The following is a 57,671-nucleotide window of genomic DNA, read 5'->3' as shown; positions in this document are numbered from 1 at the left end:
TTCGGGGCTCGCGAGCACGGACGCGACGGCGACGATCTCGACCCGGACCAGACGCGCCATGGTGACCAGGGCCTGCAGGCGCATGGGGTTGGTCCAGGCGGTGGCGAGCAGGGCGACCCGCGCGCCGGCGGGGATGTCGGCGGAGAGCGCGACGACTCCCTCCACCTCGTCGGCGCGGACCACGGCGGCGCCCAGCTCCCTCGCGACGACATGTCCCAGGACGGCCTCGTCGCTGGTGTTCCAGAAGACGACGGTCGTCGCGTCGTGGGGACGCAGCGCCTCGGCGAGCGAACGGCCGATGAACTCGACGGCCTCGGACGAGACGGCCGTGTTCAGTGTGGGTCCGTGGGTGTCGGGGGCGGTGCCGAGTTCGCGGACGGCGTCGGCGACACCGGCGTACGCGGTGTTCGGGCCGGAGCTGTTGTGCGACATGTGTGACTCTCTTCCTTTCGGGCGTGTACGGCCGGCCGCGTGGGGAGGCCGGCCGCGTGCGTCACAGGGCGGTGCCGTCGGTGAACAGCGCCCGCAGCTGGTGACCTGCGGCACCGAGGCGGGCGACCGCTCCCTCGTCGCGGTCGATCACCGTGAGGACCGAGGCGATGCGGGCACCGTGCCGGCGGACCAGTTCGGCGGTGCGCAGCGCGCCGCGGCCGCCGGCCGTGACAGTGGTGAGGACGACGATCCGCTCTCCGCGGTGCACTTCGCCGAGCAGTTCGTCGCCGCCTTCCGTCACCGAGCGTCCCCCTGCGAGGGCGAAGGGCAGCCCGGTGTGCAGGGCGACGGCGGTGACCAGCGGGGTGTCGGCGCGGTCGGCGGCGACGAGCCGGTCGAGCCGTGCGGGGAGCTCGTGGGCCAGCAGGACGGCCAGCCGCCGCAGGATCGTCGGCCGGGTGTGCAGCGCGTACGGGTCGACCGTGTGTCCCGGTGCCGGTACCCCGTGAGGGTGCGTGCTCGACCGGGGGCCGGCCTGGCGGGCGGCGGCGAAGAGGTCGGCGCGCAGTTCGCTGCGCCGCCGCTCGGGGGCGAGGAAGACCGCCACGGCGTCGCCCTGTGCGGCCAGTTCCTGGGCGAGGCTCATCGCACCTCCTCCACGGTGTCGTCGGCCTGCTGCGCCGGGCCGGTCGTCCCGGCCGCAGACGCGGAGGGATCACCGGCGCTGTCGGGCCACTCCCCGTTGAAGCCGAGTTCTGTGGACAGCTCCCGCGCGGCGGTGAGGACGGTCTGCACCGCCGTGGCGCGGGTGAGAGGGTCACGCATCCTGCTGCCGGCGGCCGCGAGCGTCACACTGGCCGCGACCGCGCCGGTGGAGGTGAACACCGGTGAGGAGACGGCCCAGACGCCGCGGTCGAGTTCGTCGTCGCACACGTCGTACCCACGGGCCCGCACCAGTGTGAGGTGGGCGAGCACCTCGTCGACCGTCACCGGGGTCTCCTCGGTGAAGGCGGTGAGAACGCGCTTGGCCAGCAGGTTGCGTACGTCCGGCTCGGGCCGGTAGGCCAGCAGCGACCGGCCGGACGCGGCGGCGTGCAGCGGCATCTCCTGGCCGATGCGGACGAACAGGCGCAAGGGGTGGCGGCCTTCGGACAGGGCGACGCACACTGCCCTGTCCCCGATCAGCTCCGTCAGGAAGACGGTCTCGCCGCTCGCCTCCGCCGCTGCGACGACGGCACGGTGCGGGGTGACCAGGAGAGCGGACTGGTGCTGGTTCTGCTCGGCGAGCTGACGGGCGATCGGTCCGAGGAAGAAGCGCCGGTTCACCGGTGAGCGGGTGACGAAGTCCTCGTTGCCGAGGGTGGTGAGCAGGCGGTGCAGGCTTCCGACCGGAATGCCCAGTTCTTCGTGAAGTTCCTGGAGGGTGGCGCCCTTCGGCTTGGCGGCCAGCGCCCGCAGGACGTGCAGCGCACGCACCACGACTTGCATGGATGTCTCCTTCGTTCGTCCGGCGGAGGCCGGACCTGGGTGCGTTCCGGCGGTCAGCGGCCGGACACACCTCGCTGGGGCTCGGGACTCGTGGTCAGCGGCGTCGCGCTCCGCTCGGGTATCAGCAGCATCGCAGCCATGTCGATCACGTAGATGACGGCGAGCATCGCGATGGCCGTGCCGAACCCGACGGACTCGGCGGCGAGCGCCACCACGACCGGGGCGAAACCGCCCACCGCCCGCCCCAGGTTGAACAGCACGTTCTGCGCCGTGGCGCGTACTTCCGTGGGGTAGAGCTCCGCCATCAGGGCCCCGTACCCGCCGATCATCCCGTTGGCGAAGGCGCCCATGATCGCGCCTCCGACCATCAGCGCCCAGCCGGACGTCAGCTGGCTGTAGACCAGGACCGAGACGGCCGAGCCGAACTGGAACATCCAGAAGGCACGCCGCCGACCCAGGCGGTCGGCGACCTGGCCGAAGACGAGGCCGCCCGCGGCCATGCCGACGACGGTGACGGCCGTCCACAGACCGGACTTGGTGAGGCTGTAGCCGAACTCGTGGGACAGGTAGGTCGGCAGCCAGATCATGATGCCGTAGTAGCCGAAGTTCTGGACCGAGGTGAGCACGAGGACGCCGGCCGTGGCCCGGGTCGTCGTGGCGTCGGCGACGAGCAGCCGCAGGGGCACCCTGGCCTTGGCCGCCTGCGCCTTGCGCGCCGCGAGGGCGGCTCGGTGCTCGGTGAACGCCTCGGGCTCGTGCAGGCGGGAACGGAAGACGACGGCGACCACGGCAGGCAGCGCGCCGAGCAGGAACAGGCCCCGCCAGCCCCAGTGCGTCAGTACCGGAGCCGAGACCAGCGCCGCGAGCAGTACGCCTGCCTGCCAGCCGACACCGACCAGAGCCGTCGCCCGTGCCCGCTTGCGCGCGGGCCACGCCTCGGCGGCGAGGGTCATGCCGACACCGAACTCGCCGCCGATGCCGACACCCGCGAGGAAGCGGTAGACGGCGAACTCGGTGTAGCCGTCCGCCAGAGCGGTCAGGCCCGTGAAGACGGCGAAGAAGCACACGGAGTAGGTGAGCACTTTGACGCGGCCGATGCGGTCGGCGAGGACACCGAAGAGGAGTCCGCCGAGCACGGCGCCGAAGAGGGTGATGGTGGCGAGGGAGCCGGCCTCGCTGTTGCTGAGGTGGAGTTCCGCCGTGATCGCCGACAGGGCGAAGCCGAGGATGAGCAGATCGAACCCGTCCATCGCGTAACCGATGGAGGAGGCGAGCACCGCCTTCTTCCCGTACGTGCTCACGGGTCCGTCCTGGGGCGCCGCGGGCCCGGCCTCGTCGCCCGGTGGAGTGGCGTTCAGTGGGGCTTCGTCGATGTCACGCATGGCTTCTCCCGGGAGGTCTCGGTGTGACGCAGGCCGCCGACGAGCTCGGCAAGGTGGGTGACGCCGAGTTCGGCCCGCAGCTTCTCCAGCCCGCGGACGATCTCGACCATGGTGTAAGGGCGGGTGAAGGTCGCCGTGCCGACCTGGACGGCGCTCGCCCCTGCCAGCAGGAACTCGACGACGTCGGTGGCCGTGGTGATCCCTCCGCAGCCGACGACGGGGATGTCGACGGCAGTCGCCGCCTGCCACACCAGGCGAAGAGCGAGGGGCTTGACCGCGGGGCCGGACAGCCCTCCGACACCGTTGCCGAGGACCGTCGTCCGGGTCCCGATGTCGACGGCTATGCCGGGGAAGGTGTTGCAGACGGTGACGGCGGTGGCGCCCGCGTACTCCGCAGCGCGGGCGATGTCGCCGATCGAGGTCACGCTCGGCGTGAGCTTGACGATCAGCGGGACCCGCGTCCGGGCGGCGATCCCTGCCACGACCCGCTCGACGGTCGCCGCCTCGGTGCCGATGGCGAGGCCCCCGTGCTCCAGGTTCGGGCACGAGACGTTGACCTCGTAGGCGTCGATCGCGAGGTCCGCGGCGGCCAGTTCCTCGGTGACCTGCCAGTACTCGTCGACGGTGAGTCCGCCGATGCTCGCCACGACCGGAACGCCGAACTGGCGGTAGGCGGGCAGGACCTGTCCGGCGAAGGCAGCTGTGCCGGGGCTCGGGATGCCGACGCTGTTGAGCATCCCGTGGGCCGTCTCGGTGAGCCGGTGGGCCGGGTTCCCCGAACGCCGCTCGGCGAACAGCGTCTTGGTGACGACGGCGCCCAGTTCCCCGACGGGCATCAGGGCGCTCAGCTCCGGACCGAAGCAGCCGGACGCCGGCATGACCGGGTTTCGCAGTGTCAGTTCCCCCAACCGCGCTTGTAAGCCGTTATCGGCCAAGCAATGCGGCTTCGTGTCAAAAAGGTGGTCTCGGTCATCCAGCACCGCGGCATCAGACAGCGCATCCGCCATGTGAAAACGTCCCCTCCGTCTCACGGATGGTGTGAATATGCGGGGTGCGGTGAGCCTCCGTCAAGAGCTGTCGTGTTACGGCTTGTTACAGGAGAGGAAGTGGAAAAACCGCAGTTCAGAGACACTATGCGCACAGTTTCCGTGGGGCGGTTCACTTCGGCTCGAATATTTCCGTGACGCGGAAACCAGAAGCCGTCGCCCTTCCATCGATTCATCCGGTGATTTCCCCGAACAGACACACGGGCACTGCCGACAACCGTGACGGACACTGCGGGGGCGGCTCAAATTCCACCTTGCTGCCGATGTTCACGCTCCGCCCCGAAGGGTCGAAATCCGGGACGGAAACCTTCGCTGCGCATCAGACGGGGCGAACGGGCATGTGATCGGGGCGAGTCGTACGACGGCGGTGAACGGGCCGATGCGCGCCCGCACGGCCGATCTGCCGGCGGTACTGCCGGGGAGCGGACACCGGCATTCAGCGCCGCGGCCTGACTCGCGTGAACCACCAGGGTGCCGAGGCTCTGCGGCCTCGCCCCCCTGGCCCACGACGCCCGGTCGCCGCGCGGTGCGGTCAGCGCGAGGCGCCGACGCCGGTGGTGACATCGGCGACGCCGAGGCGCCGGGCGTCTCGTTCCGGCCGGACGGCCGCCACGGCGAGGAGCCCGAGCAGGTGGGCGTTGATCTCCTCGGCGCTGGAGCCGGTGTCGTTCTCGACCCACCAGGAGAGCAGGCCGATGAGAGCCCTCGATCCGGCCCGGTGAACGGGCGCTCGTCACCGTACGTGGTGTCCCGGACCTGCCGAGGCTGCCGTGGGACTCCCCACCCGGCCGCGGACCGGACAGCCGCCGCCCCGGCGCCGACCCGGCATCGCCGATCACCACTGCCGCCAGCGCCTCCACCCGCGGGGAACAGCGAACAACCTTAAAATGGAACAAATTGTTCAGCGTGATCGAGGGCAATGTGTCGGCCGATGGTGTGGCATCGAGCTCGTACCCGTTCGGCGCCGCGAGTGGCGGCGAAGCGCCCGAGCGCGACGACGCGCTGGTCAGTGCGGTCATCCATGCCGTGGAGGTGACCGGAGCGCATGCCGGAAGCGTCTTCCTGCTCTCCGGCGACCATCGCTCGCTCCTGCTGGCCGCGGCGTGCGGGGCGCCGCCCTCCCTCGTCGGCGGGTGGCGTCGGATCCCGGTGAACAGCCATATCCCCGTGGCGGAGGCATACCGCTCCGGGCGCATGGTCCACCTGGCCGGCGCGGAGGAGACGATGCGGCGCTTCCCCCAGCTCTCGGTCGCCGTCCCCTACCCGTTCGGTTCGGCCTCAGTGCCCGTGCGAGCGGGACAACAGACTTTCGGAGCGATGGCCGTGCTGTGGGCGCCCAGGCCCGAGGGGACGGGGCTGTCGAGGGCGCAGCGCCGGCAGCTGCGCTCCGCGGCCGACCGTCTGGGCACCACCCTCGCGGGGCTCAGCGCGCGCAAGGAGCTCGTCGAATACGACGAACGGACGGCTCCCGCAGTGGTCCCGCTGCCGTCCGCTCCACTGATACGGGTGGGTCTGTTCGACTGGAACCTCGACACCGGGGCCTTCACGACCGACGACGAGCTGTGCGCGATCTTCGGGATCCCGCCCCGTGATTTCGACGGACGGGTGGACACCCTGGCGGCCAGGATCGAGCCCGCGGATCTGCCCGGCTTCCGGTCCGCCGCCCGTGCCGCGGTCGAGGAGGGCCATGTGCTCGCGCACTGCCTGCGGATCCGGGACCCCGGTGGAGGCCACCGCGCTGTGGAGCTCTGGGGCCGGGTGCCCGTGAGCCCGGAGGACCCGCAGGCGTCGTCCCATCTGGTCGGCGCGGTACTCGACTCCGGGAGCGGCATGGCCGCCGTGGCGGCGATCGAGCGGCTCGCGTACGGCTTCTTCGCGCTCTCCCCGGAGGGGCATGTCGCCTACGCCAACCACAGCCTGGAGACTCTGCTGCGGGTCCGCCAGAACGAACTGCTCGGCCACCGCCTCTGGGACATCCTGCCCTGGCTGGCCGATCCCGTGTACGAGGACCGCTACCGGGCCGCCCTGGTCTCCCAGCAACCGGTCTCCTTCCTGGTCCGCCGCCCACCCGACGAGTGGCTGGTCTTCTCCCTCCACCCGGGCTCACAGGGCATGACGGGATGGGCGGCACCCGTGCGACAGCCGGTACCGGCCGGCACCGGCCCCGGGACGTCCGTCGCCGAGGAGGGTCCGCCCGTCTCCTCGTCCCCTCCGCCCGCGGCCCCGCGCCTGGGTGCCCTCTACCGCGTGCTCCAGCTGGGCAGCGCCCTCACCGAGGCGGTCACCGCGCGTGAGGTGTGCGATGCCGTCGCCGAGCAGCTGCTGCCCGCATTCGGCGGCCAGAAGCTGGCGATCTGCGTGGTGGAGGAGGGGCGCCTGCATCTGTTCGCGCAGCGCGGCTGTTCGGAGGAGGTTCTCGCCCGGCTGGAAGGCGCCCCGCTGCATGACCGGCTGCCGGTGACGGACGCGCTGACCTCCGGGACCCCGCTGTTCATCGAGTCCCGGGAGGAGCTCTGCGAAACGTATCCCGGGATCGTGTCGGGCGACTCCCGTTCCTGGGCGTTCCTGCCGTTGATCGCCTCCAACCATCCGGTGGGAGCCTGCATGCTCGCCTTCGACGACGTCCACCGGTTCCCCGACGAGGAGCGTGGAGTCCTCACCGCGCTGGGCGGCCTGATCGCCCAGGCCCTCGAACGTGCCAGGCTCTACGACGCCGAGTTCGCCCTCGCCCGCGGCCTGCAGAACGCGCTGCTGCCGCACCGGCTGCCCACGGTGCCGGGCCTGCACGTCACCGGGCGCTACCTTCCGGGCACCAGGGGGATGGACATCGGCGGCGACTGGTACGACGTCATCCCCACCGGCGAGGAGGTCGCGCTGATCGTCGGGGACGTCGAGGGACACAACGTCGCCGCCGCGGCCACCATGGGCCAGCTGCGCAGCGCGATGCGGGCCTTCGTCACCGCCGGCCACCGGCCGAGCGACATCGTGGCCAGCACCAACCGGCTCCACATGGACCTCGACCCGTCGCTGCTCGCCAGCTGCTGCTACGCCCGCCTCCATCTCCGCTCCGGGGTCGTGCGCATCGTCAGAGCGGGCCACTGCCCGCCCCTTCTGCGCCTGCCCGACGGACGCACCGAGATCCCGAATGTGCCGTGCGGGCCGCTGCTCGGCGTCGAGGCAGCGCCCGACTATCCGGAGTCGGAGCTGCGCCTCGTGCCCGGATCGGTCCTGGCCCTGTACACGGACGGGCTGGTCGAGAGGCGCGACTCGGACATCGGTTCCGGCATCGACCGCCTCCGGACCTCGCTGGCCCGCTTGGGCGGGGGCAGCCTGGAGGATCTGGCCGACGGGCTGCTGGAGGATGCCGACCAGTCACCCGACAGGGCGGACGACATCGGACTCCTGCTCGCCGAGTACGCCCCGCCGGCAGCCGCGGCGCCGGCCGCGCGCTGACTGGCGTCCCGCCGGACACCCGCCACCGGCACACCGCGGCAGCCGGCCCCACGGAGCCGTCCGCCGTGACGCAGCGGCACCTCCCGCACGTTCTCGCCCCGGCCGAGGTCGCAGTACGGCGCCCGAAAGGGCAGCTGCGGGCGCTTCGGTGGTTGCCCTTGCAGGCGTGTGCGGGAGGCGCCGCCTGGCACAGCATGGGTTGCGGAAGGGGTGAGGGGTCCGTGGTCAACTGCGCAGTGTGCGGGAATCGGTGCGATCCCGGGGAGCAGTTCTGCGGCGCCTGCGGGACCTTCCTCGAGTGGTCGCGGCCGAACACCCCGGCAGCCGCGGGCCGGTCGGATGCCGCGGTCCCGACCCCGACAGGACCGGACGTCGCCGTGCCGCGGGAGGAACCCGCGGCGCAGCCGAGCGGGCCGGCCATCCCGCCGAAACCCACCGCCCCGCCCCTGCGCGCCGTGCAGCCTCATGTCGAGGAGCCCGGCCGTCCGGTGCCGCCGCCGGCACGGCACGCGGACGCCGCCGAACCGCCGCCCCAGGCCGGGGACCTCGTCTGCGGCCAGTGCGGCAGCGGAAACGTGCCGACGAGGCGCTACTGCCGACGTTGCGGCGCCTCCCTCGCGGACGCCCCTGTCGCACCCCGCCCGCCCTGGTGGCGGCGGCTGTTCACACGCCGCCCCAGGCAGAAGCCCGTCGCCGGCGAGCGGCCACCGCGCCGGCAGTGGCGGCGGCCGCGATTCGTCCTGCCGCTGCTGGTGCTTTGCGTCCTCGTGGCGGTCGGGTACGTCTTCCGCGGCGAGGCCGGACGAGTGCTGGAGACCGTAAGGGACCGGACGTCCAAGGCCGAGCAGATGCATGCGGTGAAGGTGACGGCGTCGAGTGCGGGGAAACAGCACCCGGCCGCCCTGGCCGTGGACGGGACCACGGACAAGTACTGGACACCCGCGCTGCCCGGAGCCTTCGAAGGGGAGTATCTGGAGGCCTCCTTCGCCGAACCCGTTCGCCTGCTCGATCTCGTCGTCCATCCCGGCACCTCTCCTGTGGCCGAGAAGTTCCTCACCCAGGCGCGGCCCAGCAGCCTGCTGATAACCGTCACCTCGAAGGACGGCCGGACAACCGTCAGGACCGTCCGACTGGCCGACGTGCCGGGAGGGCAGCGTTTCCACCTCGCGGTCAGCGATGCCGTCCGGGTCCGGCTCACGGTCCAGGGCGCGTACGGGACCGGGGGCGGCCGGTATCTCGCCTTCGCCGAGGTCGAGTTCTTCAGACGGCGCTGAGCCGGGTGTCTCACACGACACCCAGGGTGTCCAGCATCTGCGCGTGCCGGCGCTCCGCGTGCCGGGCCGCCACCGGGTCACCGGCCTGCCGGTGGGCCGCGATCAGCAACCGCCACACCGCGTCCTGGAACGGGTCCAGGGACAGCGCGTGCGCGGCGGCCGCCACCGCATCCGCCGCACGGTTGCGGCCGAGTTCCACTTCGGCCAGCGCGTGGGCCGCCCGCACCGCCTGGTTGCGATACTGCTCACGGATCGGCACCACCCACTCCGCCGGGCCGTCCTCCGGCAGCAACTCCCCGGTGTAGAGCCGCAGGGCCCGCCCGAGCGCCCCCGCCGCCCGGTCCGCCTCCCCGCGCGCCGCCGCCCGCAGCCCCTCCCCGGCGGCACCCTCGAAGGCCTGTACGTCGCAGCTGGCCCCGCGGTCCAGCACCAGCATGTACGCCTCGCCCGAGCGCACCAGCAGCTGGGCCCTCCCTCGTCCGGTGCCCGGTTCCAGGACGGTCCGCAGGGCCGAGACCGCAACCTGCAGTCCGCGTCCTGCCGTATGGGCCGGGCTCTGCGGCCACAAAGCGGCCATCAGCTCCTCCCGGTGGACGGGCCGCCCCGCGTGGACGGACAGCAGCCGGGCCAGCGCCCGTACGCGCGGCCGCGTGCGGCTCCAGTCCAGCGGACGCCCCGCCAGTGTGGCCTCGTACCGTTGGAAGCAGCGCAGAGCCAGCGACGCGGACGGGGCCCCGTCGGTGCGGTGCACGGTGCCCGTGTGCCGGGCCGGCCGCACGCAGCGCCGGGCCAGGTGCGCCCGCAGCAGAGGCACGTCGGTCTCCAGGCCGTACTCCTCGGCGAGTTCCGGCGCGTCGGCCGCATCGTGGTCGCCGGGGTCGTCGGGTCCCCGTTCCATCAGACGCACGAGCCGGGGCGGCAGCGCTTCCAGCACTTCCCGGTCCAGATAGGTGCGCAGGCCGGCGGACTCCAGCGGGTCGCGGCCCGCCAGTACCGCCGGCCTGCTGAGGCTGAGCACACCGGGCCAGCCCGAAGTGAGCTCGGCAAGCTCCCGGGTGACCTCCGGGGCGTCGGGGAATACGGCTGCGATCTCGCCTTCGCCCAGCCGCAGTTCAGCGGCGCGGAGCACGGCGGTGTCGGCCAGTTCCAGCCGGGTGAGGTTCAGCGCGGGCATCCGACGGCCGGCCAGGATCAGCCGCAGGTTCCGCGGTGCCAGCACGGCCAGTTCCTCGAGTAATGCCTCGGCCGGGCTGCCGTGGACGTGGTGAACCCCGTCGACGAGCAGCAGGACGGGATCCGCACGGCGCTCGACGGCCAGCAGGACGGACTCCACGGACACCGTGTCGGCAAGCTCCAACTGCCGTCCCAGACTGGCGAGCAGTGAAGGCACCCCGAGAGTGTCACGGCAGGGCCGCCAGTGCAGCACCTTCCCGGGGAAGACGTCCGCCGTCCGCGTGAGCAAAGTGGTCTTGCCGTACCCGGCCGGAGCGACGAGCAGCGTCAGCGGTGCCGTCCCCCGAGCGAGCCCCGGCACCAGCCGCTCGCACACCGTTTCGTGCATAAAGGCCTCCTCCCCCGACAGGAGGTCAAGGATGGGCGCTCACTCTCCGCACCGGCGGAGTAACTGATTACCCCATATAGGCCCGCGCGTGCAACATACGCGCTTCCCCGGGCGTTCCGCGCGCTCCCGGTCATTCGGGGCCGCCGGGGCGCAGGTCGTACGCCCCCTACGGCTCCACGATCACCTCGACGGTGAACGGCAGATGCACCGGCCTGTGGCGGGCCACGAGCGCCGACACCGCCGCCTCGTCCACCGCCTCCGTGTCGGGGACCCGCAGTCGCACGGCCAGATGCGGCTGCGGCGCACCCGGGAGCGGGGTCAGCGCGGTCGCCGACCACACCGTGCCGCCGCTCTCCTCGATCTCCGGGGTGGTCCCGAAGACCCGGCGGATCTGCTCCGCAAGACCCTTCGCGGTGCCCCGGGAGGCGTGCCCGGGCACCGCTCCGCACACCTCGCCCTCGGCGCCCACCCAGGCCGCGAGCAGCGCCCGGAAGTCCTCGGGGGCCAGGCGCGGATCGAAGTACGCCGGAAGGCTGTCGAGCACGCCCAGCACGGGCGCCAGCACCTCGTCGAGGGCCTCCGTGAGCCGCTGGACGAGGTCGTCGTCCGCGTACACGCCCGGCAACCGGGCTCCCAGCGGATGCCTGGTCGGCAGCCCCGGCACGATCCGGCGCTCAGTCACCACCGGTCACCTCCACTCGTCTCACACCACCCGCACCTGGTGGTCGTAGCTGAAGACCAGCGAGCCCGCGTCCAGCGTGATCCGCTCCACCTCTTCGCCGCGCCGACGGGTCTGGAGATCCGCGGGGAACAGCCGTACGTTCTCCACCGCCTCCACCCCGGCGACCTGCTGGAGCACGGCGAAGACCTCCCCGCTGTGCACGGCCCGCCCGAACGGCCAGCCGTTTCCGTCCGGGCCGCCGGTGAGCGGGTTCAGACGGCGGTACAGGGCGGCGAGCGCGGCCTGCTGCAACCGGGCGGCCGGGACAGCGGCCGCCGCCTGGAGCACCGCGACCACCGTCACGCCCTGGTAGTACGGCGGCTCGACGACCAGCCGTGCGCCCAGCATGCGCCGCGCGTCCAGATGCGCCGCGACCCGGGCCAACAGCTGCGGCGGGCAGGCCATCTGCCCGAATTCCAGGCGTCCTTCACCGTCGTCCTCGGCGGCCGGGACCAGCAGCACCCGTACCGCGCCCGCGCCCGCGTCCACGCACCGTACCCGGGCGATCTCCGGGGCCGCCTGCCTGGTCAGGTACTCGTAGTCGTCGGCCGTCACGGCCCGCTCCCGGGTGCGCAGCGCCGACGCACCGCGCAGCCGGGCGTTGGCCACGTCCTCGCCGTCGACCCCGCCGCTCGCCGCCCGCCGGTTCTCCACCCGTGCGATGTACGGGATCGAGCTGCGCAGCACGGCGAGGGCTCGGCGCGCCACGTTGCCGCGCCGTCCGCCCCCCGCGAGATACGAACGGACGCGCACCGGGACGCCCTTGGCGGGAACGGCCCCGTAGTGCCGCAGGGTGCCGTCGGCCTGCCGTACCGCCGGGCCGAAGCTCACCTCTCCGGTGCTGCGATCCAGTCGTATGTGCCGGTCCAGGGGGCCGGATTCGCCGAAGTGCTCGACCTCGGTCCACTCCGTCCAGTCGCCTCCGGGGGCCGCGGTCTCCACGACGAACGGCGGGCCGCCCGCCACCACGGGAGCCCGGCCCAGCGTGAACGTCTGGGCGGGCACGCCCTCGGAGACCCCGAGGAGTTCCTCGCCCGACCGTTCGGCGTGCACGGCCGGGGCGGTCGCCCCGATGGTGAACGCCTCCGCGGACAGCAGCTCCGGGGTCGCCGAGTACATACGCTGCCCCTCGACGGGTGCCTGCACCACGCACCGCAGCCAGCCCGCCCGCTGCCGGGCCTCCACGGAGGCCAGGTGCCCGGCGGGCAGCTGGACCAGTACGTCGCCCGGCCGGTTGAAGCCGCCCGTGCCGTCGCGGTCGACCTCACAGCGGGTCCAGCCCTCGGCGGTCCACGCCTCCCAGGCCAGCGGCGGGTGCTCGGGGTCGATGCCGTGGCCGGCCACCGGGAAGTCCAGCCGCAGCGCCACCACGCAGGAGGGCGCGGCCCCCGAGAGGCCGAAGAGCACGGCGTCGCCGGGCTGCGGTACGGCGGAGAAGCAGGGCACCCCACGGCCGGCCGGGGGTCCCCCGGGACGGAGTCTGGGGAACAGCTCCGGACCTTGGTCGGCGGCCACGGCGCCCGGTTCCCCGGTCACGACGGCCAGGGCGGTCAACTCCACGGGCACGACGGCCACTTCCCGAACCGTCGAGAAGACCACGGCCTCCTCGGTCTCGGTGCGGTGCGTGGCGACTTCGGTCCCCTCCCGCACCTGCACGGTCTGCTCCTGCGGCGCCGAGAGCCAGAAGGTGACGTCGGTGCGGGCGGCCGTGGGCGGGTGCAGGGTGAGCCCGATCAGGTCGAGGAACGCCATGTGGTTCTTGGCCGGGACCCGGTTCAGCCGGTAGATCAGCTGATCGGTCATGTGCGCGAAGGCCTCGATCAGCGTGACGCCCGGGTCGGAGACGTTGTGGTCGCTCCACTCGGGGCAGCGCTGCTGCACCATCCGCTTGGCCTCGTCGACGAGGTCCTGGAAGCGCCGGTCGTCGAGATGGGGCTCGGGCAGGCTCACCGGTCACCTGCCTTTGCGGAGCCGTTCTCGTGTGCGGGGATCACATAGAACGGAAACACCAGGTTCCGGGGGTCGTTCGTGCCCCGGGGCGCGTACCGGATGTCGATGTAGAGGGTGCCCTCGTCCTGCGCGTCGAAGGTGACGTCGACGTCGACGAGGTCGATCCGCGGCTCCCACCGCTCCAGCGACAGCCGCACCTCGTACGCGAGCTGCGCGGCCGTGGCCGCGTCCGCGGGCGCGAAGACGTGGTCGTGGATCGCGCACCCGAACGCCGGGCGCATGGGCCGCTCGCCGGGCGCGGTGCCGAGGATCAGCCGCATGCTCTCCTCGATCTCCCGGTCGCCGCCGACCAGCGCCACGGCCCCCGTCGCGTCGGTCCGTACCGGAAAGGCCCAGCCGGAGCCGATGAACTGCTCTCCCACTGTCCTCAGCCCCCGATCAGCACGGTGACCGCGCCCATGACGATCGGCGCCCCGCACACGGCCAGGTCGCCCACGCGCGCGGCCGGCAGACCGCCGATGAGCACGGTGGGGCAGCCGGGCGGGGCGACCGCGGACGGAGGGTGCACGGCCGGCGGCGGGAACGAGCAGATGTGGGGGGTCGAGACCACGGCCGCGGGCATTCCCGCGATCAGCACGGTGGGCACCCCGGGCGGCCCGATCACCCCCGGGTGCCCGGTGGGGTCACCGACGCGTGCGGCAGGCGGCATCTCGTACGACTCCTCAGGGTGGTTGATGCGGTTGGTCGATACGGCTAGTTGATGCGGACGAGCGCGGCGCTGATCGAGCAGCTGGCCCCGCCCTTGATCTCGGTGCTCGCCTTCCCGTCCACCCCGACGGTGGTGCCCTTGACCTCGACCTGGCCGTTGGTCTGCAGCCTCACCGCACCCGCGCCGCCGTCGACGTCGACCCCTGTCTGTGCCTTGACCTGAACGGACTGACCGGACAGTTCGAGCTTTCCGGTACCGGCGTCCATGCTGATGCCCTGCTCGGCCCTGACGGTGACCTTCTCCTTCGCGGTGATCTCGACCTTCCCGTCGCTGTGCACGGTGACGGAGGTGGCCTTCTGGTCGAGGTGCAGGGTGAGTTTGCCGTCGCCGGTCGCCAGGCGTACGCCCTTGGGCCCGTTCGCGGCGTCCAGCAGCTCCAGCCGGTTGCCGGAACGGGTGACCAGGGAACGGCGGTTGGTGGCCCCGCTCGTGGAGTCGACGAGCGCGCAGTCGTGCTCGGACGGCTTGTCCTGGCCGTTGTAGAGGCCGCCGAGGACATAGGGACGGTCCACCCGGCCCTGTTCGAAGCCGACCAGCACTTCGTCGCCGACCTCCGGACCGAAGACGCCTCCGCCGCCCTTGCCGCCGAGATCCGCGGTCCTGGCCCAGTCGCTGACGTACTCCCCGTCCAGCCAGGGGAAGGCCAGCTTCACCCGGCCCCGCCCCTCGGGGTCCCGGGTGTCGGTCACCGTCGCGTTGACGAGGCCGCCGATGCGGTCCTGCGGGAGTCCGGCGCCGCCGCCCGAGGCGAGTCCGTACAGCGAGCGGTTGGAGCGGCCGCCCACCGTGATCCACGTCTGGTAGCCGGTGTCCGCGTCGAAGACGTGCCGGCTGCCGGAGATCGTGTACTTCCCCTCGAAGGGCGCCCCGATGTTGGCGAGGGTGACCGCTGTCCCGGCGCGCAGCTGCGGGATGCCCATGGCGACCGCGTCGAGCTCCGCGAACGAGGCGGCGAGGTCGGCGGCGAGCGCCTTCGCGGCCTGGTCGGCCTCGGCCTGAGTGCCGTACGGGGTGTCCGTGGCCAGGAAGACGGCCTTGCCGAAGGCGACGGCGGCCTGGCCCGGCGTGAGCCCGAGCTGGAGCCGTTCGCTGTGGTCGGCGGGAGCACGGCCGACGACCGCGGCCTTGGCCTGCACGTCCCAGCCGCGCACCTCGACCTGCTGGACCTGGTCGGCGGCGGTGACCGCGGCCTGGCAGCGCAGCAGGTTGCGCCCGAATTCGAGCACGTAGGGGCTGGCCTGCGGCCGGGTGGAGGTCGCGGGCGCCGTCTCGGCCCTCGCAGGATCCCGGAAGACGAACTTCCCGTCGACGACGGCGACTTCGGTGCCCGCGAGATCCGCGAGCCGGTGCAGGAACTCCCAGTCGGTGATGCCCGGCTGGGCCAGGTGCTCGTACACCGTCGTCGTGGAGTCGACGCTGCCGATGGGCAGCCCGGCCCGCTTGGCCACCTGCACGGCGACGTCGGAGGCGGTCATCTGCCGGTACCCGGCGACGCGGCGGCCGCGGAAGAACCGGTGCGCGTGGTCGAGCCCGCGGACCACGGTGAAGGTGCCGGTGGCGTCGAGGTCGATCTCGACGGCCGTGACCTCGCCCGAGACCAGGAGTTGGCGCTGAGCGTCGTCGCCGGCGCGTGCGTACAGCTTCATCGCCGTGCCGATGGTGATGCCCGTCCTGGGCAGTACCAGGTGGTGGGGGTCGCGGAAGCGGACGACGAACAGATCGGGCAGCTGGGTGGAGTCGTCGACGTAGGCGGAGACGATCAGTTCGGCCACGGGCGCGGGCAGCGGCTGTCCGTTCACCTCGACGGCGAGGGTGTTGGCGAAGCTCTCACCGGCCATGCGGGGCCCCGATCTCCTCGGCGGCGGGCAGCAGCAGTTCCGTCCCGGGTGCCAGGCGCATCGGATCGTCGATGCCGTTGGCCTCGGCGATGTCCCGCCAGGCGGCCGGATCTCCGTACTCGCGCCAGGCCAGCAGCGCGAGCGTGTCCCCGGAGACCACCCGGTGCACCCGGCGGGCGGCGAGCGCGCCCGAGGTGGGGTTCTGGCCCGGCACGGGCCCGCTGATCTCCTCCAGGGTCACCTGGCAGGTGGCCCGGATCGGCAGGCCGCCGGGTGTGAACAGGGTGTACTTGGCCTGCACTTGGCTGACGTACGCGACGAATCCGGTGAGCCCGCCCCAGTGGAAGATCACCCACGGCGGCACGCCCTGCTGTTTCTGGTGGGTCTGGTCGGTGGGCACGCAGCAGGACAGCAGCGACTCGACGGCCGACACCACGCTGTCGTCCTGCTTGGCGGTGGCGTCGAAGAACATCTCCAGGGTGAGCTTGGACGGCCCCGCGCCCTTGAACTCCGCGGGCCCGGCCTTCTTGGCGCCCTTGGCGGTCTTCCGCTCCCACTTGGCGGTCTTGGCGAGGGTGAGTTCCTTCGGGTTGAACTGGAAGTCGATCTGTCCCATGCGCGGGCCGGGGGTCGTCGTCCCGCCGTCGGCCGGGGGCTGACGCAACTCCAGATAGGCCCGTTCGAGCTTGGGGCGGGAGCCGCCGCCCCCCTTCGGGTCGGCGGGTCCAGGCGGGGCCGCAGCGGCGATGAACGCGACCGGCTGGTTGGCCATGCGACTCAACTCCCCCCGTGGAGAAAGCCGTGGTGGGCGATCTCGAGTGTCTCGGTGGCCACCTTGACGTTCTCCGGGCTGAGGGACGGCCCGGTCCAGCGGACGGGGACCACGTCCATCAGGCTCCAGCGGGCCACGACGGTGCCTTCGACGGTCATCGCGCTGATGTGCGCGGTCTTCCGGGCAACGCCGTTGATCATGCCGGACAGCCAGGCGGTGACCTTCTCGGTGTCCTTGGTGACGGGCCGGCTCAGCTTGATGTTGGAGAACTTGATCCGGGACGGCAGCTGCCAGACGTAGCCGTTGTTGCCGCCCTCCTCCCGTTGCTCCATGACGACTTCGCAGCCGAGGCCTTCGCAGCTGTTGAACGCCCCGAGGTTGATGTTGTCGATCTCGACCATGAAGCACACGCTCACGGCGGGATCCGGCTGCTGGTTCCGAGCCATGGCTTCCCTTCAGGCGTTCGGTGATTCTGACGTCGTTCAGTGACGGGGATCGAGGCGGACGCCGGCCCGCTCCCGGTCGAGCCGCAGCTCGGCGCGGAGCAGTCGGCTGAGCGGCCCGACGAGCCGCCGGACGAGCTCGTCGGTGGACTCACCGGCGCCTGGCGCGGCGGGGGTTGCCGGGGCGGAGGACTGCTGCTGCGCCTGGGCGGGGGGTGGCTGCGGCGGCGGGGGCGGCTCGGGTTCCGGCTCCGGTGCTGGTCCCCGTGCTGGTAAGGGTTCCGGTGCGGGTGCGGGTTCCGGTGCCTCGGGTGCTCGCTGTACGACCGGGAGCGGGAGCGCCCAGGAAACCGGTGCGGCCGGCCCGGGCGGCGGCTCGGGCAGCGCGACGCGCGGTACGGGTACGTGCGCGGGAGCGGGCGCAGGTACGGGTCCGGGCTCCCACGGCACGGGCGCCGACGAGTCGGGCGCCGTGGATCGCTGCACGGACGCGGACGCGGCCACGGGCGGCGGTGCCCAGGACGGTACGGCCGCGGACACGACGAGTCCGGGGACGACGGGCTCCCCTCGCTGTACGGGATCAGCGGGCGAGGCGACCCAGGCCACCGGCACGGCCGCTGGCGGCGCGGGGTCCGGGCTCCGGTCCTCGGTCCCGGGCGCGGGCACAGGTGCGGCCTGCAGCTCGAGTGCGCGCTCCCCCACGAGCCCGGCCACGGGCTCGGGCCCCGGGCCCGGCGCGAGGGGCACCTCCTCGGGGGCCCGCTGAAGCGCCGTGGCCCGTACCACGGTCAGCGGCTCCTCCTGACGCTGAGCGGAAACGGGTACCGGTCCCAGTTCCTCCGGCACGTTCTCCGCTACGACGGGCACGGGCACCGTCGGCCCCGGATCCGGAGCGGGCGCCGATACGGGCGCCGGAGCCGCCGCCGGTTCGGGTACGGCGGGCAGCGGAGCCCCGAGGCCCAGCCGCCTGGCAGGCGGCTGCTGCTCCTGGCGCTGCACGGTTACGGGTACGGGCTCGGCCACGGAAGCTCCCGGCGCGGACGACAGCGGGGCCCCCAGCCCGCCGCGCCGCGCCGGAGCAGGCTCCGGCGTGACCGGTGGCATCCCGCTGCCGGGCGCCAGGGGATGCTCCCCCACCAGCGGACGCTCCGGCAGTGTTTCGGCAACCGTGGCCGCGGGCTCCTCCTCCAAGCGCTGTACGGCAGGCACCTCGCGGTGCACGTACCGCTCCATCGGCAGCTGCGGGAACAGCGGCGCGGGCGCCGGAGGTACCGACGGCTCCTGGGCTTCGGGTGTCGCCGGGGGCGGTGCGTCCACGGAGGTCATCGCCTGCTCCCCGATCAGGGGCCGCTCCTGTGTCTGTGCCACCGCGTCGGCAGCGGCCTCCTCGGCCGTGTGGAGCTCCGGATGAGGCTCAGGCCCCGCATCCGGCGGATCCAAGGGAGGCGAGGGCACGCTTGGCCGCTCGTCGCGCAGAGGGTCATCAGCCACCCTTGGCACATGCTGCACACGCTGCACAGGCGTTGGAGCCCGTTCCGGCTCCACGGAAGGTCCTTCCGGGACGTGCGAGGCGTGCCGGTGCTGCCCGTTCCCTGTGGCGCCCGGGAGCGTCGGCGCGATGACCGGCAGGACGGGACTCTCCGCCGGCACCGACCGCTCCCCTCCCTCGAGAGGAGCCACGTCCTGTGCACGCTGCACCGCAACGGGCGTGACCGGAGCGAGCGCGTCTGCGGGGCCGGCCTCGACGGCGGGCCGTTCCCCCACCAGGGGTTGCTCCGCGTCCGCAGAAACCGCGACCGGCTCTGGTCCCGGGCCGGGCCGCGGCCCCCCGTCCACCCGCTGGACCGGCACCGCCTCGCGCGGCGCCCTCACCGAGGGCACTGCCGGCAACGCCCTGACGGGAAGCGTCCGCAGCGGCAACTCCACCACCCGGGCCACGGTCAGGGACGGCTGCGACGCGAACGGTTCCACCAGAGGATCCATCGGCGATACAGGGGCGACCGCCTCCGTGACGGTCTCAGGAGGGGCCTCGTCCACCGACTCGGCCGGCCGCACCGGCCCGACCGGCCGGGTGACCGCGGCCGTCTCATCGCCGGCCGCGTGCCCCATCGGCCGTCCCTGCGGAGGGACCTGTCCTGCCGACGACTCCCACTTCTGCACCGACGCGGGACGCGGTGTGGGCTCCAGCAATCCGCCGACGACACCAGACGGCGCATCCGCGCTCACCGTGTGCCCCAGGCGGCGCTGCAGCGACGGATTGCGCCAGGAGGCCAGCCAGTCACCGAATCCCTTGGGGTCGCTCACCAGCGGCGGCGCCCCGAACGTCAGCCGCTGCACCGGCAGTTCGCGCCAGCCGGGATCGGCCTCACGAGGCGGCACGACAGCCGGTGCCATATCCGGACCCGGGCCGGCCGGGGGTACAGGAGCCCTTCCGCGGAACCAGCTCCGCAGCGCGTCGAACACCGTCACTCACCGCCCCCCGGCCAGCCGGTTCAGCCGGGCGATCCGGTCGACGTACCTGCGCCGCTCCGGGTGTTCCAGTTCGAGGATCGACTCCAGTGGCCAGTGGAAGTGGTAGGCGATGTACGCGACTTCGTCGTACAGGTGCTCCGTCGCGTACGTCACGATTCCCCCAGGCGTCCACCACCCGCCAGGTCGACCGCGAAGGCCGATTCACAGGACGGACACGTCACCTGCGCCCGGGTGTGCCCCTCGGCGTTGATTCGCCGGTAGAAGTCCTGCAGGAACGCAAGGTCGGAGGCGAACAGGTCCTCGATGACGCCCGCGTGGATGTCCGTCACCGAGCCGATGCGCTCCACCACACGCCCGAGCAGCACCACCGACAGATATGCCGGGTTCTCCCGTACCCGGTCGTCCCGCAGCGGTACGAGCTCGTCGCGCGCGGTGGCGAGCCGCATCACCCCGCTGCGGTGCACCCGCCCCGTCTCGTCGACGTACCCGCGGGGCAGTTCGAAGGTGAACTCGGTGCGCATCGGGTCGGCTCCTCCACCGGCCCGGGCCTCGACCGCGTCGAACCCACGGGCCGCCTCGAACCCCTCGAGCGGGTCGACGGTTTCGGCCTCCGTCCCGGCCTTCTCCCCGATGGCGGCCGTCGGTGCAATCTTTCGTCGCATCAGGCGCTCACGCCACGTCCATCTGCTCGTACGTGATGACGAGCTTTTCCGTCAGGACACTGGTGTCGCCCGCCTTCAGCGAGCTGATCTCCAAGCTCTTGGGCCAGGCGTTCACCAGGGTATAGCGCTTGATCGCCTGGCCTTCGTAGTCGAAGACGATGATCGCGCCGCCCTTGCGGGCCGTGCCCATCTTCCCGAACCGGGCGTCCTTGATCCATTTCTCGAAGTTGTTGTCCGCGGTCAGACCGCGCGTCAGCGTGACCTCGCCTGCCTTCGGTCGACCCGGCAGCTTCTTGATGACGTACTTGCCGTCCGCCGTGTTCTGCTTCAGCTCGATGACGTCCTGCTCCATCTTGAGGCCCGTCACCTCGTTGATCTGCTTGATGACGACCCCGTCGATCTCCAGCCCGAAGGAGTGACCGACCGAGGTGTCCATGTCCGGCAGTGCCATGCCATCCGCCCCTTACCTGCTCATGCTCTGCTTGGCTGCTCTACTCGTTGACGAGGCTGGTACCGCCCGAGAACTGGGCCAGCCGGAAGATCACGAACTCGGCCGGCTTCACGGGCGCGATCCCGATCTCGCAGACCACCTCCCCCGCGTCGATTCCTTCGGCCGGGTTCGTCTCGCGGTCGCACTTCACGTAGAAGGCCTCGTCGGGCGTCAGCCCGAACAGCGCGCCCTTGCGCCACTCGTTGACCAGGAAGGCCGAGATGGTCCGTCGGATCCGGGCCCACAAGGCGTCGTCATTCGGTTCGAAGACCACCCACTGGGTGCCGATGAGGATCGATTCCTCGATGTAGTTGAACAACCGCCGGACGTTGAGGTACCGCCAGGCCGGGTCGGACGACAGGGTGCGCGCGCCCCACACCCGGATTCCGCGTCCCGGGAAGCTGCGGAGGCAGTTCACCCCGATCGGATTGAGAAGGGCCTGCTCGGCCTTGGTCAGATGGACCGCCAGGTCCACGGTTCCCCGTACGACCTCGTTCGCGGGGGCCTTGTGCACGCCGCGGCTCTCGTCGTTCCTGGCCCATACGCCCGCCATGGCCCCGCTCGGCGGGACGAACTTCGTCTGGTTCGGGGCCGTGGGGTCGGCCACCTTCACCCAGGGGTAGTACAGGGCCGCGTACTTGGAGTCGTATCCGGCGCCCGTCATGCGCCAGTCCTTGACCCGCTGCGGAGAGAGGTCGGGCAGCGGGTCGATGATCGCGACGCGGTTCCCCATCCGCTCACAGTGGGCGATCATCTCCAGCTGGACGGCCTTGACCCCTTCGGCGCCGAGCGCGCCCTGCTGGTAGGCGCTCATCAGATCCGGCACGGCCAGCATCGTGATCTCGTCGACGGTCTCCAGTCCGCCGAACCCGCTGCGTTCGTCGGTGCTTCCGACATAGTCGGCAGCGCTGAGGGCCGCGGGGACGGCGGGCGCCGCCGCGGGTGCGGGCGCCGGGGTCAGACCCACCGTCTGGTTGTCGGGCCGGTCCAGCGCCTGCGCGGGCCCGGCGTCCTCCACCGTGATCAGCCGCGACTTGTCCCGTACCACCGTCACCACGTAGTTGCGCTGGCTCCGCTTGGCGGAGACCTCCCAGGTCTCCTCGACCCGGTCCCCGCGCTTCACGTTCAGCGTGAAGGCGTCCTCGGCGGGCGCCTCCCCCTTGGCGTCCGCCACCTCGACAGCGATCTGCTCGCCCGTCCCCTCCAGGGCGGCGACCTGAAACTTGCCGAGCGCAGTGCGCGGCCCTGCGGGGAGCGCCCCGGTCTTCCCCCGCTTCGCGGCGGCGGCCGCGGGCCGCGACTCCTGAGCGGGAGGCCCGCCGTCCCCGCCGATGCGTACGACGTAACAGGTCCCGCCCCCGTTGAGGAAGTAGGCGTAGACGGCATGGGCCAGGTACGACCCCTCGATGAAGTCCCCGAAGGTGGAGGTGAACTGGCTCCAGTTCGTCACCAGGGTCGGCGTGTGGTACGGCCCGTCGGCCGCCAGCCCGACGAAGGCGGCCACGGCGGTCCCGACGCCCTCGATCGGGCGCGAGCCGGCCTCGACCTCTTCGACGTAGACGCCTGGTGACTTGTACGACGGCATCCTGGCCCTCCCCTGGGACGTAACGGTCGCCCCAAGCGTGCGCCGCGTGACCCTTCAAGGTCATGACCTGTCGTACGGCCCTGGGGGAACCCCGGGGTGCCCCTTCGGGCACGCGGCTACTCCAGCTTGGCGGCCACCTTCTTGCCGTTCACTTCCCACTGCCCGCCGAGCAGGGTCTCCGCGGCGTTGGTGGCGGTCCCCTCCCAGTCCTTGTGCTCCTTGGCGTCGTAGCTGATCGAGGCGGCGACCGCGCCACCGCCCCCGAGCCGGGCCAGCAGCTGGTTCAAGGTGCCCGTGCAGCCCGGGCAGGGCCCCCTGCCCACGACCCGCAGGCTCAGCTCGGTCACCTTCGAGCCCCCCTCCACCGTCTTCTCCAGCCATGTCGCGAACTGGTACTCGGCGTGGCTCTTGTGGGAGCCCTTGACGGGGTCCCGGGTGTTCCACGTCTCCACCTTGGCGACCTTCTCGCCGGGCTTCACGGGCAGGATCTGACCACCGATCTGAGTACCGCGCCGGGTGCTGCCTCCATGCCCCGCAACAGCCGCCGGGAGGGAGTCGGGGACCATGACCGGGCTGCCGTTCTGCATGACGACGCGGCCGTTCCCGTCCTTCAGTGCCTGCGAGCCGAACCGCTCCTCGATTGCGGGCGGCTTCTCGAAGGTGACGGTCGCCTCGCAGCGGACCGTGGCCTGCTGCTTCAGTGTGACCTTGCCCGCGCCGCTGGTCGGGCTCGCCGTGGCCATGACCTCGAAGCTGTCATCCCCTCGCTTGACCACCTCCAGCCTCTTCAGGCCCTGCCCCCGCAGGTCACCGGCGATGCCCGCCACGACCCGACGGAGGCCGGCCTCGTCATTGACGGTCGGCCAGGCCTGCTGCAGCCTGCTGCGGGCCAGCGCCTTGACCTGCCTGCTCTGCTCGGTGTCCGCGCCCCCGCCTCTCACGGACCGCAGAATCCTCTTCCCGGCGTCCACGATCTTGCCGATCACCCAGTCGACCGCCTTCATCACCGGCGCCTGGACCTTCTGCAGGATCTCCTTGATCTTCGCCGAGATGCCGCCCAGGCCCAACAAACTGGCCAGGAAGTCCAGCACCACCGGGACCGCCTTCGCCAGGCTCTGCTCGATCAGGGCCGGGACGCCTCCGCCACCCCCTCGCGCGATGCCTTCGACGGAGTCGAGTACGGAGTCGACGAAGCTCTTGATCTGCGCCGCGCGGTTGACGAAGAACATCACCACGTCGTAGATCGCCTTGCAGGCCCGCACGAACGCCGACGCCGGGTTCAGCATCGAGACGATCCAGGTGATGCCCGCCGTGACGATCTTCTCGGTCACGAAGTCCTTGATCGCGCCGATGACCGTGTCCTTGAGGTCGGACAGCTTCTCGGCGATCCACTTCCAGAGGCCTCCGACGCCCTCCGTCACCAGGACCTTGACCATCTCGAAGCCGGTCTCCAGGGCCCCCATCGCGCGCTCGCCGATCCGGGCCACGATGCGGGTGCGGATGTTGGTCCAGGTCAGGCCGAGGATGGAGAGGATCAGCTTGATGATGCCCTTGGCGTCGAAGGTTTCCGGGATCTCGATGCCGCCCGCCGAGAGCTGGCCGAACAGCCACTGCTTGAGGCCGTTCTTGAGGTGTTCACCAATCCGAGCGGCGAAGCCCGTCACGCCCGCCTTGACCGCGTTGACGAGGTTGCCGAGGAAGCCGATCGGGTTGGAGATGATCTTGTCGATGGCGCCGGCGGCCCGGGCCAGGACGCCGAGGAGCATGTCCTTGAGCTTCATGAGGGTCGCGGCGGTCTCCGCGATCGCGTCCTTCGCCTTGCTCAGCAGGCCCTTGTTCTCCTCCTGAAGCTTCTTGATCTCCTCGTCGAGCTCGCCGCGCGCCGCGACGTACTTGTCCGCCAGGTCCTGCACCAGGCTCTGGGACTTCTCCGAGACCGAGGACTCGAGCTGCTCGAACTCCCCGCCGATGTCGTTCGCCGCCTGCTGCGCGAACTGCCGTAGACTCTTGGGCTGTTCGGCGACCTTGTCGGCGATCCTCTGCTTTCCTCGCGCGATCGCGTTCGACGCGTCGGCCAGCCGCTTGCCGATCAGGTCCGCAATGTTCGAGATGACCGCCCGCATCTCGCGCTCGTAGACCAGTCGGGCCTCGGCGAAGATCTGGTTGGCGCGCGGCGGCGGGTCCAGCACCGCGTCGGCGAGCCAGCGGGCCGCGCCCGTGATGCCGGAGTAGCGCTCGTCCTTCCAGGCCTTCATCTTGGTCTGGTGGTCGGCGTCGAAGGCCGCCTTCGCCGCCTTCTGCCCGTTGTCGAACGCAGTCTCGACCTCGGTGTCGAGGGCGCCGAGGATGCCCTCGACCTCCTTCTTCGTCGCGTCGAAGATCCCCCTGATCTCCGCCGCGACACGCGCCCGCTCCTGCTCCTCCTTGGACTGCGCGGCGCCCTGGCCCGACGCGACCTGCTGCGCGGCACCCGCCTTCGCCGCCGTCATCGCCTGGATGCCGGCCGGGCCGACGGCGGCCGCGCCGCCCTGCTCGGCGGCCACCCGCGCCGCCTCCGCCGCCCGGAACCGGGCGGGCGCCGTCGCCGCGTGCGCGTCGGTCGCCTTCTTCGCGTCGAGCGCCTCCTTGAACTGCGGCTCGTTGGAGTGGGCCAGCTGCTCCGGGGTGACCTTGGCCTCCGCCATCATGGCGTCGGTCTCCTTGGGCCCCGTACTCAGGTCGGTCTGCTCGGGCGGGGCCTTCGCCACCGCTGCCGCCTTCGGATCCGGAGGCGCGAGCGTCGGCGGTGCGGGCTGTCCCGGGAGCGGAGTGACCGGTTTCTCGACGGCCTTCGACTCGTCAGGGGCCTTCGCGGTCTTCTCCGTGATGTCCTTGGCCGAGCCCTCCTTGCCCGCCTTCACCTGGCCCGACACCTGGGATTTGATCTCGTCGGTCTTCCCGGACCGGGTGAACGTGTCCGCCTCGTCGAGGCTCTTGGGCGCCTTTGCGGCGATCGCGGCGGACACGGCCGCGATGAAGGCCTCCTTGTCGAAGGTGCCGGGCTTCGCCGCGCCCATCTCCCCGGCCTGCGCTGCCTTGGCCTGCGCCTCCTTGTCGTCCCCGGGCGGCTTCGCCGCGTCCTTCGCGGCCTTCACCTGGGACGAGGTACTCGGATGGGTCGCCAGGGCGTTCTTCTTGGCCCGGATGTCACCGGCGACCTTCTTGAAGCGCGGGTCCGTCTCCGGTGTGAGGCCTGTGGGTGCAACGGGCAGTGCGGAGCCGGAGTCCAGCCGCTGTACGGGTGCCGGCTGCGGCGTCGCCACAAGGCGGGTCACGGCGGCGTTCCCCGCACGGGCCTGCAGCCGCTGGACCGCCCGTGGGTCCAGCGGCCGGGGCCGGGTGGCCGCGCCCGGGCCGCCGTCCGGGGCCCGGCGCGGCGGCGCCTTGGTCTCCCGTGCGGGTTCGTCCCCGGCGGCCCGGTCCGCTGTGGCCTTCACCCCTACTCCGCCGGAGCCTCGTCCTCTTCGGCCTCCTCGGCCGCCGCGCGCTGCACGAACAGGCCCTGTACGCAAGCCTCCCGGCCCTCTTCGGCCGCCCGCTGCACCGAGGCGGCGGGGACCACAGGGGCCGGGGCGGACATCACCCGGTCGGCGTTGGCCACGGCCTCGCGCTCGAACCGGTCGGACGGATCGCTGACCTTGATGCCCCCGGCGGTCTCGGTACCGTCCACCGGGCCCGACCGCTGCTGCACGACATGCGTCAGCTCGTGCGCCAGGGTGGTGCGCCCCTGGTGGGAGCCGGGGTCGTAGGCGTCCCGCTGGAACACGACATGCGAACCGACCGTGTACGCATGGGCGTTGACCGATTTCGCCGATTCGTGCGCGGCGGAGTCCGTGTGAACCCGTACGTCGCCGAAGTCGTGCCCGAGCCGGGCCTCCATGTCGGTGCGGACCTCGGCGTCGAGGGGCGTGCCGCCACCGGAGTTCACCACGTCGTGCACGGAGGAGCGCTGCACCACGACCCCGACACCGCTGTTGCCGAGGGCCCGTTGCAGCCGCAGCATGCCGCCGGGGCCGAGCACATCGGCCCGCCCGCCGGCTGCCGCCTTGAGCAGGAGGGCATCGGGGGCGCCCGCGTCGTCCTGCTCGGCCTTGGGCCGCGGACCGGCCACGCACTCCGCGTCGTGCTCGTGCCCGTGTTCGTGTCCCTGCATCTCTTCCCCTGACCCCGGTGCCGCTGTGAGGCTCGGTTCGCCTGGCTCACCTGCCACCATCCGCCGTGCGGCGCCCGTCGGACAGAGACCTCCGGCGCCACCCGGGGGCAGGCCGTCTGCCCCTTCGGGCAGACGGCACCGGCCGACGGCTACCGCACAAGGCCCACATACGGGCCGAACTCGCTCTCCAGGCACAGCCGGCCCAGCTTCCGGTACTCCCGCGCCACCGCCGCCACCAGATCCGCCATCGAGACCGGACGCTCGGCCTCCGCCGCCAGGTAGGCCGCCGTGACCGCCGCCGAGCGGATGTCACCACCCGCCAGCTCGAACGCGCTCCCGCAGAAGGCCAGGTCGATGTCGTCCGCTCGGGGGAGCGCCGTGCCCAGGCAGCGGTCCCACAGCGCCTCTCGCTGCTCCGCGTCGGGCAGCGGGAAGTCCACCACCAGGTCCAGGCGGCGCGTGAACGCCTCGTCCAGGTTCGCCCGCAGGTTCGTCGCCAGCACCGCCAGTCCGTCGAAGGTTTCCATCCGCTGCAGCAGATACGCGCTCTCCACGTTGGCGTAGCGGTCGTGCGCGTCCTTCACCTCGGAGCGCTTGCCGAAGACCGCGTCCGCCTCGTCGAAGAGGAGCACCCCGTTGACGCCCGCCGCCTCCGTGAAGATCCGTTCCAGGTTCTTCTCCGTCTCCCCCACGTACTTGTCCACGACCGTCGCCAGATCGACCGTGTACAGGTCGAGTCCCAGCGCCGCGGCGATGACCTCCGCCGACATCGTCTTGCCGGTGCCCGAGTCCCCGGCGAAGAGCGCCATCACGCCACGTCCGCGTCCGCCGCCCGGCCGCATCGCCCAGTCCCCCAGCACCCGGTCCCGGTGCCTGGCCCGCGCTGCCAGCTCCCGCAGCTGGCCCAGTACGCCCGGCGGGAGCACGAGGTCGTCCCAGCCCACCGCCGGCTGGATCCGGCGGGCGAGCCGCTCCAGACCGGAGGTGCTCTGCGCCCGCGCCCCGTGGAGCAGTTCCGGCTCGCCCACCGGGGCGCGCTCCAGCACCGCCTGCTGCCGGGCCGCCGACGCCGCGCGCCGCATCTGCTCGGGGGTGAGGACGAAGGCCGCCACCGACTCCCCCGTGCTCCCGTCCCCCAGCACCTGCCGCCACACCGCCGCCCGCGCCGCGGCCCCCAGCCGTCCGACCTCCACCAGCAGGGGCGTGCCGTCCGACCACTGCGGATCCCATCCCGCCCGGCCTGCCAGCAGTACCGGTACGGGCAGCCCGGCCAGGGCCCGCAGCAGCTCCAGCCGCTCCGCCAGCGCTTCCACCGGGGCCGCGATCAGGCCCGCCCCTGCCAGTGCGGCCTCCCGGCCGGCCGCCCTGACCAGTGCCTCGGGACCGGTCTGCCGGGCCAGCCGCGCCAGGTCCAGGGCGAACGCCGTGAACCCCGCCCCGGCCAGGGCGTCGGCGGCCAGCTCCTGCGCGGTGCCGCCGGCGGGCTCCCGCAGGTACACCGGCGAGATCGCGTCCCGTACGGCACCGGCGAGCCGCTCCGGCAGATCGCCGAGGACCCCCTCGGGCAGGGACCCGGCCCGCACCGGGCGCATCACGTCCACCAGTACCGGGTCCATGGCCTCGTCACCCAGCAGATGGCTGGTGACCCGGTCCGGGACCCGCAACGACCGGCCCAGGAAGGGGCGTTCCCCCTCCTCCACGAGCAGCAGGCCACGCTCCACCAGCGGTGCGTCGGCCGCCAGCCGGGCCCGCGCCCCGGCCGAGACCGCGGCCACCCCGCACAGGCCCAGGGCCAGCCCGATCGTCGGGCGCCGACGCGTCACGTCGTCGTTGAGATAGCCGTAGAGCTGCTCGAACCGGCGGTCGAGGTCCGGTGCCAGCGCGATGAGCAGCAGCTCCACGTCCAGCGGCGTCAGGCCGAAGTTCCGTTGGAGCGCGGTCAGCCTGGAGGACTCGGCGGCCCGCTTCAGGGCCTCCCGGTCGGGCACGTCCACCGGGTCGTCCGGCCATGGCACGGTCTGCGGCTCGTCCAGAATCCGCAGGACAGCGTCCTCCGACAGGTACAGGCCCCGGAAGGGGTCGTCCGCGTCCGGGTCCACGGCCCGTCGTGCCCGGACGGCCCGGCGTACCCGTGCCTCGACGATCCCGAGCCGTCCCAGCAGATGGTCCATCAGGCTCCCGTCCGGTCGCCAGGACGGCGGGCGCGTCGCGGGCCTCGCGGTCCCGGGACGGGTACGGACGCCGGAGTCGCGGGCGGCGCATGGACATCCGACAGGTCGACCGCCAGCCCCTCCTCCACCGGTGGCCCCGCCGGGTAGACCGGTGCCGTGGTGACCGGTGCGCTCACCACCACGTCGAGCGAAGGCTTCAGCTCCCCTCCCAGCGCAGACCACACATCCGCGAACGCCCGGTCCTCCGGCGGTGGCAGCGCGATCGAGACCGGCACCGGCAGGCCTGTCGCCGTCAGCTCGGGCCCCAACCGCCCACCCGGCAGTGCGGAATGCCGGAGAAAGCACGCCAACAGGGCGGACAGCAGCCGGTGTTCGTCCTCCGGCCGCTGGGTCCAGGCGCTGATCAGGTACGAGAGTGTGAAGTAGCGGGGCGGCAGGGTCCGGGCGGTGACCCGGCCCTGCTCGTCGTAGATGTTCTGCCGTCCGCGCGAGCGCCGCCGCAGGTCCTCCCGGATGTCGTACAGGTAGAGATTCACGGTGGGGGTGTTGCGCCGGGCCGCCCACTCCCGGGTCGGTGCGTCGAAGACGACCTCGACGTCCGCGCCCTCCCCCAGCGCCTCCCCTCGCACCAGGTCCCGCAGCGCCTCGTCCACTTCATGGATCATGTCCGGTCACCTGCGCCACTGGAAGACGGACGGCTGCAGCACCCCGGGCACCACCAGGTACTCGGCCTTCACTTCGCGGAACAGCGGCACGGGCACTGCGTCGTGCGTCGCCCGCAGCTCCCGCGGCCCCAGCGCGTCCTGTACGAGCACGAGCACCGGCGCCGAGAAGGTCCCGTCCGCCCCGACCACCACCGGCGCGGACGCCGCGGTCACGCCCTCGCTCCAGCGCAGCCGCACCGTGGCCCCGGGCGGGAAGGAACTGCCGCGGGCCTGCGTGACCGCACCGGGCGGTCCGAGCTCGGGGTCGAGCCGGAGCACTGGCCGGCGCACGGTCAGCGGTGCGCTCGCCGTGTTGTTGGCAAGGTTGCTGTCCGAGCCCGTTGTCGTGACCGTCGCCGTGATCGCTCCGGTCAGCGCCCGGTCCGCCGCCAGCCGCAGCCGTACGGTGGTGCGGGCCGCGGGTGCCAGGTTCCCGAGCCCGCAGCCGTCCGCGGTCAGGCACGGCGGCCGGGACACCGACACGACCCGGAGTCCGGGCGGCACGACGACCTTCAGCGTCAGCCCGGTCGCGGTGACCTGCCCGCCGTTACGGATGGTCGCCTCGGCGGTGATCCGGCCGCCCGAGTACGCCGTGCGCGGCCCGGCGGTCACCGAGACGGACGGGTCCGCGGAGCGCCGCGGGGGCGACGGCCGCTCGTCCACGGTCAGCGGCGCGGAGGCCGAGTTGTTCCCCGGGTCGGTGTCGGGGCCGGGAGTGGTGACCGTACCGGCGACGGACCCGCGCAGGGCGCTGCTCGCGGTCACCACCCGGGTCACGGTCACCGTGGCTCCCGGCGCCAGGTCCCCGAGGGCGCAACCGGTGGCGGGGCAGGCGGGTGTGGCGGTGACGACGGTCAGTCCGCTCGGCAGTACGGGCGTCAGCAGTACCGACTTCGCGGGGGCGTCGCCGAGGTTCCGTACCGTGTAGACGACGGTCGACCGGTCACCGGTCGGTATCCGCGAGGGCGCCGCGGTCACCGTGACCGCCGGGTCGGGCATCCGGGGGTCGACGACGGTGAGATCCACCGACGCGCGGTCGTTGTCGGGGTTGTTGTCCCGCGTGGTCGCGGTCACCCTGCCCTCGATCGTCCCGGAGAAGGCGTTCCGGGCTGTGTAGACGAGGGTGACCTTCTTCTCCGCGCCGGGAGCGATGCTGCCCAGGTCGCAGCCCGTGGCCGGGCATTGCGTGCCGGACATGAGCGTGAGGCCGGGCGGAACGGCCGGCGTGAGCCGGGTGTTCAAGGCGGTCGCGGAGCCGGCGTTGCGGACCGTGAACTCGACGGTCGACCGCTCCCGGATCTTGATGACCGGCGGGGTGGCCGTCGCGGTGACCGCCAGGTCCGGCACCACGACCTGGACCACCAGCTCGTCGGTGTTGTCCTGCGGCTGATGGTCGGTCAGGGCGCCCCCGGCGGTCGCCTCGATCGTCTGTGCACCCGGTGCGACGCCCTTCACGTCCAGCTCGATCCGCGCCTCGGTGCCGGACTTCAGCACGCCCACGTCGCACAGCAGTTGCCCGGCGTCGGCCGGATCGGCCGCGCAGGCCCCCTCGGGGTCCGACGGCGCGACGAAGTCCAGTCCGGTCGGCAGCTCGACGCGGACCCCGGTCCGGGGCGCGTCGGCGACGCCGTGGTTCCGCACGACGAGGACGACCGTGCCGGTGTCGCCCAGCATCAGCGGCGAGTCGGCGGTGGTGAGGTGGACCCGCAGGTCGGAGCTCGGCTTCCAGGTGGGCTGCTGCTGTCCGTTGTAGAGCTTGCCGGGCAGCGTCTCTCCCTGGCCGTTCGCCGGGTCGACCACGCGGATCCGGCGGTCGGTCACCGAGTCCCAGCCGGACACCACCACGTCGACGGCCAGCCGGTGGCCGTCGGGCGACCAGGCGGGGTTGTCCGGCATGTCGTAGCCCGGTCCGTCGCCGTCGGGCGCGGGCACGGCGAGAGGGCATGCGTCGCCGAAGGGCACGAGCCCCCGGCAGCGGGTGCCGTCGTCGCCCACCTCCAGCACCATCCGCGGCCCTTCGTAGCCCGAGACGGGTGCAGCGCGCAGGCCGGGCCCGGTGGGCACGGTGGTCTGGCGTACGAAGGCGATGCTGCTGGTGCCGGGGCGGTAGGCGGGCCGTACGTCGACCACGCGGCACTCGGGGCTGCCGCACTGCGCGGCCGACACGTCGAACGGCACTCCGCCGCCCGGCGTTGCCCCGGCAGTCCAGATGTGGCGGTCGCGGGTGTCGCCCTGGGGCCGGACGGGCCCGTCGGATGTTCCGGCGCCGTCGTCCGAAGGCGGCTCGCTGCCGTCCGCGGGAGGCCCGCTGCCGTCCGACGTGCCGCCGCCGCTGTCGTCGTCGACGGCAATCCTGGGGCCACCCGGGGCCGGCCCCCTCAGCGGTTGCCCCGGAACCGCGTTGATCCTCGAGCAGTCACTCCGCCGTGAGAAGGCAAGCTTGCCGCCGTCCGGTGACCAGGACGGGTCACGGTCGTCCGAGTAGCACCCGTATCCGGGCCTCGTCCGCTCCGGCACCTCGTGGAGCAGCTGTCCGTCCTGCGGTCCCCGGGAGATGTCCACGACCACGATCTGCGCAGCCGGATCCGGGTTGCCGCGGGTAGGAGGCGCCGACCGGGCGAAGGCCAGCTTGGTGCCGTCCGGGGACCAGGCCGGCCGCTCCTGGAACTCGTTCACGCCCATCCCCTTGTACCTCAGCGGCACGGCCCGGGCCAGCCCGAGCTCCTCCCCCACGAGGATCCGCTCGGTGTCGGGTGCATCCGGTGGCCCGGTGGTCCGTACGAAGGCCATCCTGCGCCCGTCCGGCGCGTACGCGGGATCGGACAGGGCGCTCTCCTCGCCCTGTCCGGCCCGCAGTTCGAGCCGGTCCAGCGGTACGGCTGCCCGCTGGCTCTCGATGGTGAAGTCCTCCGGATCCTTCCCGGACACCATGACGACGGGCTCACCGCCGGCCGGGGTGTGCCAGCCGACGCTCTCCGTCTCGTAGCCCACCACCTCGTACGGGTCGTACAGCGGCGTGCCCCGGCAGGTGCCGCAGGCCTCCGCCCGGGCGTCCACGAGATACGGCTCGCGGGACAGGAACACCAACTCCTTGCCATCGGGCTTCCATGCGGCGCCGTGGCGTGCGTCCTGGTAGCGATCCCCGACCGCCAGGATGTCGGCCGGCGTCTCCCCGCGCCCGGCCGCGGGGACCGTGGCGAGCGCCTGCTCACCCCGGCCGGTGCGGGTGATGTACGCGATCCGGTCCCTGCCGCCCGGGGCCGCGGGCTCCCAGACCGGCTTGGCCGCCGGAGTCTGCCCGTACGAGACCGGGACCTGCGCACCGCCCGCGGCCACGGTCGTACGGTAGGCCCGCTGGTCCCGTGTGAAGACGAACTCCGTGCCGTCCGGGGACCAGTCGGCCCAGTCCGCGTTGCTGACGGCCTCACGCAGCCCGGTGCCGTCCGTACGGACGACCCACACGGAGGGCTGCGCACCGCCGAACCGGCCGCGGGAGTCGTCGCAGCGGTAGGCCGACGTGCGGCTGCCCTCGCCGTCGTCGTTCTCCCACGACACGAAGGCGATCCAACGCCGGTCCGGGGACAGCACGGGATCGGCCAGCCGCCCGCCGTCCAGGTGCACGACCGGGGTCACCGGGCCGTCGCCGGTGCGCCGGAACACCCCCTCCCCCGTGCCGCTGCGGTCGCTGACCCAGACCATGTCGTCGCCGCGTGCCGATGCCTGGCAGTCGTTGCCCGCCGCGCCGGGCGGCAGCAGTGGCACAAGAGCACCGCCCGGGCCGATCGTGGCCACGCTGCGATGGGGGCCGTCGCCGACGTACGCGATCCGGCCCGGGTCGGGCGGGAGTTCGTCGACGGCCGGCGCGAGCGGGGGTTCGGCAGCCATGACGGCGGGGCCCACGGCAGGTGTCGCACTCACGAGCACCATGGCGAGCAGCAGACCCAGCCCTCGCCGACCCCGGACGGAGCGGAAAACACCTTCAAGCACGCGCATCCGCCGGACGTTTCCCCCGCGCCTCCCGGGGACGCGCCCCCGGGACGGCGCCGACAGCATCCGGACAGCCCTCCTCAGGACAACCCTGTCCGAAGCGCACCGCGCAGGCAGCCCGAGCAGGGGCACCGGTCGGGGTAACCCCGACTGCCCTAAGAGGCAGTGCGTTCGGACTCAGCGCGAACGAGCCGGTGCCCGGCGGCTCAGGGCGACTGCGGTGGGGGCTGCGCCCCGGACCCGTCCGGCGCCGACCGGGCCCCGGGCGGCGCCCGAGCTCACCTTCGTGCGGGCCCGGTTCGGCCCCGGGTCATCGGGCCCGGGTCAGATGAAGCCCTGCCGCATCGCGTACGCCACGGCGTGCGAACGGTTGCGCAGCTGCAGCCGCGTCGTCACGTCATGGAGGATGTTCTTGACCGTACGCTCCGAGAAGGCCAGCGTCCGCGCGATCTCCGCGGTGTCGCTGCCCTCCGCGATCAGCCGCAGCACGTCGACCTCCCGGGGCGCCAGCCCGGTGAACGCGAGGCCGCGCGGATCCAGCACCTGCCGCTGCAACCGCCCCACCTGGTCCAGCAGGCGCCCCAGCAGGTCCGCGGGCACACTGCCCTCGCCGCTCGCCGCGGCCGTGATGACCTGCACCAGCCGGTCCGTGGACGCCTCGGCGCGCCGGACGACGCCCAGCACTCCGCATTCGGCGGCGGCAACCAGCCCCGCATCGTCGATGTCTGTGGCCACGAGCACGGTGCCGCATCCACCGCCTCGCTGGAAACGGCGCAAGGTCTGCATCTCCGTCTCCCCGATCCGGTCCACGGACACCACGGCCACGGCCGGCCCGTCGTTCTCCTCCTCCCCCAGCAGCTCGAGTTGGGGGCAGTTCCTCAACTGCCCCGCCAGCCCGGCGCGCGAAATCGGGTCCTGGGCCATCAGCCGCACCCGGATACGCTCCGCGCCGCTCTCTCCTTGGTATCGCATGTTCAGCTTCCCCCAGTTCGGCGCGCCCCCACGCCACGCGAGAGCGGCGCCTGTCTTTTCAGGCACTTCCTCACCTGTCGTCCAGTGAACACCCGGGCAGTCAGCAGCCACTCCACGTCGGCTCAACGGGCAACGCAACGTGCCCCCAGGTGTGTCCGCAGGGGAGCGGAGCCGTCCGGCCCGGGTCCCTACCGTCCCCTCATGACCACTTCCGCTCTTCTGGATGCCTCCCCCGCCTCGGTGCTGCCCGGCGAGGAGGCCCGGATCCCGCTCGAAATCCGCAACGGCGGAAACGTCGTCGAGGCCTACGGTTTCGAGGTCCTGGGTCCGGCCGCCGACTGGAGCGTGGTCGAGCCGGCGACGTTGTCCCTGAACCCCGGCACGGGCGGGCAGGTGGAGCTGGTGGTCCGACCGCCCCGGGACACCACTGTTCCGCCGGGTGAACTCACCTATGGCGTACGGGTGCTGCCACAGGAGCAACCGCAGTACGCCACGGTGCCCGAGGGCGTCCTGCACATCCGGCCGTACGCCGACTTCACCGCGGAACTGACCCCGCGGCTGGGCCAGGGCCGCACCGGCGCCCGATTCCAGGTGGCGCTGGACAACCGCGGCAACTATCCCCTGTCCGTTGCCCTTTCGGGCAAGGATCAAGGTGATCTGCTGAGGTTCGGGCTGCCTTCCCAGGCCACAGTGGTGGAGCCGGGGCGGGCGGCGTTCGTGAAGCTGCCCGTCAAGCCGAGGAGGTGGATGTGGCGCGGGGTGGCCGTGCCCCACGTCTTCCAGGTGATCGCGGCCCCGTCCCCCGGCCCGGAGGGGGCGCCGGAGGTGGCCCCGGAGCCGCTCGACGGCAGTCTGCTGCAGCGTCCGATCGTCTCGGCGGGCCTGCTGAAGCTGCTGATCGCGCTGCTGGTGCTCCTCGGCGTGCTGGCGGGTCTGTGGTTCGGGTTGCTGCGGCCGGTCGTCCGCAGCGAGGCCAAGGAGGCGGTGAAGGTCCCGGTCGAAGCGGCGGAGTCCAAGGCGGCCGAGGCGAAGGAGGCGGCGGACGAGGCCAAGGAGGCCGCGTCGGCGGGTGCCGGCGGCGGCAAGCCTGGCCCGGGCGGCAGCGCGTCCCCGTCGGCCTCGGCGACTCCGGGCACAGGCCCGGCCCCGCTCCCGCAGGCCGCCCTGTTCTCGTACCGCCTGACTCCCTCAGCCCCGGCCGGCGGCACGGCCGCGGCGACGTACACGGTCCCGGACGGCAAAGTGCTGCGCCTGACGGATCTGGTCCTGGAGAACCCTCAGGGCGACGCGGGCACCATCACGCTGTCGGTGGGCGACAAGACCCTCCTCGCCCCCGCGCTGGAGAACTTCCGCGAGCAGGACTTCCACTGGGCATCGGCGATCCTGGCGGGCCCGAAGCAGAAGATCACGGTGACCCTCGCCTGCCGCACCGTGGGCCGCCCGCCCTCCGGCCCGGCCCCCGACCGCTGCAACTCGGCGGTCCTCTTCAGCGGCACGCTGGAGTAGTACGGCCCAAATCGCTGCGCGACGGAGCGTACGCGCCACCGCCACCCATGGTTCGCGACCAGGTGGCCTCTCTGACCTCTCGCGACGGCGAGCATCGAGTCACCAGGCGTAGGGACCGAAGCGCCCCCAGGCGATCACTCCGGCGATGGCGAGCAGCACCACGCCGGGACCGATCTGGGACCACTCCTTGCCCCGCGCGTGCGTGACGACCGCGCCGATCATGATCAGGGCCGTGCCGGTGGCGGCGAGCGGGGTGAGGACCGGGGCGACGCCGGTGGCGGCCGGGAGGATCAGCGTGCCGAGCGTGCCGACGCCGCCCGCAACCGACAGCAGCTGCTGGCCACGGCCCGTGCGATGGTCGCCGAACTGGGCGTGGAGAAGGTCACCATGGACGGCCTCGCCGAGCGCTCCGGCCTCGGCAAGGGCACCGTCTACCGCCGCTTCGGCACCCGCGCGGGGATCTTCCACGCCCTGCTCGACGAGGACGAGCACGCCTTCCAGGAGCAGGTCCCGAGCGGTCCGCCACCGCTCGGCCCCGGCGCCGCCCCCGTCGACCGGCTCATCGCCTACGGCCGCGCCCGCCCCGCCCACCTCGCCGGCCACCTGGCGATCGTGCGCGCCTCGCTCGACCGCAATCAGCCCGTCCCCGCCGGAGCCGCCGCCACCCTGACGCGGATGCACATCCGCATGCTCCTGGGTCTGGCCCGGCCCGGCGTCGCCGACCTCGACAGCCTCGCGATGCAGCTCACCGCGGCACTGGAGGGCCCGGTGATGCTGTATCTGTCAGCGCCGCAGCCGGCGACCACCCCGCCCCCGGAGCAGGCGGACCGCCTCGGCGACAGCTGGCAGGCACTGATCGAGCGCGTGTGCCGATCGTGATCATCGCCCGTTCACTCGAGCCGCCCGCAGGGGGCTCCGAACGGCCCCGTCCGTTCACAGGCTCTCGACGGCGGCGATCAGCCGCCGTACGGCTTCGTCGACCGTGGAGCGCGGGCAGCCCAGATTCACCCGCATGTAGCCGTGGCCCTCGGCCCCGAACTTCTGTCCCTTGTCCAGCCACAGGCGTGCCTTCGTGAGCATGAACCTGTCCAGGGACTCGGCATCCATCCCGAGGTCGCGGCAGTCCATCCACGCCAGGTAGAGGGCGTCGGCCGGCAGCACCCGCACCTTCGATGTGGCGCTGTTGACCGCCTGCGCGAAGCGCGCATGGTTGCCGCGCAGATAGGTGAGCAGCTCCTCCAGCCACGGCTCCCCGTGCGCGTAGGCGGCCTCGGCGGCGACCATGCCCAGCACGTTGACCAGCGGGAAGACGTTGCGCTCGTACTGGCGGGCCAGCTCGTCACGCAGCCTGCGGTCGGGGACGAAGACGTTGGCGCTCTGCAGGCCGGGGAGGTTGAACGTCTTGCTGGGGGCCGTGCACGTGATGCTGTTCCGGGCGAATTCCGGCCCGAGCGACGCGAAGGGGGTGTGCTTCTTCTCGGGGTTGACGATGAGGTCCTGGTGGATCTCATCGGAGATGACCAGGACACCGTGCCGGGCGCAGATCTCGCCCATGGTCCTCAGGTCGTCCTCAGTCCAGACGTTCCCGGTGGGGTTGTGGGGGTGGCTCAGGATGAACAGCTTGGTGTCGGGCCGGATGGCCGCCTCGAAGGTGCGGGCGTCGAACCGGTAGCCGTCGTCCGTCCGCTCCAGCGGAGCGAACGCGAGGTGGCGGCCGTTGAGCAGGACGTCGTTGTGGAAGTGGGCGTAGACCGGCGGCTGGATCAGGACCGAGTCGCCCGGCGCGGAGAATGCCTGGACCGCCGTCTTGAGGGTGGTGATGACGCCCGCGGTCTGCAGCACCCACTCCCGCGGCACCTCCCAGCCGAAGCGCCGGGCCTGCCAGCCGGTCACGGCGTCGAGGTAACTGTCGGTCGCGCCGCCGGGATATCCGAAGACGCCGTGGTCCACGGCCTGGTGGAGGGCGTCGATCACGGCCTGTGGGGCCTTGAAGTCGGTATCGGCGACCCACATCGGCAGGGGGTCGGCCGCGGCCTCGTCGTCCGCCAGGAGTCGACGGGCGTAGGCCCACTTCATGGAGTTCGAGTTCTTGCGGTCCACGACGATGTCGAAAACCGATCCCGCAGTTTCCGCCGCGAGGCCCTGTCCCGCCCGGTCAAAGGGTGTGCTGTCGGTTGCCATGGCTGGAGGTTAGCCAGGACGGCGGGCAAAATGTTCGTGAGCTTTGCTTGACTGCGAGCTCTCGTCGCTAGAATTTTGCTCGTGGACTCCACGGATCGAAAAATTGTTGCTCTCCTCCAGTCCGAGGGGCGCATCACGCTCACCGATCTGGCCGACAAGGTCCAGCTCAGCGTCTCCAGGTGCCAGCGGCGCGTCCGGGAACTGGAGACGGCCGGGATCATCCGCGGCTACCGGGCCGTCGTCGACGCCGCGGCCCTGGGATACGGGTTCGAAGTCCTCCTCTTCGCCACACTCAGCCGGCCCGGCGCGGTGACCGAATTCGACGCAGCACTCGCCGACATCCCCGAGGTCGTCGAGGCGCAGCGGCTCTTCGGCGAACCGGACTACCTGATCCGTGTGGTCAGCGCCGACCTGCCGTCCTACCAGCGCCTCTACGAGTCCGTCCTCATCCATCTGCCGGGAGTACGCGGCCTCAACTCGACCATCGTGATGAAGCAAGCCGTCGCCCCACGGCCCCTGCCGGAGCGACCGCCGCGTGAGGTGCCTGCGCGGCCCGCCTCCCCCTGAGCGCGGCCGGCAGCTCCGCCGAGGTCACATGACCGGCCACACCTCCCTCGGCCCCCTCCCCGGCGAGCAGCCGGTGTACGCCCTCCGGCTCGTCGCCGACGCCCGCCCCACCCGCCCCGACGCGCCATGGCGCTTGCACAGGGGTTGATGTCGGACTACCCCGTACACGGCGGGTGCCGGCACACCCACGGGCACGGACACGGACACGGACACGACCCACGGTTGCGCGAGAACAAGCAGGTCATGCGGCCACGGCCGGCCACACGATCAGGAGAGGGGCCATCTGGCGAGGGGATCGGTGGTGGGTTCGGCTGAGCCTGTGCTCGGTTCGACGGTGATGGCAAGCGTGGTGGCAGTCCCGGGCGGGGGGAGGGACACGGCCTGGGGGCCGGCTTTGGCGGGGAGGAGCCCGGCGGATCGGGCTCCGTCCCCGGGGGCGACGTACCACAACTGGTAGGTCCTGTCCGAGGGCAGAGGAGGCAGGTCCTGGCAGAAGTAGACGGCCTGGTTCAGCCGGCGCGAGACCGCGACGCTGCCGGAGCCGCCGTAGGCCACGTTTTTCCTGACGAAAGTGGTGTCGGGGGCCGTAAAGAGCCGAGCGAGGTCGGCGGCGTGGCTCGCGGCCTCCTGGCGCGTCTCCCGCACCTCCTGGTACTGCCAGGCCGCCAGACCGCCGAGCGCGGCGGCTGCGGCCAGACTGGCGGCCAGCGCGAGGTGCAGCAGAGGTGGCGTGGTCCGTCGGCTCCGGTGCTCGTCCGCCTGACCGGGAAGCGTCGGCGGAAACTGGGGGGTCCGGGCCGCCTCGGAGAGGACACGTTCTTTCAGACGGGGAGGCGGGGTGCGAGCTGCCGCGAGGGCGAGCCAGGCCGCGGCCTCCTGCTGGCGGGCGGTCTCGTGGGCGCAGTCGGGGCAGCCGACGACGTGACGCCGGAACGCCTCGCGCTCCTCCCGGGTGACGGCGTCCGCCGCATAGGCACCCGCGAGGTCGTGTGGGTCGGCTGGGTTCACGGCGGCGCTCCCAGACAATGCCGCAGCTGGGTCAGTGCCCTGCGCAGGCGGCTCTTGACGGTGCCGAGCGGCAGGGACAGCGCCGCAGCGATCTCGGTATGGGTCAGGCCCTGGTAGTAGGCGAGTACTACCGGTAGCCGCAGCTCGGCGGTGAGCTCTTTCAGGCAGGAACGGACTTGTTCGCGCTCTCCGAGCGCCTCCACCGTCTCCATGACGTCGTCGAACGCGAGGGTCGACTCGTGCTGGGAGACGGCGCGCTCGCGTTCAGCGGATCTTCGCAGAGTGCGGACCCTGTCCACGGCGCGATGGTGGGCGATCGTCATCATCCAGGTGATGGCGTGCCCGCTCTCGGGCCGGTAGCGGGGTGCACGCTGCCAGACCTCGAGCATCACCTCCTGGGTGACCTCCTCGGCGTGTGCCGCGTCCTGCAGCACCCGGTACGCGATTCCGTAGACCGGGCCGGCGGCCGCGTCGTACAACCGGTCGAAGGCGTCCTGACTGCCGGCAGCGACGGACACCAACAGTCCATCGGTCTCGGATGTACCGATGTGCCGGGCCCCGGGGGCCTGCCGCTTCGCCACACCCTCTCCCGTCTGTGGGTCTGCCCCGATCCGTCATGGTGGGTTCACCCGCCCTCCGCCAGTGTCCGGGTCCCAGCCGTCGTCCGCATCCCGCAGTGGCGTGGGCACCGGTGGTGCGGAGCGGGCGGCCCCCGAGCCGACGACGGCCGGCCCGCCGGAGCGGAGCACGTCCTCGCCGTAGAGACCTTGGACCCAGTTGGCCTGGTAGACGGTCTCGAGGTAGCGCTCGCCCAGGTCCGGGGCGATGGCCACCGCGGTGAGGCCCGCCGAGTCATGCGCGGCCAGCCAGCGCTCCGCGCCGCTGACGACGGTGCCGGTGGAGCCGCCGAAGAGGAAGCCGCGTCGGGCGAGGTGGTGACAGGCGCGGATGGTGTCCGCCTCCTCGACGTGCACCGCCTCGTCGACGAAGGACTCGTCGAGCAGTGGAGGGCTGACACTCATGCCCAGGCCGGGAAGCATGCGGCGTCCCGAAGTACCGCCGAAGGTCACCGAGCCGACGCTGTCCACCGCGACGATGCGGACCGGCCGGTGCCACTGCCGGAAGTAGCGTGCGCAGCCCATCAGCGTGCCGGTCGTGCCGGCGCCGACGAACAATACGTCCAGTCCTGGGAACGAGCGGGCGATCGCCGGTGCCGTCCTGCGGTAGTGCGCTCTCCAGTTGCCCGGGTTGGTGTACTGACTGAGCCACACGTACCGGTCGTCGAGGGCGGACAGCGCGCGAACGTAGTCGAGCCGTGCACGGAGGAAGCCGCCGTGGGCGCTCGGCTCGGTGACCACGTGCACCTGGGCGCCCAGGGCCTCCATCACCAGCCTGGTCGACAGGTTGCAGCGGGAGTCCGTCACGCACAGGAACCGGTAGCCCTTGCTCGCCGCGATCATGCCGAGTGCCACGCCCATGTTTCCCGACGAGGACTCGAGCAGGACCGAGCTCGGGGTCAGGACCCCGAGCTGCTCGGCGGCCTCCACCATCTCGGTCGCGGGCTTCAGCTTGATCGAGCCGGCGAAGTTGAAGCCCTCGCACTTCAGGAAGAGCCTGCGCCCGAGGATCGACTGGAGGTCGACGTAGAGATCCTCCTCGTTGAAGGTGTAGGGAGTGGATATGACTGACACGATGGCCTCCGCGGAGTGAAGAGCGGCCGGTCCGGATGGTGCTCATCCGTATCGGCGCAGCTCATGGAAGAAGCCGTCGACGACGTGCAGCTCTCCGGAACCGGCCACCTCGTCGTAGACGTACTTGCCGACTGCCAGATCGAGCACCCCGAGGCCGAAGGGCGAGAACACCACCGTCCGGTACGCCGACGGCGTCACGCTTCCGGCCATGACGTCCGCCAGCGTCCCCGTGAGGAAGTCGCGGTTGCCCGTGAGCTGTTCGGTCAGGTGAACGGAGGTGTCGGCCCTCAGACAGTGCTCGACGTCGTCGACGATGTTGTACGAGGTGAGTACGACCTCCGGAGCCAGGTCGCGCAGCGACACGTGCAGCACGAGCGGACGGTGTGCGAACCACGACGGATCGCTGATGTGCGGCCGGGCGGCGACCGTGGCGAAGACGACCAGGTCGCTCCGGCGGATCAGCTCCTCGGGGCTGTCGTGCACGACGATGCAGCCGGTGGCACCGGACTGCTCCAGGTAGCAGCGGAACCCGGCCGCGCTGTCGGCGGACACGTCGTGCACGCCGATGGCGTCGAACGACCAGCCGGTACCGGCCAGGAAGGTGTGGATGTAGCGGGCGATCAGGCCTGTCCCGACGAACCCGACGCGCGTCGGGCGCCGTCGGCCGCGGCTGAGGCGATCCGCCGCCAGTGCCGCCGACGCGGCCGTCCTCGTGGCGCTGATGATCGAGGCTTCCATGCAGGCGAACGGGTAGCCGGTGCGGCGGTCGTTGAGGATGAGCACCGCCGAGGCCCGCGGGATCCCGGCCGCCACGTTCTGCGGGAAGCTGGAGATCCACTTCAAACCGTCCACCCCTGCCTCCCCGCCGATCGAGGCGGGCAGGGCGATGATCCGGGACGACGGACGGTCGGGGAAGCGCAGGAAGTGGGACGGCGGATTCACCGAGTCACCTGCGCTGTGCAGCCGGTAGGTTTCCTCGACCAACTCCACGATCTGCTTCTCGCGCCCCTGCAGCGCGTGCTGGACCTGGCTGCCGGACACGACCGCGAACGGCGGCACGGCTACCGGCCCGGACGGTGCGGACCCCCCGGCGGTGGAACCGGTGACGGTCATGCGGTGATCACCTCCACGGTCGGCGAGCAGTCGGCCAGGCGTACGGCGTACGTCATCGCGACCAGCACCTCGCGCGGCCCCTCGTACGGCTCCCTGCTGTGGGCGGTGCGGACGTTGTCGACGAGCATCAGGTCGCCGGTCTGCCACGGCTCGCGCAGGGTGTGGGACTGGTAGACCTCGTTCAGCAGCTGCACGGTGTCCTCGCCGATCGGTGCGCCGTCCCCGTAGCGGGTGTTGAACGGCAGGCCGTCGGCGCCGTAGACGTCCACGAGGTACTCACGTATCTCGGGGTCCAGCGTCCACTCGTTGAGAAACGCGATCTGGTTGAACCAGCAGCGCCGGCCGGCGACCGGGTGCCGCACCACGGCGCTGCGGCGCTGCCAAGTCCGCAGGCCGCCGTCGGGCTGCCACTCGAACGCGATCGCGGCCGCGCGGCAGTAGTTCTCGACCGCACCGCGGTTCTCGGTGCCGAAGGCATCGGTCAAGGACGCGCCGATCTCCTCGTTGTAGGTGCGAGTGAGCAGCCAGCCCTCCCTCACGAATCGCTCGACGAGATCGGTGGGCAGGGCGTCCAGCACGGTGGGGGCGTCGGCCAGCGCGGTCGCCCCGCCGACGGCGGGGGCGCCGAGGCAGGCGAACAGCATCAGGCCGGGGAACTCCAGGGTGTAACTGAGTTCGTGGTGCATGCACATCGGCTGGTTCGGCGGCCACTTCGACGAGGAGTACACGCCGTCGGAGCAGGTCCGCCGGGGTGCGAAAGCCTCTTTCTCGGTCATCAGACCGCCGGCCCCGGCCAGCTGCCGGAATACGGCCGCGGTCTCGGCCTGGTCGCGCAGCCCAAGACCCCGGACGAGGACCGAACCGTGCTCGGCGACGACGGCGCGCAGCGCGTCCCGGTGCTCGGCCGCCCAACTCGCCGCGTCGCCGGTGGAGCCGGTGTGCAGGATCGGGGGCTTGCCGGGCTGCAGGTCGACAGCCGGCAGCGTCAGGGGGAACGAGGACGGGGACGACGGCATCTCGGGTTCCTTTCGCTCGGGTTCAGGAGGAAGGCGGTGGTCCGGTGGCGCGCAGCGCTGCCCGGTGCGCCCCGCTCGTCGGACGGGACGGCGGCCCGGACCTGCTGTCGACCAGGTGGGCCAGGTCGGCCAGGACCGGGTGGCGCGTGAGGTCCGTGATGTCCACCGCGCGGTCCAGGGCGATCGCGAGCCGCACCGCCGCGAGGGAGGTGCCGCCGCGGTCGAAGAAGTGGTCGTTGCGGCGGACCCGGTGTTCCGGGATGCCGAGCACCTGGGCCCATACGGCGGCCAGCCGCCGCTCGGTCGGCGTGCGGGGCGCATCGCGGTCCTCGCCGGCGGTGTCGGGCTCGGTGCCGTCGGATACGGCGTCGGGGGCCGGGGCACCGAGCTGTGCGGCGAGCGCGGACAGTGCCTTCCTGTCGACCTTGCCGTTGGCGGTCACTGGCAGGCTCTCCTGCCAGTGGAAGTCGGACGGGACCATGTACGCGGGCAGCGACCTGCCCAGCCGGTCCCTGAGGATGCCGTCCTCCAGCGGACGCCGGCCGGAGTAGAAGGCCACCAGGCGCCCGCCCCGGGCGGCCCCGTCGATGGCCACCACTGCCCCGTCGCGGACACCACGCACCCGCAGCATGGCGCTCTCGACCTCGCCGATCTCGATGCGGAAGCCGCGGATCTTCACCTGGTTGTCCTGGCGGCCGAGGAACTCGAGCTTGCCCCCGGGCACCCAGCGGCCGTAGTCGCCGCCCCGGTAGAGCCGTCGGCCCGGGTGGTGCGGATCCGCCATGAAGGCCTGCCGGGTGCGCTCGGGGTCGTTGACGTAGCCGCGGCCCACACAGACCCCGGAGAAGACGATCGCACCGGGGGCGCCGAGCGGCACGGGTGACAGGTGCTCGTCCACGACGTGGACGTGCACGTTGTTGACGGGTCGACCGAGTGGGACCCGTTCGTCGTCCGGAGGCCGGCCCATCACCTCGTGGTTGGTGTCGTCCGAGGTCTCGGTCAGCCCGTACGCGTTGACCAGCCTGATACCGGGCTGGGTCGCGAACCAGCGCTGTACGAGCTCCTTCTTCAGCACCTCGCCGGTGACCGACACGCACAGCAGATCCGGCAGCGCGCGCGGGTGCCGCTCCAGGTAGGACACGACGGCGTCGAGATACGACGGCACGACCTGGAGCACGTTCACCTTGCCGCGGGCGATCGTGTCGACGAACCGCGGGACGTCCAGGATCGCGTCCTGTTCCACGAGCAGGGTCCGCCCGCCGGTCAGGAGCGGGGAAACCAGTTGCCACATGGAGATGTCGAAGCACTGGGGCGCGGTCTGGGCGACCACCTGCCCCTCGCCGATCCCCAGGTCGTCGATCTTGGCGTAGAGGTGGTTGAGCATGCCCGCGTGCTCGCACATGGCTCCCTTGGGCTCGCCGGTGGAGCCTGAGGTGAAGTAGATGTAGGCGAGCTGGTCCGGTGCGACGTCGACGCCGAGGTCGGAGTCCGGGTGGTCCTCCGCGTAGGCCTCGTGGACGGAGATCGCCCGGACCGCGGGCAGCGCATCGAGGGCTCGGTCGAGCGTCGCCGTACTGCCCGGCTCGGTCAGCACGAGCCGGCACCCGGCGCGGGAGAGCATGGTCGCGATGCGGTCGGCCGGGAAGTGCGGCTCGACGGGCAGGTACACCCCGCCGGCCTTGAAGACCGCGAGGACGGCCGCCGCCCAGTCCAGGTTCCGCTCGGTCACCACCGCGACGACACCTTCGCGGCCGAGCCCCCGCGCCAGCAGGGCCCGCCCCAGCCGGTTGGCCCGCGCGTCGAGTTCGCGGTAGGTCCACCACTGGTCGCCGCGCACGGCCGCAACGGCGTCCGGGTGCGCCCTGACACGCTGTTCGAACAGCTCGTGGAAGCGGTGGTCGGGCAGCTCTCGGCGGGGCCCGGCGAGTCCTTCGAGCTGGAAGCGGCGCTCCTCGGCGGAGAGCAGGCTCTGCCGGCCGTGCGCGGCGTCCGGATCGGCGGCGATCAGCATGAGCGCGGTGAGGTGGTAGCCCACGATCCTCGCGGCGCAGTCCGCGTCGAGCGCGTCGGCCCGGTACCGCAGCCGCAGCGTGCGCCGATCGCCCCGTCGCGGAGATTCCACCCTCAGCACGGCATTCCCGGCGAGTTCGCCTCCGGCGCCGGCCGGATCGAACACGACCTCGGACGACGGTCCGGGCAGGCCCAGCTCCCGCCGGAGACCCTCGACGGGGAAGTCCTTGTGCAGCAGCAGTTCCGACTCGGCCCGGTGGGTGTGGAGCACCAGCGCCCGCCACGAGTCGGGTTCGGTGGTCAGCCGGCAGGGCAGCGGCCGGCCACCCGCCACGGTGACGTAACCGGTCGTGACCTCCCGCTCGCCGGACAGAGCGGCGAGCACCTTGGCGTGCGCGGCCAGCAGGATGGAGCCGAGCGGCACGGCGAGATCGTCCGCCAGGCGGCTCCATGCGTCCACCAGATCCTCGGGAAGCGTCGCCTCGTGCTCGGCGATGCGGGCCACCGGGTCGAGGGTCCACCGCGGGACCGTGGTGACCCCACCGGCGGTGAGCACGCCCCGCCAGAACTCCCGGCCGGCCTCCGCGGGCAGCGTTGCCATGGCCCTACCTCCCTTCGCCTTCGCCCAGCGGCCTGGCAGGATTCCCGCCCCACCGTGCGTCGTCCGGAACGACCTCTCCCTTCATGAGGAAGGAGTCGGCGGCGAGCACCGCGCCATCACCCACCGTCACGCCGTAGTGGGCGAAGGCGCCGACGCCGAGGGTGCAGCCAGAGCCGATCGTGATGTGGTCGGACTTGAAGGTGCCGTCTTCCTGCGAGTGGCATTGGACGACGCTCTTCCAGTTGAGCGTGCAGCCGTCCCCGATGGTGGCCATGGCCCGTTCGGTCAGGACACAGCCGTCGTCGAAGACCCTTCTGCCGATCCGGACCCCCAGCAGCCGCCAGAGCACGTTCTTGAACGGGGTGCCGTTGAACATCCGCAGATACGTCATCGACGGCACCTTCCAGTAGCGCTCGTGCTGCCAGAAGCTCGAGGTGTAGATCGAGCAGTACAGCGGCTTCAGCGGGCGTACCGCCGTGACGACGCGCTCGACGAGCACGAAATACGCGACGGTGAACAGCACGGCGAGGAGGTCGGCCAGCGCGATCGCAGGCGCGCCGAACGTGCTGTAGAGCTCGACGGCTGCCGAGGTGATCAGGGCGAGGCCGAACACGTACATCCACCGCGACAGCAGGTACCAGCCCATGGTGACGACGTTGTGCCGGTTCTTGCCGGCAAGGCGGCGCCGCAGCTCCGCGGGGCTCTTGGGGTCGAATTTGCTGTCCCGCAGGACCGACCGGGGAATCTCGAAGCTGGGCGAGCCGAGCAGCCCGACGCCCTCGCGTACCTCCCCGTCGACCGGCACCATGACCTTCGTCGCGAGGAGGCAGTTGTCGCCCGTCCTGCCCTGCGTGGGGTATGCGACGTTGTTCCCGAGGAAATTGTTCGGCCCGATCGATGCCCGGGACACGCGGAAGCCGGTACTGGAGAAGTCGGCATTCACGATCGACAGTCCGTCGGCGATCATCGTCCCGCGCCCGACGGTGCTCAGGTACGGCGTCTCGTGCTTCATCTCCGTGCCGAAGTTCGACCCGGTCTGCTCGACCCGGGAGAGGTCGTACCCCAGGCATCGCAGGTAGTGGACGATGAACGAACTGTCACCGAAAAGGCGCTTCAGGACCTTCCAGTTGGTCATGAGCGTGATCGTCCGGTGCACTCCGAAGCAGAAGCCGTACAGAGGGTAGACCTTGCCCGGCGTGATGCTCAGGCTGAGCAGACGGGGAACGGTGGTCAGCACGAGGAAGCCGAGGGGAATGGCGCCGAAGACGAGCACGAACGACGACACCAGGGCGTTGCGGTAGAACGCCCAGTCGGTGACGACCACGGCCCCCGGCTCCAGAGCCGCGCTGAGGCCCGGGACCTCGGCGAGCAGCGCGGTCACACCGCCGACCGCCAGCGGCACGTACCCGGCCAGTGCGACCAGCAGCTGCAGAACGCTGTGGGTGGTCCTGCGCACCGCACCACAGCGGACGGAGCCCACCACCTGGTAGTCCACGTCGGTCCGCTGTGCCGGAGACCCGTGCCAGTGCTCGCCGTCGGGCACTGCCTGTCCGCGGTGCAGCGAGGAGGCATGGCCGAGCTGGGCCCCGTCGCCCATCGAGGTGTCGATGTCGAGCACCGTGGCCTCGCTGACCAGCACATTCCGTCCGAGCGTGACGGGGCCGGTCTGGATCAGTCCTGCGTGGGCGCGATAACAGGCGAAGGACGAGTCCTTGCGGATGACGGTGCCGTCGCCGATGGTGAGCAGGTCGGTGCACACGGGCGCGGTCCGGGAGAGGACCAGGGCCCCGCGTCCGACCTTGGCGCCCAGGGCCCTCAGATAGAGCAGGTAGATCGGCGAGCCGCTGAACAGCACCAGTGGATCGGACCGGACCAGTGTCTTGACGATCCAGAAGCGGACGTACGCAAGGCTCCAGACTCGGATCTGTCCGGGCTTCCACCGGCCGATGAGCATCCACTTCGCGAGCACGGGAAAGAGGCACAAACCCAGGAAGGCCGCTCCGCCGAACAGGACCGACCGCAGGTAGACGTCGATCACACCGGATCCGGCGGAGATCCAGTCGTAGCCTCGGGCGGCGACGAGGGAGACGAGGGAGACGTATCCGAGGAAGACCAGGAACTGCAGCACGCCGCACAGGACGTATTCCCTGCCGGCCGGGGACTGGGCCGGTGCCGAACGCGACTCCGGTGCCGGGGCCACGGCCGCCGGCTCCGCCCGGGGCACGGACGGGGCATCCGCGAGCGCCGTCGCCAGGCTCCTGATCGTCGGGTGCCGATAGACGTCCTTCATCGACACCGACGGCAGATCCCCCCGTTTCCTGACGCGCGCGCAGAAGTGCGCCATCACCAGCGAGTCGGCCCCCAGGTCGTTGAAGAAGTGACCGTCGACCGGAACCCGCTCGGTCCGCACGACCGCGGCCAGCACCGCGGCGAGAATTCGCTCGATCACGGCCGGTTCACCGCACACCTCCGGCAGGGCCGTGGATTCCTCAGGAGCGGAGGGCAACGTTTCCACCGGCTTGTCCACCATGTCAGCTCCCAGGAAGGTGCCGAGGAAGTGCAGGCCGGCAGTGGCCGGCTTGCGTCGGACACCGATGCCGGACCGATGCCGAGTGCGAACGACGCGGACCGTGGTCAGAACCACTCATGCTCTTGATTCGGAGCCGGGACGCGGACGGATCTCCACATTCGGAAACTTCTCGTGAGCCGGGCCGTCGGCACGCGGGCACGGCGGTCCGTGCCAGGCCGCGCTATCCCGAGGTACGGCCGTTGTTCCCGCCCGGGATGGACACCCAGCGCGGCCGCCTGTTGCGCGCGCTGCTGCGCATCGTCGACCTCGTCGACGATCCAGAGAACCTGGTCCGCTTCTGCGGATACACCTCGGGCGTGACCACCGCAAGTTCGGCGCGCTCCGGGCGCACTTCCCCGCCGTGGGCGAATGCCTCCTCGCCTCGTCGGCCCGCTACGCCGGCCCCGCCTGGACCGAAGACATCGCCGCCGCCTGGACCAAGGCGTATGGTGCAGTCGCCGACGCCATGATCAGTGCTGCCGAGCAGGACGCGAAGGCACGGCCCGCCGTCCGGCCCGCCACGATCGTGCACCTCGTCCCCTGCGGGCACGGTATCGCCGAGGTCACCCTGCATCCCCACATGCCCTACGGACATGCGGCCGGTCAGTACGTCAGTGTCGAGACCCCCTTGTATCCCAAACAGTGGCGCTACTACTCCCCCGCCAACGTCGCCCCTGGCTCGTCGGCGTACTTCGGAGTGCTGTGCTCCGCGTTGCCGTCGAGGGCCGGGCGGAGGCGCTCACCGGTCAGTACGTACGCTCCCTCGTCGACCGGCCGAACCGCGGCTCGACGGCGGCCGGCCAGGAGCCCGGCCGGCCGTGCGACCTCACGCCGGCTGGCGCTGCAGGGTGTCCGTCGCCGAACCGGTGCGCTGCATCCGGTGCCAGCGCAGCCTGCTGCCCAGCAGCGCGGTGACGACGGACTGCACCACCACCAGGTACATCAGCTGCCGGTAGACGAAGATCTGCAGCGGCAGCGTCCACAGCGGTTCGAACTTCTCCTTGTCGAGGCGGAGCGCGTAGACGGCGCTGACCACCTGCACGGCCGTGAAGCCGAGCCACACGGCCCCGGCCTGGGCGGCGCTCTGGAACAGCAGCCCGTACACGGCGAACACATCGACGAGCGGAGCGAGCAACGGCAACAGAGTCTGGAACACGGCGAGATAGGCCAGTCCGCGGCGGCCGAACTTGCCCGCCGCTCCCGTCTCGAACAGCGACTTGCGGTGCTTCCACATCGCCTGGAGAGTGCCGTAGCACCAGCGGTAGCGCTGCTTCCAGAGCTGCCGGACGGTGGACGGTGCCTCCGTCCACGCGATCGCCGACTCCTCGTACACGACCCGCCAGCCCGCGCGGCACAGCGCCATGGTCAGATCGGTGTCCTCGGCGAGGGTGTCCTCGCTGACTCCGCCGACGCCCGCGAGCGCCTGGCGGCGGAAGGCGCCGATCGCGCCTGGCACGGTCGGCATGCATTCGAGTACGTCGAACATGCGGCGGTCGAGGTTGAACCCGATGACGTATTCGAGGTGCTGCCAACGGCCCAGCACCCCCTGCCGGTTGCCCACCTTGGTGTTGCCGCTGACGGCGCCCACGCGCGGGTCGGCGAGCGGCTGGATCAGGTTGCGGATCGCGTCCGGCTCGAAGACCGTGTCGCCGTCGATCATCACCACGATGTCGAACTGGGCCCACGACAGTCCGGCGTTGAGGGCCGCCGCCTTGCCCGCGTTGGCCTGGCGCACCACCATGACCCGCGGGTCCTGGGCCCTCACCGACTCGGCGATCTCGAAGGTGCGGTCGCTCGACCCGTCGTCGACGACGATGATCTGGATGTACGGGTGCGTCGACGCCAGCAGCGAGTGCAGCGTCGCCTCGATGCCCGCCTCCTCGTTGTACGCGGGCACGATCACGGTGACCGGATCGTTGACCCGCGGCAGCCGGTTGCCGCGGCGCCGTCCGGCCCGGGTGCGGCGTACGTGGACACGGGCGACCGTGAACAGCAGCACGAGGCGGGCAACGGTGACCCCTCCGGCGGCCACCAGCAGCCAGCCCATGGCGTCGGTGAAACCCCTGGACAGCGTCTGGGCCCAGACGACGGCGGTGCCCTTCGCCGCGGCGGCCGTCGTCACCGGGTAGCTGAGGCCGTCTGTCCGCAGCGAGGCGCCGACGGTCGTGAACCGCAGGCCGTCGGCCGGGGACGCCAGGATCTCCTCGGTGGCGTCGACGGCCTCCCGGGAGCCGGTGAACTGGCGGATCAGTCCCTGCCCCGGACTCCGGTCGGCGGCATCCGCGGCGACCAGGACATAGCCGTCGTCGATCGCGCGGCGGCCCGCCTCCCACTGGTCGGCGCACAGGGAAGCGGTCTCCCCGGTGTGCGGCAGCCGTAGCAGACGGGTGCCGATGCCCGCCGTGCCCGCGAGGGTGTTCTGGGTGAGGGCGAGTTCGAGGCGCGCACGCACCGCCGAGACCTGCGTGAGGTCGGCGTCGGTGTAGGTGTGCGAGCCGATCTGATGGCCCTCGTCGTGGATTCTGCGGACCAGATCGGGGTGGGCCGCGACCTGGGTGCCGGTGAGGAAGAACGTTGCCTTGGCGTCATGCTTCCTCAGGACGTCGAGCAGACGCGGAGTCCAGGAGTGGCTCGGGCCGCCGTCGTAGGTGAGGGCGACCGTCCGGGCGGGCAGTTGAGCGCTGCGCAGCTTTCCGTCGACCTCGCTGAGAACGGGGCCGCCCTCGCGTACCGCTGCGGGGGCGGCAGCGGTGCAGTGGCGTGCGGGGGCAGCGGTCGGGGCTATCTCGTGCCGCCCGAAACCGCTGAACAGCAGCGCGGTGGCAGCGACCGCGAGAGCGAGCAGAAGCAGCAGCCAGTGGGCGCGGGGATCGCGCTGCCGGGCATGCCGGTTGCTTCTGGCAGGCGGTGCCGTCCGCGTCGAGTGGGCCCTCGCGGATGATCGGGGCGAGCGCTTGGTGCGGGGGGAACGGCTGCGACCGGTGGAACGGGTTGTTCCGGTCTTGCGTGGTACAGGGCTCACCTGGGTCCCTTGGTCGGCGCCTGGCCCTGGCCAGGACGGTCGCCGGAGTTCCCCAGGCCCGGCGTGGTCTTGGTGGAGGACGCCGTGGTCGTGGGCGCCTCGGTGCTGGGTTCCTCGGTGCTGGGTTCCTCGGTCTCGGTCTCGGTCTCGGAACTGCTCGTCGAGGGGCTCGGGGCCGCTGACTCCCCTGGCGTGGCGGCGGCGGTGGGTCCGGCGGTGGAGCCGGGCTCATCCGTGGCCTTCGTCGATCCGTCCTGCTCCCGCTCCTGGTCCTGACTCTGCTTCTGTTCCTCGTTCTTCTCCTGGACGAAGGGCAGCGGGAACGGGCCGCCGGAGGGCGCCGAACCGAAGAATCCGGCGATCACGACGGCGATGAAGACGACGCAGACCGCCGCGAAAGCAAGGCCCACAGGGCGGACCAGCCGTCCGCGGCGGCCTGATGGGTCGACGAAGACCGAGCCGTCGTCGTGTCCGGCGTCGCGGTCGTCGTCGGCGGCGCCGTAGGCGTTTCCCTCGTCTCCGTGCAGGTGCTCGTGCTCCCGGTCGGCTCCTTGGCGGCCGTGGCCCCCCTCGTAGGTGTTGCGACCGCCCCCGTAAGCAGGGTGACCGTCCACGTACGTGCCTTGCGGGTGGCCGTAGGCATCGCCGGGCGCGATGCCGTGACCGGTCGCCGCCGGCTCCTGCCACCCGTACGCCGCCGCCGGATCCGCGTATCCGTCATGGGCCTGGGCACCGTCGCCGTACGGGTGGTACACCACCGGCAGGCCCTGGGTCTGGCCACCCTCGTGGTAGGCGCCGTTCCCGGCGTACACGCCAAGGGTGCCGTTCGCATGGTTCGCGTGGTTGGCGCCATGTGCGCCATTCGCGCCGCCTACGCCGTACGCACCGTCGTCGTGCTCAGGGTGCCAATGCATGGGCGCGGAGCTTACAGGTTTGGGGGACCTGTCGTGTAGCGGAGGAAAAGAACCACATAAATCACGTGTTTTTCCTCAAATGAACCTCCGATACGCATCACTGCCGGCCTCACGACCCCAATCCACCCCGACCAGGAGGGAGTTCGCCGACTGCAGATGGCGGCCGAATGCTGCAGGAGTCCGGACCGCGCCGGCCCGCATCGTTACGGCCAGTGCGTGACCAGGGTGTCGTGCAGAAGCATGACGGGATGGCGACAGCCCTCACTGACACCGCCCATTTGCCCCATACTTGCTGCAGCGCGTGTGCTGCTGGCGCAAGGGGGCGAGGGCTGTGGCGTTCGGGGTGGAGCAGGTCGTCGATCTGATCAAGTACTTCTGCTGCGACGCGGCGACCGCCCGCTGCGGGCCGTACGAGGCAATGGTCCCGGACGAGCCGATCGGCCTCCGGGAGCTGCTGCCGGGGCATCTGTACCTGACGCGGGAGCTGTTCGACGCGGAGACGAACCGGCAGGTGGACGTCTCAGTGTACCTGGGGCTGACGAAGCTGGGCGGTCTGCTGTGGGACCAACAGGTGCGGGCACTGACCCGGCTGTCGGGGCTGGAGCATCCTTGTCTGCCGGTGCTGCTGGGCGGCGGTTACCTGGACGCCGTCACGGCGAAGGACGCGGGGCTCAGGACGGAGTCGGGCGAGGGGATCGAGGCGGCGTTCATCGCCACCGTGGGGGCGGACAACCAGCTCTCCCCGGCGGACGGCGAGAACCTGCGCAAGGATCCGGCGGGGGCGCTGAGGCAGTTCGAGCTGCTGGCGGACGCGCTGGCGATCGTGCACGACCTGGGCCTGACGCACCGCCGACTTTCCCCCGCCGCGCTGGACGTGATCGTCGGGTCCGACGGCGAGTACCGGCTGCGGCTGGCCCGGTTCGAGCTGAGCTCCTTCGTGGCGGGGCTGCTGAGTGGCGCGTCCGCGGACTCCTCCGCGGGCGGGCAGCTGCGGAACCTGGTGTTGGCGGAGGGACCCGAGCCGCTGCCGTATCTCGCGCCGGAGCGGCTGGCATACCTGCTGCCCCGGCCGGGCGATCCTGACAATGTCGTGGAGAACGCCAAGGGTGACGTGTACGGGCTGGCGGCGGTCGCCTGGGAGTGGTTCGTCGAGCCGCTGCCGCAGGAGCTGGTACCGGAGCGCGTTCCCCGTGAGGCGGCGGAGGTGGTGGCCGAGCGGGACCGGCTGGAGCGCCTGGGCGAGCATCTGCGGGACAGGCTGCAGCATGCCCGGCTGCCGTCTGCGCTGCGCGACCTGTTGCGACGGATGCTGGACCCGCACCCGCGGAACCGGCCCACCGCAGATGAGGTCGCGGGCTACCTGAACGAGCACCACGAAGCGAACATGATCGAGTTCGGCGGCGCAGTGAGCAGCCTGCCGCATCTGCTGGCCTTCATGCCGGAGCGGGGCGAGGAGACCCTGGGCAAGTGGAAGTGGCTGGAGCATCCGGCGGACAGTGAGGCCGGCATCCGGGAGACGGCCGAGCTGCTCCGTACCGACCTGCGCCGCGGCGAGGTGCTCTGGTCCCCGGACGGCGCCGACCCGTTCGTCAACGGCGGCTCCACGGAGATCAAGCGGGAGGCCACCGTCGTGCTGGCGGGCGCCCGTGCCCTGTGGTTCTGCCAGTTGCTCCGGCCGCAGCAGGGTCTGAGCCTGGGGGCTCCGATGCCCGAAGTGCTGGTTGTGAAGTACGTGGCGCGGCTGGACGCGTACGGGGTGCAGAACAAGCTGGAGGATCTGCGGGCGGCCTCGCTGAAGCGGCCCATGCCGGAGATCAAGGCGCTGAGTTACCGCACCCCGGCACCGCGACTCAACGCGCTGCGCCGAGACCGGCCGAGCTGGGAAAAGTTCACCGACGCCATCCGCCCGGCCGTCGCGAAGTCCACCGCGCAACTGGACTACGAGCGCGCCATCAACTGGCTGCTGGAGTTCCAGGGCGTCGAACTGCGCGCCCGCCGCTACCCGTACGAGACGGTGGCTGACGCTGCGGGCGACGGCACGCTGGTGCGCTGGGACCAGAAGCGCGACCAGGAGCGGATCCATAGTCACGCCATGCTCACCAAGTACGCGGGTAACCCCGAACTGCGGCCTCCGTTCGGTGAGTTCTTCGGCCGGCTGGAGAACGAGGAGAGCGGCAGCGCCGACGTCGAGGTGTACGCCGGGGAACACGACCGCAAGGGGCAGAACGTACGGAGCGTGCAGGCGCAGGTGGTACGGGTCGAGGGCGGCGACCGGATCGTGCTGCAGCCCAAGCCGGGACAGAAGAAGATCCCGCCGCGGGGCTGGATCCGGCCGGCCGACGACATCGGCTCGGAGACGGTGCTGCGCCGGCAGGCGGACGCGCGTTGGGAACTGTTCGCCCTCAAGTCGCTGGTCAGCCAGTTACGCAGGCCGTTCTCACTGCCCACGCTGCCGCAGCGCTGGGCGGACGCGGGCAAGGGCCTGCTGAAGGGCGGCCGGCATGCGGTGCGGGACATCCTGGTGCACCAGCCGTTCTTCGCCCTGCAGGGGCCGCCCGGGACGGGCAAGACGACAGTCACCGCGCGCGCCGTCGCCGCCTATCTTGAGCAGGAGTCCGCCCATCGCATCCTGGTCTCGGCCCAGTCCAACTTCACACTGGACAACCTCGCGGCGCGCATCCTGAAGGACATCGGCGCACGGAACGACGAGGGGCCGACGGACGCGGACCCCGACGTCCCGATCGCGCTGCGGGTGGTGTCCCAGCGCGGCACCCCGGACGAGCAGGTCCGCCCCTGGCTCCGCAGCGAGCTGGTGCTGCGCCGGGCTCGGCAGATGCGGCAGGGCATCGACGAGCAGCTGGCGGCCGGGGTGGACCCGGACGTGCGGCCGGTGCTTGAGCGGTGGCGCGACATGCTGGACCCCGGTGCCCGGGAGCCGGTCCTGCCGGAGCTGGCGGACCGGCTGCAGCGCGGCGCGAACATCGTCTTCGCCACCTGTGCCACCGCCACGCCGCGCAACCTGGGGACCACCGGCGGGGCCTCGTCGTTCGATTGGGTGATCGTCGAGGAGGCGGCCAAGGCATGGCCGACGGAACTGGCGATACCGCTGGTGAGGGGCACCCGCTGGACGCTGATCGGAGACCACTTCCAGCTGCCGGCGCACCGGCGGGACGAGGTGGTGCGGTTCCTCGACTCGTGCGTCAACGATCCCAGCACCGCGATCGCCGCCGCGGGCACAGACCGCACGACGTACCTGGAGGCGTTCGACATGTTCGGCAGCCTCTTCCCCGAGCAGGAGCCCGGGGACGAGAACACCAGCACCGGTGCGGATGCCCGCACGGACACGGGTACGGACACCGACGCGGAGTCGCTTACCTGGCGAAACCGGCCGACGGCGCGGCTGTCCACCCAGTTCCGGATGCGCGAGCCGATCGCGCAGGTGGTCAGCCGGGTGTTCTACCCGCGGCCACCGCGCCCCGGGGAGCGCCCGCCCGAGGACGGCATGCCGCTGGGCGGACTGGCCACCCACCACCCGGAGACCCCGGCACCGGTGGAGGCGCCGGGCTGGCTGCGCGGCCGTGCCCTCGTGTGGCTGGACACTGCGGGACTGCCGAACTGCCAGGAGCAGCCGTACTGGAAGAACGAGGGTGAGGCGGACATCGTGCACCGCCTGGTGTCGGCCATGCGCCCGGCCCCGGTTCCGGGCCGCAACGGTTTCAGTGCCGAGCCGCTGGCGGTGCTCACCCCATACCGTCGGCAGGCCGAGGTCCTGCACCGCTACGGCGACCTGTCGCGGTTCGTGCAGACCGTGCACGCCTTCCAGGGCCGGGAGGCGGACATCGTGGTGGTCTCGCTGGTGCGGAACAAGCGGCGCGGCTCGGGCAGCGCGGCCGAGAGTTTCGGGCACCTGTCCCGCCGAGACCTGATCAACGTCCTGTTCTCCCGGGCCCGACAGCTGCTGGTGGTGGTCGGGGAATACGCGCACTACGCAGGGTTCGAGAACGGCGGCGACACCTTCTGGCAGACCGTCTGCCAGGCGGTGGACCACTACGGTGTCGTGTTGAACGCCGCCGACGTCCTGCCCTTGGAGGCGAGGTGAGCGTCGCGGTCGTCTACGTGCCCTGCGAGACGGTGGAGCTGCAGGTCCGGCTCGGCTACGGCGGCGCGCTGTCGCCAATGGAGCTGGTGCTGCTGGACGCGGTGCGCGCCGGGCTGAACGACGTGGGGCAACTCACCGGGCACCTGCAGCTGGGCCGCAGGATCGTCCACGACCTGGTGTACGACCTGTGGCGGGCGGGGCTGCTGACGGTGGACCGCTCGCTGAGCCAGATCATCGTGCCGCCGGAGGTCGCCGACCAGCTGGACCGGGGCGCACCGGTGCCCGGTGCGGAGTACGTGCGGGAGAAGCGGGAGCTGATGATCGACCAGATCACCCGCCGAGTGCTGCCCGCCCGCGGCCCGCTGTCGCCGCCCGACCCGAGGCTCGCCCTGCCGGTGGGCGACGACCCGGTGGGCCTGGACAGGGTGCCGCAGTCAGCGGTGCTGCGGGCGCTCGACGAGTCGCTGAATGCTGACGAGCGGCAGCCGCCGGCCGACAGATCCCACCAGCCGGTGGACTCCGGGCGCAGACGCAAGGTGCTGTCCTACCGGCTGCCGCCGCCCGGTCTGGAACGGCCGCGGACCCGCCGGTGGATCGAGCTGAAGGTGGAGCCACGCTGGGACGAGCACGACCAGCAGCTGACGTTGACCGTGGTGGACGACCGAGTGCCGGCCGAGCTGCGGGAGAGTGCCTCGGATCGGCTCACCCAGCTCGCCGTGGAGGCGCCCGGCGGCAAGCCGTTCAGCGAGCTGCGCAATGTTGCGGTGGGCGCGCTGAGCGAACCGCCCTCCCCCGCGGGCGCGTTGGTACGCCTGACGGACCGGGTGGAGACGGCGCGGGGGGTCCCGGCCGGGCAGCGCCACACCTGGCACCGCGAACTCGCGGACGATGCACGGCAGTTGGAAGGTCTGCTGCGCGAGCGTGCGGACCGGGAGATGCGGGTGCGACCTGTGACGGCCGACGAGCACGAGCGATTGGTGGGGCAGCTGATCGCACAGGCCACCGGCCAG

Annotated in this window: 42 protein-coding genes and 1 pseudogene (1 of these 43 running past the window's edge); 8 read left to right on the top strand and 35 right to left on the bottom strand. The window is 71.7% G+C overall.

Annotated elements, in window-relative coordinates:
• The 5 genes from HW130_RS26465 to HW130_RS26445 form a co-directional block, all read right to left on the bottom strand.
• A protein-coding gene (locus HW130_RS26465) for a hypothetical protein (protein WP_177152229.1) crosses the window boundary here: on the bottom strand, positions 1-432 show its 5' portion. It extends 99 nt beyond the left edge of the window; the window shows 432 of its 531 coding nt (coding positions 1-432); it begins with the start codon at positions 430-432; its stop codon lies beyond the left edge, outside the window.
• Between the two features lie 61 nt (positions 433-493).
• Complete coding sequence (locus tag HW130_RS26460) at positions 494-1,078, bottom strand: hypothetical protein (RefSeq protein WP_177152228.1); 585 nt, start codon at positions 1,076-1,078, stop codon at positions 494-496.
• Positions 1,075-1,920, bottom strand: coding sequence for an IclR family transcriptional regulator (locus HW130_RS26455; protein WP_177152227.1), 846 nt, complete (start codon positions 1,918-1,920; stop codon positions 1,075-1,077). The genes HW130_RS26460 and HW130_RS26455 overlap by 4 nt, the downstream gene beginning before the upstream one ends.
• Positions 1,921-1,973: 53 nt before the next feature.
• Positions 1,974-3,302, bottom strand: coding sequence for an MFS transporter (locus tag HW130_RS26450; RefSeq protein ID WP_177152226.1), 1,329 nt, complete (start codon positions 3,300-3,302; stop codon positions 1,974-1,976).
• Positions 3,275-4,309 carry a dihydroorotate dehydrogenase gene (locus HW130_RS26445; RefSeq protein WP_177152225.1) on the bottom strand — a complete coding sequence of 345 codons (1,035 nt, stop codon included), beginning with the start codon at positions 4,307-4,309 and terminating at the stop codon, positions 3,275-3,277. The genes HW130_RS26450 and HW130_RS26445 overlap by 28 nt, the downstream gene beginning before the upstream one ends.
• Positions 4,310-5,254: 945 nt before the next feature.
• On the opposite strand from HW130_RS26445, the gene HW130_RS26440 reads away from it, so the two are divergent.
• Positions 5,255-7,801, top strand: a complete 2,547-nt coding sequence (locus HW130_RS26440) for a SpoIIE family protein phosphatase (protein WP_177152251.1) — start codon at positions 5,255-5,257, stop codon at positions 7,799-7,801.
• Positions 7,802-8,178: 377 nt separating this feature from the next.
• On the top strand, positions 8,179-9,075 hold the full coding sequence (locus HW130_RS26435) for a discoidin domain-containing protein (protein ID WP_177152224.1): 897 nt from the start codon (positions 8,179-8,181) through the stop codon (positions 9,073-9,075).
• A gap of 10 nt (positions 9,076-9,085) precedes the next feature.
• Here HW130_RS26435 and HW130_RS26430 read toward each other — a convergent pair whose 3' ends face one another.
• The 19 genes from HW130_RS26430 to HW130_RS26340 form a co-directional block, all read right to left on the bottom strand.
• On the bottom strand, positions 9,086-10,636 hold the full coding sequence (locus HW130_RS26430) for a BTAD domain-containing putative transcriptional regulator (protein WP_177152223.1): 1,551 nt from the start codon (positions 10,634-10,636) through the stop codon (positions 9,086-9,088).
• Between the two features lie 166 nt (positions 10,637-10,802).
• Complete coding sequence (locus HW130_RS26425) at positions 10,803-11,318, bottom strand: phage tail protein (RefSeq protein ID WP_309140585.1); 516 nt, start codon at positions 11,316-11,318, stop codon at positions 10,803-10,805.
• A 21-nt stretch (positions 11,319-11,339) separates the two neighbouring features.
• Complete coding sequence (locus tag HW130_RS26420; protein WP_177152222.1) at positions 11,340-13,307, bottom strand: putative baseplate assembly protein; 1,968 nt, start codon at positions 13,305-13,307, stop codon at positions 11,340-11,342.
• The gene (locus tag HW130_RS26415) at positions 13,304-13,729 is read right to left on the bottom strand and encodes a GPW/gp25 family protein (protein WP_177152221.1); all 426 of its coding nucleotides are present in this window, start codon (positions 13,727-13,729) and stop codon (positions 13,304-13,306) included. Before HW130_RS26415 ends, HW130_RS26420 begins: the two co-directional genes overlap by 4 nt.
• 5 nt (positions 13,730-13,734) lie before the next feature.
• On the bottom strand, positions 13,735-14,016 hold the full coding sequence (locus tag HW130_RS26410) for a PAAR domain-containing protein (protein WP_177152220.1): 282 nt from the start codon (positions 14,014-14,016) through the stop codon (positions 13,735-13,737).
• 44 nt (positions 14,017-14,060) lie between these two features.
• Complete coding sequence (locus HW130_RS26405; protein ID WP_177152219.1) at positions 14,061-15,914, bottom strand: VgrG-related protein; 1,854 nt, start codon at positions 15,912-15,914, stop codon at positions 14,061-14,063.
• Entirely contained in the window at positions 15,904-16,686 is a 783-nt protein-coding gene (locus tag HW130_RS26400; protein ID WP_177152218.1) for a LysM peptidoglycan-binding domain-containing protein, read from the bottom strand. The genes HW130_RS26405 and HW130_RS26400 overlap by 11 nt, the downstream gene beginning before the upstream one ends.
• A 5-nt stretch (positions 16,687-16,691) precedes the next feature.
• Entirely contained in the window at positions 16,692-17,132 is a 441-nt protein-coding gene (locus HW130_RS26395) for a phage tail protein (protein ID WP_177152217.1), read from the bottom strand.
• Positions 17,133-17,168: 36 nt separating this feature from the next.
• Positions 17,169-18,455, bottom strand: a complete 1,287-nt coding sequence (locus HW130_RS26390) for a hypothetical protein (protein WP_177152216.1) — start codon at positions 18,453-18,455, stop codon at positions 17,169-17,171.
• A gap of 1,143 nt (positions 18,456-19,598) precedes the next feature.
• The gene (locus HW130_RS26385) at positions 19,599-19,754 is read right to left on the bottom strand and encodes a DUF6760 family protein (RefSeq protein WP_177152215.1); all 156 of its coding nucleotides are present in this window, start codon (positions 19,752-19,754) and stop codon (positions 19,599-19,601) included.
• Positions 19,751-20,263, bottom strand: a complete 513-nt coding sequence (locus tag HW130_RS26380; protein ID WP_177152214.1) for a hypothetical protein — start codon at positions 20,261-20,263, stop codon at positions 19,751-19,753. Before HW130_RS26380 ends, HW130_RS26385 begins: the two co-directional genes overlap by 4 nt.
• Positions 20,264-20,270: 7 nt before the next feature.
• Positions 20,271-20,714, bottom strand: a complete 444-nt coding sequence (locus tag HW130_RS26375) for a phage tail protein (RefSeq protein WP_100110404.1) — start codon at positions 20,712-20,714, stop codon at positions 20,271-20,273.
• A gap of 40 nt (positions 20,715-20,754) precedes the next feature.
• Positions 20,755-22,338 (bottom strand): phage tail sheath C-terminal domain-containing protein, encoded by a 1,584-nt coding sequence (locus HW130_RS26370; RefSeq protein ID WP_177152213.1) that lies wholly within the window; start codon positions 22,336-22,338, stop codon positions 20,755-20,757.
• Positions 22,339-22,454: 116 nt separating this feature from the next.
• Positions 22,455-25,814 carry a hypothetical protein gene (locus tag HW130_RS26365; protein ID WP_177152212.1) on the bottom strand — a complete coding sequence of 1,120 codons (3,360 nt, stop codon included), beginning with the start codon at positions 25,812-25,814 and terminating at the stop codon, positions 22,455-22,457.
• Between the two features lie 2 nt (positions 25,815-25,816).
• Entirely contained in the window at positions 25,817-26,530 is a 714-nt protein-coding gene (locus HW130_RS26360) for a DUF4157 domain-containing protein (RefSeq protein ID WP_177152211.1), read from the bottom strand.
• A gap of 149 nt (positions 26,531-26,679) precedes the next feature.
• Complete coding sequence (locus HW130_RS26355; protein WP_177152210.1) at positions 26,680-28,701, bottom strand: ATP-binding protein; 2,022 nt, start codon at positions 28,699-28,701, stop codon at positions 26,680-26,682.
• Positions 28,701-29,366, bottom strand: coding sequence for a DUF4255 domain-containing protein (locus HW130_RS26350; protein ID WP_177152209.1), 666 nt, complete (start codon positions 29,364-29,366; stop codon positions 28,701-28,703). Before HW130_RS26350 ends, HW130_RS26355 begins: the two co-directional genes overlap by 1 nt.
• A gap of 6 nt (positions 29,367-29,372) precedes the next feature.
• On the bottom strand, positions 29,373-33,323 hold the full coding sequence (locus HW130_RS36810) for a DUF11 domain-containing protein (RefSeq protein ID WP_177152208.1): 3,951 nt from the start codon (positions 33,321-33,323) through the stop codon (positions 29,373-29,375).
• A 393-nt stretch (positions 33,324-33,716) separates the two neighbouring features.
• Complete coding sequence (locus tag HW130_RS26340; protein WP_177152207.1) at positions 33,717-34,364, bottom strand: response regulator transcription factor; 648 nt, start codon at positions 34,362-34,364, stop codon at positions 33,717-33,719.
• Between the two features lie 201 nt (positions 34,365-34,565).
• On the opposite strand from HW130_RS26340, the gene HW130_RS26335 reads away from it, so the two are divergent.
• On the top strand, positions 34,566-35,870 hold the full coding sequence (locus HW130_RS26335; protein WP_177152206.1) for a hypothetical protein: 1,305 nt from the start codon (positions 34,566-34,568) through the stop codon (positions 35,868-35,870).
• Between the two features lie 99 nt (positions 35,871-35,969).
• On the opposite strand, the gene HW130_RS35425 is transcribed toward HW130_RS26335, so the two are convergent.
• Positions 35,970-36,161, bottom strand: a complete 192-nt coding sequence (locus HW130_RS35425; RefSeq protein ID WP_375256590.1) for a DoxX family protein — start codon at positions 36,159-36,161, stop codon at positions 35,970-35,972.
• Between the two features lie 42 nt (positions 36,162-36,203).
• Between HW130_RS35425 and HW130_RS26325 the strand changes: the two genes are divergently transcribed.
• Positions 36,204-36,749 carry a TetR/AcrR family transcriptional regulator gene (locus tag HW130_RS26325; RefSeq protein WP_256356358.1) on the top strand — a complete coding sequence of 182 codons (546 nt, stop codon included), beginning with the start codon at positions 36,204-36,206 and terminating at the stop codon, positions 36,747-36,749.
• Between the two features lie 54 nt (positions 36,750-36,803).
• Here the strand turns inward: HW130_RS26325 and HW130_RS26320 are convergent, their stop codons facing one another.
• Complete coding sequence (locus HW130_RS26320; protein ID WP_177152203.1) at positions 36,804-38,051, bottom strand: MalY/PatB family protein; 1,248 nt, start codon at positions 38,049-38,051, stop codon at positions 36,804-36,806.
• An 81-nt stretch (positions 38,052-38,132) separates the two neighbouring features.
• Between HW130_RS26320 and HW130_RS26315 the strand changes: the two genes are divergently transcribed.
• Positions 38,133-38,618, top strand: coding sequence for an Lrp/AsnC family transcriptional regulator (locus tag HW130_RS26315; protein WP_177152202.1), 486 nt, complete (start codon positions 38,133-38,135; stop codon positions 38,616-38,618).
• 267 nt (positions 38,619-38,885) lie between these two features.
• Here HW130_RS26315 and HW130_RS26310 read toward each other — a convergent pair whose 3' ends face one another.
• From HW130_RS26310 to HW130_RS26280, 7 genes are read right to left on the bottom strand one after another with little or no spacing between them, the layout of a single operon-like run.
• A complete protein-coding gene (locus HW130_RS26310) occupies positions 38,886-39,626 on the bottom strand; it encodes an anti-sigma factor (protein WP_177152201.1) in 741 nt (246 codons plus the stop codon).
• Positions 39,623-40,207 carry an ECF RNA polymerase sigma factor SigK gene (gene sigK, locus HW130_RS26305; protein WP_177152200.1) on the bottom strand — a complete coding sequence of 195 codons (585 nt, stop codon included), beginning with the start codon at positions 40,205-40,207 and terminating at the stop codon, positions 39,623-39,625. Before sigK ends, HW130_RS26310 begins: the two co-directional genes overlap by 4 nt.
• A gap of 33 nt (positions 40,208-40,240) precedes the next feature.
• Positions 40,241-41,317 (bottom strand): 2,3-diaminopropionate biosynthesis protein SbnA, encoded by a 1,077-nt coding sequence (gene sbnA / locus HW130_RS26300; RefSeq protein ID WP_177152199.1) that lies wholly within the window; start codon positions 41,315-41,317, stop codon positions 40,241-40,243.
• Positions 41,318-41,359: 42 nt separating this feature from the next.
• Positions 41,360-42,430 (bottom strand): 2,3-diaminopropionate biosynthesis protein SbnB, encoded by a 1,071-nt coding sequence (sbnB, locus tag HW130_RS26295; protein WP_177152198.1) that lies wholly within the window; start codon positions 42,428-42,430, stop codon positions 41,360-41,362.
• The gene (locus HW130_RS26290; protein ID WP_177152197.1) at positions 42,427-43,446 is read right to left on the bottom strand and encodes a TauD/TfdA family dioxygenase; all 1,020 of its coding nucleotides are present in this window, start codon (positions 43,444-43,446) and stop codon (positions 42,427-42,429) included. The genes sbnB and HW130_RS26290 overlap by 4 nt, the downstream gene beginning before the upstream one ends.
• Positions 43,447-43,468: 22 nt before the next feature.
• The gene (locus HW130_RS26285; protein ID WP_177152196.1) at positions 43,469-46,057 is read right to left on the bottom strand and encodes an amino acid adenylation domain-containing protein; all 2,589 of its coding nucleotides are present in this window, start codon (positions 46,055-46,057) and stop codon (positions 43,469-43,471) included.
• A 4-nt stretch (positions 46,058-46,061) separates the two neighbouring features.
• On the bottom strand, positions 46,062-48,587 hold the full coding sequence (locus HW130_RS26280; RefSeq protein ID WP_177152195.1) for a Pls/PosA family non-ribosomal peptide synthetase: 2,526 nt from the start codon (positions 48,585-48,587) through the stop codon (positions 46,062-46,064).
• A gap of 400 nt (positions 48,588-48,987) precedes the next feature.
• Between HW130_RS26280 and HW130_RS36805 the strand changes: the two are divergent.
• Positions 48,988-49,035 (top strand): annotated as a pseudogene (locus HW130_RS36805) (hypothetical protein); the annotation flags it as partial.
• 417 nt (positions 49,036-49,452) lie between these two features.
• Here HW130_RS36805 and HW130_RS26275 read toward each other — a convergent pair.
• Positions 49,453-51,648: a bifunctional polysaccharide deacetylase/glycosyltransferase family 2 protein gene (locus HW130_RS26275; RefSeq protein ID WP_309140583.1), complete on the bottom strand. Its 2,196-nt coding sequence runs from the start codon at positions 51,646-51,648 to the stop codon at positions 49,453-49,455.
• Positions 51,645-52,562: a hypothetical protein gene (locus HW130_RS26270; RefSeq protein ID WP_177152194.1), complete on the bottom strand. Its 918-nt coding sequence runs from the start codon at positions 52,560-52,562 to the stop codon at positions 51,645-51,647. Before HW130_RS26270 ends, HW130_RS26275 begins: the two co-directional genes overlap by 4 nt.
• A gap of 331 nt (positions 52,563-52,893) precedes the next feature.
• Here HW130_RS26270 and HW130_RS36800 point away from each other — a divergent pair, with 331 nt between their 5' ends.
• Together HW130_RS36800 and HW130_RS26260 are read left to right on the top strand one after the other, a co-directional pair.
• Complete coding sequence (locus HW130_RS36800) at positions 52,894-56,661, top strand: AAA domain-containing protein (RefSeq protein WP_177152193.1); 3,768 nt, start codon at positions 52,894-52,896, stop codon at positions 56,659-56,661.
• The coding region (locus HW130_RS26260; protein WP_177152192.1) for a hypothetical protein at positions 56,658-57,671 on the top strand (1,014 nt) is incomplete at its 3' end. The genes HW130_RS36800 and HW130_RS26260, both read left to right, overlap by 4 nt.

The sequence above is a fragment of the Streptomyces sp. PKU-EA00015 genome (assembly GCF_013387495.1).
GTDB lineage: Bacteria > Actinomycetota > Actinomycetes > Streptomycetales > Streptomycetaceae > Streptomyces.
Note: the sequence above shows the minus strand (reverse complement) of the source record. Positions and strands in the feature narration are given on the sequence as shown.

What these genes read in the sequence shown, in the direction of transcription:
- HW130_RS26460 (WP_177152228.1), bottom strand. Translation starts at nt 1,078, where the DNA reads ATGAGCCTCGCCCAGGAACTGGCCGCACAGGGCGACGCCGTGGCGGTC.
- HW130_RS26455 (WP_177152227.1), bottom strand. Translation starts at nt 1,920, where the DNA reads ATGCAAGTCGTGGTGCGTGCGCTGCACGTCCTGCGGGCGCTGGCCGCC.
- HW130_RS26450 (WP_177152226.1), bottom strand. Translation starts at nt 3,302, where the DNA reads ATGCGTGACATCGACGAAGCCCCACTGAACGCCACTCCACCGGGCGAC.
- HW130_RS26445 (WP_177152225.1), bottom strand. Translation starts at nt 4,309, where the DNA reads ATGGCGGATGCGCTGTCTGATGCCGCGGTGCTGGATGACCGAGACCAC.
- HW130_RS26430 (WP_177152223.1), bottom strand. Translation starts at nt 10,636, where the DNA reads ATGCACGAAACGGTGTGCGAGCGGCTGGTGCCGGGGCTCGCTCGGGGG.
- HW130_RS26410 (WP_177152220.1), bottom strand. Translation starts at nt 14,016, where the DNA reads ATGCCGCCTGCCGCACGCGTCGGTGACCCCACCGGGCACCCGGGGGTG.
- HW130_RS26405 (WP_177152219.1), bottom strand. Translation starts at nt 15,914, where the DNA reads ATGGCCGGTGAGAGCTTCGCCAACACCCTCGCCGTCGAGGTGAACGGA.
- HW130_RS26400 (WP_177152218.1), bottom strand. Translation starts at nt 16,686, where the DNA reads ATGGCCAACCAGCCGGTCGCGTTCATCGCCGCTGCGGCCCCGCCTGGA.
- HW130_RS26395 (WP_177152217.1), bottom strand. Translation starts at nt 17,132, where the DNA reads ATGGCTCGGAACCAGCAGCCGGATCCCGCCGTGAGCGTGTGCTTCATG.
- HW130_RS26390 (WP_177152216.1), bottom strand. Translation starts at nt 18,455, where the DNA reads ATGACCTCCGTGGACGCACCGCCCCCGGCGACACCCGAAGCCCAGGAG.
- HW130_RS26380 (WP_177152214.1), bottom strand. Translation starts at nt 20,263, where the DNA reads ATGCGACGAAAGATTGCACCGACGGCCGCCATCGGGGAGAAGGCCGGG.
- HW130_RS26375 (WP_100110404.1), bottom strand. Translation starts at nt 20,714, where the DNA reads ATGGCACTGCCGGACATGGACACCTCGGTCGGTCACTCCTTCGGGCTG.
- HW130_RS26370 (WP_177152213.1), bottom strand. Translation starts at nt 22,338, where the DNA reads ATGCCGTCGTACAAGTCACCAGGCGTCTACGTCGAAGAGGTCGAGGCC.
- HW130_RS26360 (WP_177152211.1), bottom strand. Translation starts at nt 26,530, where the DNA reads ATGCAGGGACACGAACACGGGCACGAGCACGACGCGGAGTGCGTGGCC.
- HW130_RS26355 (WP_177152210.1), bottom strand. Translation starts at nt 28,701, where the DNA reads ATGGACCATCTGCTGGGACGGCTCGGGATCGTCGAGGCACGGGTACGC.
- HW130_RS26350 (WP_177152209.1), bottom strand. Translation starts at nt 29,366, where the DNA reads ATGATCCATGAAGTGGACGAGGCGCTGCGGGACCTGGTGCGAGGGGAG.
- HW130_RS26340 (WP_177152207.1), bottom strand. Translation starts at nt 34,364, where the DNA reads ATGCGATACCAAGGAGAGAGCGGCGCGGAGCGTATCCGGGTGCGGCTG.
- HW130_RS26335 (WP_177152206.1), top strand. Translation starts at nt 34,566, where the DNA reads ATGACCACTTCCGCTCTTCTGGATGCCTCCCCCGCCTCGGTGCTGCCC.
- HW130_RS26320 (WP_177152203.1), bottom strand. Translation starts at nt 38,051, where the DNA reads ATGGCAACCGACAGCACACCCTTTGACCGGGCGGGACAGGGCCTCGCG.
- sbnB (WP_177152198.1), bottom strand. Translation starts at nt 42,430, where the DNA reads ATGACCGTCACCGGTTCCACCGCCGGGGGGTCCGCACCGTCCGGGCCG.
- HW130_RS26290 (WP_177152197.1), bottom strand. Translation starts at nt 43,446, where the DNA reads ATGCCGTCGTCCCCGTCCTCGTTCCCCCTGACGCTGCCGGCTGTCGAC.
- HW130_RS26285 (WP_177152196.1), bottom strand. Translation starts at nt 46,057, where the DNA reads ATGGCAACGCTGCCCGCGGAGGCCGGCCGGGAGTTCTGGCGGGGCGTG.
- HW130_RS26280 (WP_177152195.1), bottom strand. Translation starts at nt 48,587, where the DNA reads ATGGTGGACAAGCCGGTGGAAACGTTGCCCTCCGCTCCTGAGGAATCC.
- HW130_RS26270 (WP_177152194.1), bottom strand. Translation starts at nt 52,562, where the DNA reads ATGCATTGGCACCCTGAGCACGACGACGGTGCGTACGGCGTAGGCGGC.